This window comes from Streptomyces sp. NPDC004065, assembly GCF_044903565.1.
Lineage (GTDB): Bacteria > Actinomycetota > Actinomycetes > Streptomycetales > Streptomycetaceae > Streptomyces.
The window spans coordinates 115217-168379 of sequence record NZ_JBJDQT010000017.1 but is presented as its reverse complement, the minus strand read 5'-3'; the positions used below and the strand labels follow the sequence as shown (position 1 = coordinate 168379).

Genomic DNA, 53163 nt, shown 5'->3' with positions numbered 1-53163 from the left:
AGCCCCGCGTGGGGTCCGGGGCGAAGCCCCGTGGCGGCAACTCCTCTGCCCACCGAGTCGGGCGGGTCGGATGGGGCAGAGGGGGGTGCGGGGGGCGCAGCCCCCGCCCGGGGTGCAGGGGCGGAGCCCCGCGTGGGGTCCGGGGCGGAGCCCCGTGGCGGCAACTCCTCTGCCCACCGAGTCGGGCGGGTCGGATGGGGCAGAGGGGGGTGCGGGGGGCGCAGCCCCCTGCCGGGGTCTGGGGCGGAGCCCCAGGGACGGTGCCGCCTCACCCCACCGAGTCGGGCGGGCGGGTGGGCAAAGCAAACGGGGGCGCGGGGCCACACACCGGGGGTGGCCCGCCCCAGGGGCGAACCCGGATAGCGTTCACCCTCATGCGCACCCTCCTGATCACGGGCCCCGGCGGCAGCGGCCGTACCACCGTTTCCGCCGCCACCGCCCTGGCCGCCGCCCGTGCCGGCACGAACACCCTCGTCATCAGTGCCGACCCCACGGACACCCTCGGTGCGGCGCTCGGTGTGCCCACCGGCGCGAAGCCGGTGCCGGTCGAGGCGCGCCTCAGTGCCTGGCGGCCCGATGCCGCCGCCGCGTTCCGGCAGGACCTCGTCGACTTCCAGGACCGCGCCGCGAACGTCCTCGACCTGCTCGGGGCGACCCCGCTCGACGCCGAGGAGGTCACCCCGCTGCCCGGCGCCGGGGAACTGGCCCTGCTGCGGGCCCTGCGGGACGCTGCCCTGTCGGAGCGGTTCGAGCTGCTGGTCGTGGACCTGCCGCCGGCCCCCCAGGCCCTCGCCCTGCTCGCGCTCCCCGAGGAGCTGCGCCGCTACCTGCGCCGTCTCCTCCCGCCCGAGCGGCAGGCGGCCCGCGCGCTGCGCCCCGTCCTGGGCCGGCTCGCCGGCGTGCCGATGCCGGCGGAGTGGCTGTACGAGACGGCGGCCCGCTGGGACGTGGAACTGGCCGCCGTGGAGGCCGTCGTCGAGGACGCCGGCACGACCGTGCGGCTGGTCGCCGAACCGGGCCCGGCCGGCGCCGACGCCGTGCGGGCCGCCGCACTCGGCCTCGCGGTGCGCGGCCTGCCCCTCGAAGCGCTGGTCGCCAACCGGGTGCTGCCCGAGGCGCCCGCGGACTCCTGGCTGGCCGGCCCGGTCGCCCAGCAGCGCAAGGCACTGGACGAGTGGCGGGAGACGTACGCCGTGCACCCTGCCGCCCATCTGGGCCGGGACCCGCGCGGCACGGACGACCTGGCCGCCCTCGCGCCGCCCGGCGCCGGCGCGGCGCCGGAGCGGGCCGGGTGGCCGGTCGCCGACCGGCTCGCCGAGGACGGGGTGCTCGTGTGGCACATCCCGCTGCCCGGCGCCATACGGGACGAACTGGACCTCATCCGGCGCGGCGACGAACTGCTGCTCGCCGCCGGGCCGTTCCGCCGCGTCGTACCGCTGCCCTCGGCGCTGCGCCGCTGCACCGTCGACGGGGCCGCGCTGCGCGAGGGCGAGCTGCGCATCCGGTTCGTGCCCGACCCCGCGCTGTGGCCGGGCGCGTCCCGGTGATCCGCCGGGACCGGCGGGAGATGAACCGCGTACCCCCGTTCGGGTAACGTCGTAAGGACGAACCGTAGTCAGGAGTCCGTCATGAGCGAAGAGCGCCCACCGTCCGACGACGCTCGCGACGACGCCGCCCGGGAGCCGGTCGCGGACGAGGCGCCGCGGGGTACGGACGGGGACACCGCCGAGCACGGTACCGGCGGGCGGGGCACCGCCGCGGACGCCGCCGACGCCGACGCGTGGGCCACCGCCTGCGGCGAGGACCTCGAGGCGGAGAAGGCCCGGCGTCGCGCCGCGTACGGCCCGCCCCCGGGCTCGGCCGCCGAGGAGCTGCGCCGGCTCGTCGACACGGTCGCCGACAAGCTGTCCTCCCTCCGGTCGCCGCTGCTCGGCCCGGTCGCCGGACCGGCGGCCCAGCAGGTGGTCCGGCAGATGGTGCAGCAGGCCAGGGCGGCCGTGGAACCGGTCGTGGAGCGCAACCCGGACGTCTTCGACCACCTCGCCGCGGCCGGCGGGGAACTCCTCGCCGCCTACCGCTCCGCCGTGCAGGCCCAGGAGCGGCGCTGGACGTCCCGCCAGGGCGCCGCGGAGGACGACCCGAGGAAGCCCGGCAGCCACCGGGAGGGCCCGGACCGCCGGGACCGCGGTGAGGGCACCGCCGGCGGGGAACGCATCGACCTGGACTGACCGGCCGACCCGACCGGACTGACGGGCCGACCCGACCGTCCGACCGTCCGCCGCCCCGCCCGCCGGGGCCGTCCGGCGGGGCCGTCCGGCAGGGCCGTCCGGCGGGCGGACGACGCGAATCCCACCGCAGTGCCTCGGGTACGGTTGGCCGTAGCGGGGCTCGACCGAAACTGAGGGATTCATGGGACTCACCATCGGCGTCGACATCGGCGGCACGAAGATCGCGGCCGGCGTGGTCGACGAGGAAGGCAACATCCTCTCGACCTTCAAGGTGCCGACCCCCACCACGCCCGAGGCCATCGTGGACGCCATCGCCTCGGCGGTGGAGGGCGCACGCGCGGGGCACGACATCGTCGGTGTGGGCATCGGCGCCGCCGGTTACGTCAACCGGCAGCGCTCCACGGTCTACTTCGCACCCAACATCGACTGGCGCCAGGAGCCGCTGAAGCAGAAGGTCGAGGCCCGCGTGGGCCTCCCGGTCGTCGTCGAGAACGACGCCAACGCCGCGGCCTGGGGCGAGTACAAGTTCGGCGCCGGCAAGGGCCACCGCAACGTCATCTGCATCACCCTGGGCACCGGCCTCGGCGGCGGCATCATCATCGGCAACAAGCTGCGCCGCGGCCACTTCGGCGTGGCCGCCGAGTTCGGCCACATCCGCATGGTGCCGGACGGCCTGCTGTGCGGCTGCGGCTCGCAGGGCTGCTGGGAGCAGTACGCCTCGGGCCGCGCGCTCGTGCGGTACGCCAAGCAGCGCGCCAACGCCACCCCCGAGAACGCCGAGCTGCTGCTGTCCCTGGGCGACGGCACCCCGGACGGCATCGAGGGCAAGCACATCTCCATGGCCGCTCGCCAGGGCGACCCGGTGGCCGTCGACTCCTACCGCGAGCTGGCCCGCTGGGCCGGCGCGGGCCTGGCCGACCTGGCCTCCCTCTTCGACCCGTCGGCGTTCATCGTCGGCGGCGGCCTGTCCGACGAGGGCGAGCTGGTGCTGGACCCGATCCGCAAGTCGTACAAGCGGTGGCTGGTGGGCGGCAACTGGCGCCCGGTCGCCGACGTGATCGCCGCCCAGCTGGGCAACAAGGCCGGCCTGGTCGGCGCGGCGGACCTGGCCCGGGAGCCCGACCCGATCATGTGAGTGGGCCGGGGCGCGCCTTCGGGTGCGCCCCCGCGGTCTTCCCATGGCAGGACTCCGGCCGTCAACCGCCGGCCACCGGCCGCGCGCGCCCGGGCGGGCCCCGGACGTCAACCGCCGGCCACCGGCCGAGCACGGCCCGGGCGGTCCCCGGCCGTCGCGGAGGCCCGGCGGCGTATGTTGATCGTCATGCTCTTGCCCAACTCGCGTACGGAAGCCGACGGTTCCGCCGTCGTGCGCGTACTGAGCTACAACATCCGCTCGATGCGGGACGACACCGCCGCCCTCGCCCGGGTGATCGGCGCCTGCGCGCCCGACCTGGTGCTGCTCCAGGAGGCGCCGCGTTTCTTCCGCTGGCGCAAGAAACTCGCCCGGCTGGCGGCCGCCTCCGGACTGGTGATCCTCACCGGGGGCGCCACGGCCGCGGGGCCGGCCGTCCTGTGCTCGCTGCGGGCCACTGTCGAGCGGACCGAGGACGTGCTGCTCCCGCTCACCCCCGGGCGGCACCGCAGGGGCTTCGCCACGGCCGTCGTCCGGTTCGGGGGCGCCCGGGTGGGCGTGCTCAGCTGTCACCTCTCACTGGACGCCGAGGAGCGCCGGGAACAGGGCGGGATGCTCCTGGACCGGGTGGCCGGGCTGGGCGCGGAGCATGTGATCGCCGGCGGCGACCTGAACGAGCGGCCGGACGGGCCGACGTTCGGCCGGCTCGCCGCCGCGCTCCAGGACTGCTGGGCGACCGCCCCGTGGGGCGGCGAGCACACCTGGACGCCGGGCGACCCGTACCAGCGCATCGACGCGGTCTTCGCCACCCGGGGCGTCGAGGTGCTCGGCTGCGGGGTGCCGCACGGGCACCCCGGCGTCAGCGAGGCCGACCTCCGGGTGGCCACGGACCACCTGCCGGTACTGGCCGCACTGCGGATCCCGGCGGGGACATAAGGCCCGGGAGAGGGGGGCGTAACGCCAGGGGGGGAGCGGTCGTGACGCCCGGGGAGGGGCCGTAACGCGCGGGGGAGGGGGTGCCCGCCCCGAGGTCAGACCACCGCCCCCCGGCCGGGGTCGTCGTCGTCCTCGTCGCCGGGGTTCATGCGCACCACCAGCGTGGCGAAGCCGCCGAGGAAGCCGCCCACGCAGACGGTGGTGAGCCACCACGTCATCTCCCAGCCCAGCAGCACGGCCAGCAGGAGCAGGACGGGACCCCCGATCACCGCGAGCCAGGCGAACTTCGCGGTCACGTCCGCGTCCGGCAGCGGCGGCGGCTCGGGCGGTACGAAGTGGCCCTCGTCATCCGCGTAGTCGTCCCCGGACCGCTCGGGCGGCGAGTAGTCCCGGGGGCCGACGCCGGGGGCGAAGGACACCGAGCCGCCGAGGGGCCGTGCCGGGGCCGGGCGGTCACCGCCGGGCCCGGGCCGGTCCGGCCGCTCGCCGTCGTGCCGTTGGCCGTCCGGCCGCTCGCCGTCGTGCCGTTGGCCGTCGGGGCGCTCGCTGTCCGTCCGGTCCGTCCCCTGCCGCGGCTCGCCCGGCGGGTCCCCGGGCAGGTCGGTGTCCGGCAGCGGCAGGTCCCGCACGGGGCGGTACGGCCGCGCGCCCGGCGGGTCCGGGGGCTCCTCGCCGTAACCGGCGACGATGGCGGCCCAGGCCGCCTCCTCGTCGAAGGGGACCCCGGCGCCCTCGCCGGCCGGCCCGTCGCCGGCAGCGACGGCACCGGCCGGGTCCGCGCCGCCGGCCCGGTCGGCGGGCGCGCCCGCACCCGGGGGATCGGTCCGCCCCACCGCGCCGGCGGATTCCGCCTGCTCCGCCTGCTCCACCTGTTCCGCCCGCTCCACCGGCTCCACGGGTCCGACAGGCTCCGCCGGCTCGCGGCTCTCCCGGTTCTCGCGGTCGGAGTCGTGCTCAGCCACCTGCGGCCGTCCCTTCCTTGCCGACACTGGGTGCGAGCCGGCCGATGAAGGCGTGGCTCTCCTCGAAGATCCGGTCCGCGTCATGGTCCAACGTCGCCACGTGGTAGCTGTGTTCCAGCAGGACCTCGGTGACGTCCAGCGAGGAGACGCGGCCGAGGACGTGGGCCGGGTCGGCCGGGGGCACCACATGGTCCCGGGTGCTGCGCAGAAGCAGCAGCGGCTGCGTGACCTGCGGAAGCTCGCCGTCGAGCAGCCGGAAGAAGACCCTCAGCGAGTGCGCGGCGTGCAGCGGCACCCGGTCGTAGCCCAGCTCGGCGGCGCCCTCCTTGGCGATGTCGCTCGCGATGCCCCTCGTCGTGCGCACCAGGTGGCGGGCCACCGGAAGCGCGTACGCCGACAGGCCGTGCACCTTGCAGGCCGGGTTCACGACCATCACGCCGGCGACCGCGTCCCCGTGCCGGGCGGCCAGCCGCAGCGCCAGGGCGCCGCCCATGGACAGACCGCCCACGAACACCCGCGCGCACCGCTCGCGCAGCGCGCGCAGCTCCCGGTCCACCTCCGCGTACCAGTCCTGCCAGCCGGTGACCTGCAGGTCCTCCCAGCGCGTGCCGTGCCCGGGCAGCAGCGGCACGGACACGGTCAGACCGCGCCCGGCGAGGTGCTCCGCCCAGGGGCGCAGCGACTGCGGGGAGCCGGTGAAACCGTGGCAGAGGAGCACGCCGATCTCCCCGCCCTCGTGGCGGAACGGCTCGGCTCCTGGGAGGACCGGCACGTCGGTGCTCCTGTTCGTGGCAGGGGAGGCGGGCACGCCGGGCGCGGGCGCGCCGGCGATCGCGGGTACTTCACCGTACGCGACGGCACTGACACCGACCAGGGCCGTCGGCTCCTTCACGCGCGCTTGGGGTTATGGTCTGATCGGCACACACAGGAAGGCAATCGGTTGTTCTACGGCACGATGAAGGTCGCCATCGGCGGGCCGCTGCGGCTCGCCTTCCGGCCCTGGGTGGAGGGCCAGGAGAACATCCCGGCCGAGGGCCCCGCCATTCTGGCGAGCAACCACCTGTCGTTCTCCGACTCGTTCTTCCTGCCCGCGGTGCTGGACCGCAAGGTCACCTTCATCGCGAAGGCCGAGTACTTCACCACGCCCGGTGTGAAGGGGCGGCTGACCGCCGCGTTCTTCAAGGGCGTCGGCCAGCTCCCGGTGGACCGCTCCGGCGCGCGCGGCGCGGGCGAGGCGGCGGTCAGGAGCGGCATCGAGGTCCTGGAGCGGGGCGAGCTGTTCGGCATCTACCCGGAGGGCACGCGCTCGCCCGACGGGCGGCTGTACCGCGGCAAGCCCGGCGGACTGGCGCGCGTGGCGCTGGCCACCGGGGCGCCCGTCATTCCGGTCGCCATGATCGACACGGAGAAGATCCAGCCGCCCGGGAAGGTGGTGCCCAAGCTGATGCGCCCGGGCATCCGCATCGGCCGGCCGCTGGACTTCCGCCGCTACCAGGGCATGGAGCACGACCGGTTCGTGCTGCGCGCGGTGACCGACGAGGTCATGTACGAGATCATGAAGCTCTCCGGCCAGGAGTACGTCGACATCTACGCGACCGCCGCGAAGCGGCAGATCGCGGAGGCGGCCAAGGCCGAGAAGGAGGCCGAGAAGGCCGGGCGGGAGGCCGAGAAGGCGGCCCGCGCCGCGCTGGAGAAGGCCGAGAGGGAACAGGCGGAGAAGGAGAAGGACGCCCGGTAGCACGGGACGGACGGGGCGGGTCGGCGCGGCGGGAGGGCCGCGGCCGCCCGGACGACGAGGGGGGACATGCCCAGGCGCGAGCGCGTCATGAGGATGTCGGTCGAGCAGCCGCTGTGGCGCGCGCTCGCCGGCTACCGGGTGCTGACGATGTTCTACGCGGTCGGCCTGTTCGCCACCGCCTACGACCGGTTCCCGCGCCCGGGCATCGCCATCGCGTACTACTGCGTGCTGTGCGTGTGGACCCTGGCCACGCTGCCCAGGGTGGCGAGCGCCGCCCGCTGCACCAAGCCCTTCCTGGCCGCCGACCTCGCCCTGGCGCTGACCGGCATCCTGCTGACGCCCCTGGCCGACGCCCACGAGCGGATCGCGGACGGCGGCCCGACGCTGCCCTCCATCTGGACCGCCGGCTCCGTCCTCGCCTTCGCGATCCGGGGCGGCTGGCGCTGGGCCGCCCTCGCCTCCACCGCGGTCGCCGCCGCCAACCTGGTCGAGCGCGGCTCCCCGGCCCGCGACACCGTGCACAACGTCATCCTGGTCTGGGTCGCCTCCATCGCCATCGGCTACGTGGTCGAGGTCGCCCGTGCCTCCGAGCGCACCCTCGCCCGCGCCCTGGAGATCGAGGCCGCCACCCGTGAACGCGAGCGGCTGGCCCGGGACATCCACGACGGCGTGCTCCAGGTGCTCGCCATGGTGCAGCGGCGCGGCGCGGTCATCGGCGGCGAGGCGGCCGAGCTGGGCCGGCTCGCCGGTGAGCAGGAGGTGGCGCTGCGCACCCTGGTCTCCGGCGGGCTCGTCCCCGTCTCCCGGGTGTCCGAGGACGCCGCCGAGGGCGCGGTGGTCCGGCTGGTGGAGGACGAGGAGCCCGGCGACGGCGGCCCCGTCGACCTGCGGACCCTGCTCGCGCCGTACGCCGGCTCGCGGATCGCGCTGGCCGAGCCGGGCGCCCCGGTGCCCCTGCCGGCCGCGGTGGCCCGGGAGGTGGCCGCCGCCGTCGGGGCAGCGCTGGACAACGTGCGCCGGCACGCCGGTGAGCGGGCCCGGGCCTGGATCCTCGTCGAGGACGAGCCGGGGTCGGTGACCGTGACGGTGCGCGACGACGGGCCCGGCATCCCGCCGGGCCGCCTCGCCCAGGCCGAGCGGGAGGGCCGGCTCGGCGTGGCCCAGTCGATCCGGGGCCGGCTGCGCGACGTCGGCGGCACGGCCGAGCTGATCTCGGTGCCCGGCCAGGGCACGGAGGTGGAGCTGCGGGTGCCGGCGGGACGGGCCCGGGGCGGCCCGGAGGGCGCGCGGGCCGAGCGGGGCACGCGGGACGACCGCGGTGCGCGGGACGAACGGCGTTCGCGGGGCGGGCGCGGCGGGGAACGCACGGCGCCGCGCGCGCGGGACGAGCGGGACACGGTGAGCGACCGGGACACGGTCAGCGACGGCGGCACGGTGAGCGACCGGGGCACGGTGAGCGAGCAGGGCCCGGTGAGCGAGCCGGGCGTAAGGGGCGCGCGGGGCGCCGGGGACACGGACGTCGCGCGAGCCGCGCGGGACGGGAACGGCGCCGCCGGGGCGCGGGGGAGGGCACAGGGCCGATGAGCGGTGAGCAGGGTCCGATCAAGGTCATGGTGGTGGACGACCACCCGATGTGGCGCGACGCGGTCGCCCGCGACCTGGCCGAGTCCCGCTTCGAGGTGGTGGCCACCGCGGGCGACGGTGAGCAGGCGGTGCGCCGCGCCCGGGCGGCCGCGCCCGACGTGCTGGTCCTCGACCTGAACCTGCCGGCCAAGCCGGGGGTGCAGGTCTGCAAGGAACTGGTCGGCGCCGATCCGGCGCTGCGCGTGCTGGTGCTGTCCGCGAGCGGGGAGCACGCCGACGTCCTGGAGGCGGTGAAGTCGGGCGCCACCGGCTATCTGCTGAAGTCGGCCTCCACCCAGGAGCTGCTGGACGCGGTGCGGCGCACGGCCGCCGGCGACCCCGTGTTCACCCCGGGCCTGGCCGGGCTGGTCCTCGGCGAGTACCGCCGCCTGGCCGCCGAGCCCGCGCCCGCCGCGGACACCGGCGAGCCGAAGGCGCCCCGGCTCACCGACCGGGAGACCGAGGTGCTGCGCCTGGTCGCCAAGGGCCTGAGCTACAAGCAGATCGCCGAGCGGCTGGTCATCTCGCACCGCACGGTGCAGAACCACGTCCAGAACACCCTCGGCAAGCTCCAGCTGCACAACCGGGTGGAGCTGGTGCGGTACGCCATCGAGCGCGGACTCGACGGCGAGTGAACCGGCGGCCGGGACGGCCCTCACTCTTTCGAGTGGATTCGCCCGATTCAACTACCGGACATTCGGCGGTAATTGGGCTTTTCGCCCAGCCGTGAGTGGCCTCCGTCACCTTAGCGTGACCCTCACCAGGCAACCGCGGTGAGAGGACAATTCCATGCGGGTGGGAGTACTGACCGGAGGCGGCGACTGCCCCGGGCTCAACGCCGTCATCCGGGCCGTCGTCCGCAAGGGCGTGCAGGAGTACGGCTACGAGTTCGTCGGCTTCCGGGACGGCTGGCGGGGACCGCTGGAGAACGACACCGTCCGCCTCGACATCCCCGCGGTGCGCGGCATCCTGCCCCGCGGCGGGACCATCCTCGGCTCCTCCCGCACCAACCCCCTCAAGGAGCAGGACGGCATCCGGCGGATCAAGGACAACCTCGCCAAGCAGGAGATCGGCGCGCTGGTCGCGATCGGCGGCGAGGACACCCTGGGCGTGGCCGCGCGGCTCAGCGACGACTACGGCGTGCCCTGCGTGGGCGTCCCCAAGACCATCGACAACGACCTGTCGGCCACCGACTACACCTTCGGCTTCGACACCGCGGTCGGCATCGCCACCGAGGCCATCGACCGGCTGCACACCACCGCCGAGTCCCACATGCGGGTCCTGGTCTGCGAGGTGATGGGCCGGCACGCCGGCTGGATCGCCCTGCACTCCGGCCTCGCGGGCGGCGCCAATGTCATCCTCATCCCCGAGCGGCGCTTCGACCTGGACCAGGTGTGCGCCTGGATCGCCTCCCGCTTCAAGGCGTCCCACGCCCCGATCGTGGTCGTCGCCGAGGGCGCCATGCCCAAGGACGGCGACATGGTCGTCAAGGACTCCTCGCTCGACTCCTTCGGGCACGTGCGGCTGTCCGGGATCGGCGAGTGGCTGGCCAAGGAGATCGAGCGGCGCACCGGCAAGGAGGCCCGTACCACCGTCCTCGGGCACGTCCAGCGCGGCGGCACCCCGAGCGCCTTCGACCGCTGGCTCGCCACCCGCTTCGGGCTGCACGCGATCGACTGCGTCCACGACGGCGACTTCGGCCGGATGGTCGCCCTGCGCGGCACCGACATCGTCCGCGTCCCGATCGCGGAGGCCACCGCCCGGCTGAAGACGGTCGCCCCCGAGCTGTACGAGGAGGCCGGGGTCTTCTTCGGCTGACCCGCGGCCGGGCCGCCGCGGCGACCGTGATCCGGTCCCGTACGGGTATGGGCCGTATCCTCGGCCCATACCACTACCGCGGGAGTGTCGATGGAGATCCTGGCCTTCGGAGTGCAGGCCGACGAGAGGCCACTGATCGAGCACGCCTTCCGGGACCACCACGAGGTCCGCTGCCTGGACGTCCCCCTCAACGAGGACACCGCCCCGATCGCGGCCGGCTACGAGATCGTCTCCTCCAGCGTCAACGCCGACCTCGGGGCCCGCGTCCTGGAGACGCTCGCCGCCGGCGGCACCCGGATGATCGCCCAGCGCTCCACCGGCTTCAACAACATCGACCTCCAGGTCGCCGAACGGCTCGGCATGACGGTCGCCCGGGTGTCGTACTACTCCCCGTACGCCGTCGCCGAGTTCGCCTGGGCGCTGGCGCTCGCGGTCAACCGGCGCGTGGTGCGGGCCTCCGCCCGCACCCGCGACTTCGACTTCCGGCTGGACGGCCTGATGGGCCGTGACCTGCACGGCCGCACCGCCGGTGTGCTGGGCACCGGCAAGATCGGCGAGGCGTTCGCCCGGATCGCGCACGGCTTCGGCATGCGGCTGCTCGGCTGGGACGTCGCCGAGAACCCCGCCTGCATGGAACTCGGCATGAAGTACGTCTCCCGCGACCAGCTGCTCGCCGAGTCCGACCTGGTCTCCCTGCACGTCCCGCTGATGCCCGAGACGCAGAACCTGATCGACGCGGCCGCCCTGAAGGCCATGAAGGACGACGCGATCCTGGTCAACTCCAGCCGCGGCGGCCTGATCGACACCGCGGCCCTCGTCGCCGAGCTGCGCGAGGGCCGCTTCACCGGCGTCGGCCTGGACGTGTACGAGGCGGAGGCGGGCCTGTTCTTCGTCGACCGGTCCCTGGAGGCGATCGAGGACGACATCCTGGCCCGCCTGGTCACCTTCCCGAACGTGCTGGTCACCTCGCACCAGGCGTACTACACCGAGGACGCCGTCCGGCAGATCGTCGACGCCACGGTGCGCAACGTCATCGACTACAGGACGGGCCGCCGTTCGGAGAACGTGCTGGTGCCGCGCACCTGAACCACCCGCGCCACCAGCTCCCCCACGATCGCCGCGCCGTTCAGCGTCAGCACCGACTCGGGGTGGAACTGCACCCCGGCGAAGCCCGGCCCGCGCAGGGCGTGCACCTCGCCGGAGGCGCTCCGGCTCACCTCGACGCCGAGCGCGGCCAGCTCGCGGTGCGCCTCGTCGTCGCAGCGGGCCACGAAGCTGTTGTAGAAGCCGACGGTCTCCGGGCGCCCGAACAGGTCCACCGTCGTCTGCGCGCCCTGGTACGGCACCTCCTTGCGCGCGATGTCGAGGCCGAGCTCCGCCGCGATCAGCTCGTGCCCCAGGCAGACGCCGAGCACACCGTGCCGGTGACCGGCGATCACCTCGGAGGTCAGCGCCCGCAGCAGGCGCATCTTCGGGTCGGACAGGTCCGAGGGGTCCCCGGGGCCGGGCCCGAGGACGACGGGCCCCCGGTGCGCGAGCACCGCCTGCCGCAGCCCGGGCTCGTCGTAGCGGCGGACGGTGACGGCGAGCCCCGAGGAGCGCAGCACGTGCGCGAGCATCGCCGTGAAGGTGTCCTCGCCGTCCACGACTAGGGCGTGCCCGGCCACCTGTGCGGTCCGCTCGCGCATCCGCAGCCAGAACGGCGCCAGCGAGGCCCGCCGCCCGTCGAGGGCCGCCCGTACCCGCGGGTCGTCCGCCAGCCGGGGCAGCGCCCGTTCCGCCCGCGGCCGGGCGGGCCGTACGCCGAGCGCCGCCAGCACGCCCGCGGCCTTGGCGTGCGTCTCGGCGACCTCGCCCGCCGGGTCCGAGCCGCGCACCAGGGTGGCGCCGACCGGGACGCGCAGCCGCCCCGCGGCGTCGATGTCGGCGGTGCGGATCAGGATGGGCGAGTCCAGCGTCTGGGCGCCGCCGCGGTCGCGGCCCAGCAGGGCGAGGGCGCCGGCGTAGTAGCCCCGGCCCCCGGCCTCGTGCCGCTCGATGACCCGGCAGGCGTTCTGCACCGGCGACCCGGTGACGGTCGCGGCGAACATGGTCTCCCGCAGCACCTCCCGCACGTCCAGCGACGACCGGCCGCGCAGCTCGTACTCGGTGTGCGCCAGATGCGCCATCTCCCGCAGCCGCGGTCCGACGACGACTCCGCCCATGTCGCCGACCGTGCACATCATCTTGAGCTCCTCGTCGACGACCATCGACAGCTCCTCGATCTCCTTGCCGTCGGCGAGGAAGCCGAGCAGGTGCTCCGGGGTCGGCCCCCCGGCCGGGTAGCGGTACGTCCCGCTGATCGGGTTCATCACGACGGTGCCGCCCGACATCCGCACATGCACCTCGGGGCTCGCGCCGACCAGCGTGCGCCCGCCCGTCCCCGGTCCGTCCCCGGTGTGCACGACGAACGTCCAGTACGCGCCCCGCTCGCCCTCCAGCAGCCGCCGGAACAGCGCGAGGGCGTCGGCCCGCCCGAACCCCGGGATCCGGCCCTGGTAGGTCCGGCGGATCACGAAGTTCGCGCCCGCGCCCGCGCCGATCTCCTCCTCGAGCACACGCCCGACGATCCGCGCGTACTCCTCGTCGTCGACGTCGAAGCCGCCGTCCTCCACCCGGACCTCGTGGCCGGGCAGCTGCGCCAGCGCGTCGGCCAGCGGGAGGGTGTACGTCTCCTCGGGGCTGAGCACCAGCAGCGGCGTGCCGTCGTCGCGGACGTCGAACCCGCGCTCGCGGATCTGGCGGAACGGGACCAGCGCCAGCCCCTCGTCCGGCAGGTCGGCCAGGCGGTCATGGGCGCGGACCGGGCCGAGGAACACCTCGACCACGTCCTGGTCGTGCCCCGGGGTGCGGCGGCGGAGCAGCGCGAAGGGCCGGGGGTCGTGCGTCAGCCGTGCCAGGTCCATGGATCCTGTCCCTCTTCCGTCGGTGCGTCGATGTCGTGGTGTCGTCGTCGATGCCGGTGAGGAACGGCCGCCCGGGCGCCCGAAACGCCGAAGGCCGCCCCTCGGGCGGCCTTCGCGAAGTGTGGATACGCGCAGTCAGCGGGCCGCCGGAGAAGCGGTCCACCACCAGTTCTTCTGGCAGGTCTGGGCGGAAAGCGCGAACATGCCCCGCACCCTACCCCATCCCCGGCGGGCGCCGGGGCCGCGGGTACGCGCCGGGGAACCCCCCCGGGCGCGGGGAAGCACAGCCCGGCATGCGGCGAGAAGCAGCCCCGGCACGCGCCGGGCAAGCATCCTCGGCCTGCGGCGAGAAGCAGCCCCGGCACGCCGGGCAAGCACCCCCGGCGCGGGAGGGCAAGCACCCCCGGCGCGGGAGGGGAAGCATCCCCGGCTTGCGGCGAGAAGCAGCCCCGGCACGGGAGGGGATGCAGCCCCGCTGCGAGACGGAAGTACCCCCGCCGCGAGACGGAAGCACCCCCGGTGCGCCGGTCCCGGCCCGGGTCCGTGCCTTGTGGCGGTCCGCCGGGCGGGGGAGCCGCCGGGGCCGCTCCCGCACCAGTGGGGCGGTGGTCCGGGACGTCCGGGGGTGCAGGTGAGGCGGCCGGGCACGGCCGCCGCCCGGCCGCTGCGGCGCCCCCGCGCGGTCGCCCGGACGCACCACAGCGCGGTTTCCCGCGGGCGGGCGCGGTGGAAGAGGGCGTCCGTCGCGCCGGAGCAGATTGTCGTACCGGCGCGTCCGCGGTCCTCGCCCCACGGCACCGCCTGCCCCGACCGAGGAGGTCAGTCATGTCCGCACCACGATTGCCAGGGCCGGCCGGAAGAGCGGCGCGGGCCCTGGCCGCCGCGGCCGCGCTCGCCGCCTGCGCGGCCCTCGGCGCCGGCGCGCCGGCCGCCGCCCGCACGCCGGCCCCGGACGACGGCACCAAGACCGTCACCTACCTGGGCCGCACGTTCACCGTGCCCGCCGGCTGGCCGGTCCACGACCTCGCCCGGGAGCCGGCCACCTGCGTCCGCTTCGACCGGCACGCCGTCTACCTCGGCGCGCCCGGCGACCACCAGGACTGCCCGGCCCACGCCGTCGGACGCACCGAGTCGCTCTGGGTCCAGCCCTCCGCCACCCCCGCCAAGAGCGCCGTGACCGAGAACCGCACGGACCGGATGTACCGCGCGACCGCCGACGGCATCGCGGTGACCGCCGCGTACGGCGGCGACCGCGAGGGCATCCGCCGGGTCCTGGACAGCGCCGGCTTCCCGGTCGGCGCGGCCCGCACCGACAAGCCCGCCAAGGTGCCCGCCGCGCTCACCGTGCCCGCCCTGGCCACCACGCACCAGGGCAGGGGCTTCGACGCCTGCACGGCCCCGGCCCAGTCGTCCATGAACACCTGGAAGAGCGCCTCGCCCTACGCCGCCATCGGCGTCTACATCGGCGGCGTCAACCGCGCGTGCGCCCAGGCCAGGCTGAACGCCCAGTGGGTGCAGGCCCAGTACGCCAACGGCTGGCGCTTCTTCCCGCTCTACGTCGGCCCGCAGTCCAGGACCAGCAGCTGCGGCAGCGCCTGCGCCCCCATCACCGACCCGGCGCCCCAGGGCAGACAGGCCGCCGAGGACGCGGTCGCGCAGGCCGGCGCGCTCGGCATGGACAAGGGCACCGTGATCTACAACGACCTGGAGGCCTACAGCCGCGGCGGCAGCTCCACCACCGAGGTGCTCGGCTATCTGGAGGCGTGGACCAAGCGGCTGCACGAGCTCGGCTACCGCTCCGGCGCCTACGGCAGCGTCTCCTCCCTGGTCGCCGACCTGGTGGCGAACGCCCGGACGACCACCCTGCCGGACGTGATCCACTTCGCCCGCTGGAACGACCAGGCGACCACCGCCGACCCCGCGCTCCCGGCCACCCTGTGGGCGAACCACGCCCGCGTCCACCAGTACGCGGGCAACAAGAAGGAGACGTACGGTGGAGTGACGATCAACATCGACCGCAACCAGCTGGACGTGGGCGCCGCCACTCCGTGACGGTCGGATCTGTCTCAATTGATGAGCAGATGAATGGACCTCCTGGGCGACCCCGTAAGGTTTGGGAGGTGACCGTGAACGCTAAGACCAGCGCGAGCGCTGGCAACACCTGGCGAAACCTGCCCGCGGCGCAGCAGCCCGATTACCCCGACGTCGAGGCTCTGCGCGCAGTGATCGCGGACCTCGAGTCGTATCCGCCGCTCGTCTTCGCGGGCGAGTGCGACCAGCTGCGCGCCCGGATGGCGGCCGTCGCCAGGGGAGAGGCGTTCCTCCTCCAGGGCGGCGACTGCGCCGAGGCGTTCGACGCGGTGTCCGCGGACCAGATCCGCAACAAGCTCAAGACCCTGCTCCAGATGGGCGCCGTGCTGACGTACGCCGCCTCGGTGCCGGTGGTGAAGGTCGGCCGGATCGCCGGCCAGTACTCCAAGCCGCGCTCCAAGCCGACCGAGACCCGCGACGGGGTGACGCTGCCGACCTACCGGGGCGACTCCGTCAACGGGTTCGACTTCACCGAGGCCGCGCGCGTGCCGGACCCGGAGCGGCTCAAGCGCATGTACCACGCCTCGGCCTCCACGCTGAACCTGGTGCGCGCCTTCACCACCGGCGGCTACGCCGACCTGCGCCAGGTGCACGCCTGGAACCAGGACTTCGTGAAGTCCTCCCCCTCCGGGCAGCGCTACGAGCAGCTCGCCCGCGAGATCGACAACGCGCTGAACTTCATGCGGGCCTGCGGCACCGACCCGGAGGAGTTCAAGACCGTCGAGTTCTACTCCTCGCACGAGGCGCTGCTGCTCGACTACGAGTCGGCCCTCACCCGGGTCGACTCGCGCACCGGCCGGCTGTACGACGTCTCGGCGCACATGGTGTGGATCGGCGAGCGCACCCGGCAGCTGGACCACGCGCACATCGAGTTCGCCTCGAAGATCCGCAACCCGATCGGCATCAAGCTCGGCCCGTCCACGACGGCCGAGGAGGCGCTGCAGTACATCGACCGCCTCGACCCGGAGCGCGAGCCCGGCCGGCTGACGTTCATCGTCCGCATGGGCGCCGACAAGATCCGCGACAAGCTCCCCGAGCTGGTGGAGAAGGTCACGGCGTCCGGGGCGACGGTGGCGTGGGTGACCGACCCGATGCACGGCAACACCTTCGAGGCCGCCTCCGGCCACAAGACCCGCCGCTTCGACGACGTGCTCGACGAGGTCAAGGGCTTCTTCGAGGTGCACAAGGGCCTCGGCACCCACCCGGGCGGCATCCACGTCGAGCTCACCGGCGACGACGTCACCGAGTGCGTGGGCGGCGGCGACGAGATCTTCGTCGACGACCTGCACCAGCGCTACGAGACGGCGTGCGACCCGCGGCTGAACCGCAGCCAGTCCCTGGACCTGGCGTTCCTCGTCGCGGAGATGTACCGGGACCAGTGACCGGCCGCCGGTGACCGGGCCGCCGGCCGCCGGCGCGAGGCCCGTGGGGCGCGGATCACATGCGGTCCGCGCCCCCTCCTCTTCTTCCTCCACCGCACGCCGGGTAAGGTTAGGTTTGCCTCACCGAGAATTCGGGGCGGCATCACGGAACCGAACCCGGCGGGAGGTGGACCGCGTGTACGTGTGCAGTTGCTTCGGCATCACCGAGCAGCAGGTCGAGCAGCACGCGGCGAACGGCGCCTGTACCCCCCGCCAGATCGCCTCGGCCTGCAAGGCCGGCACCGACTGCGGCTCCTGCGTCCGCCGTATCCAGGCCCTGCTGGGCCGGGGTGCGTGCCCGCGCCGCGAGCTCGCCGACCAGGGCCGGCCCGTCCTCACCGCCCTCGACCCGGCCACGGGCCTGCCCCCGGCTCCCGGATCCGGCGCCGAGGCCGCCTAGCTCCGCCCGGCCCGGCTCCGCCTCGCCGGGCCCCGCCTCGCCCGGTTCCCGCCTCAGCTCTCCGGCTGCTCGATCACCTGCGCCAGGTACAGCGCCTCCCCGAGCTTGTCCAGCAGCTCCAGCTGGGTGTCCAGGTAGTCGATGTGGTGCTCCTCGTCCGCGAGGATGTCCTCGAAGATGTTCGCCGAGGTGATGTCGCCCTTGCCGCGCATCAGGTCGATCCCGCGCCGCAGCCGGTCGATGGCCTCCACCTCGATCTGCCGGTCCGCCTCGAACATCTCCTTGACGGTCTGCCCCACGCGCACATGGAAGAGCCGCTGGTAGTTGGGCAGGCCCTCGAGGAACAGGATCCGGTCCGTGAGCACCTCGGCGTGCTTCATCTCGTCGAACGACTCGCGCCGGGTGTACTTCGCGAGCTTGTACCAGCCGTTGTTCTCCTGCATCTTCGCGTGCAGGAAGTACTGGTTGATCGCGGTCAGCTCGGCGGTGAGCTGCTCGTTGAGGAACTCGATGACCTCGGGGTCGCCCTGCATCGCTAAGGGCTCCTTCCGCGCGGGAGAACTGGCAGGCTGCGCCGCATGATTTCACCGGGGTACGGCCCCGTCCAGTAAGTGCACGCTTAGTAGGGTTTGTCCTGAATCGGCCCGGGGCTGGTCATGTGCACCCCGTCCGGTCTGTCAGGATGGAGGCATGGGTCAGCCGGTGGAGCGCGCGTCCGGGGAGGCGTCGGAGGCAGTGTCGGGGGGAGCGGCACGGCCTCAGCTGCCGCCGGGGCAGCGGCTGCAGCGCGGCTGGCCGGTCACCCACTACGGGCCGGTGCCGAAGTTCCGGCCCGAACGCTGGGAGTTCCGGGTCTTCGGCGCCACCGCCGACGGCGAGAAGCACTGCTGGACGCACGAGGAGCTCACGGCCCTGCCGTACACCACCGTGGTGGCCGATCTGCACTGCGTCACCAAGTTCAGCATGGTCGGCGCCGAGTGGGGCGGCATCCCCGCCCGCACCGTCCTGGACCTCGCGCCGCCCGCGCCGGACGTCACCCATGTGATGGTCTGGGCGGAGTACGGCTTCAGCTCCAACCTGCGGCTGGCGGACTTCGCCGGGGAGCGCACCCTGTTCGCCACCCACAAGGACGGCGAGCTGCTCACCGCCGAGCACGGCTTCCCGCTGCGCCTGATCGTCCCCCACCTGTACGCCTGGAAGGGGCCCAAGTGGGTGCGCGGCGTGGAGTACATGACCGCCGACCGCCGCGGCTTCTGGGAGGAGCGCGGCTACCACAACATCGGCGACCCCTGGAAGGAGCAGCGCTACTCCTACCAGGAGGAGCCCGGGGACGGCCCCGAACTGTGAAGGGGGACGGCCCCGAACCGTGAAGGGGACGGCCCCGAACCGTGAAGGGGACGGCCCCGCCCTGTGAGACCGGGAGCGCCCGGCCGTGAGACCGGGAGTACCCGGGCCGTGAGGCCGGGAGCGGCCCCGCCCGCTCAGCCGTCCCGGAGCTTCTTCAGCCGCTCCACGTCGGCCGCGTGCCCCTCCTTGCCGCCGGGGGTCTCGATGATCAGCGGCACGCCCTCGGTGGCCGGGTGGGTCATCAGGGCGCGGAACGGGTCCTCGCCGATGTGGCCGGCGCCGATGTTCGCGTGCCGGTCCTTGTGGGCGCCGGCCACGTCCTTGGAGTCGTTGGCGTGGATCAGCTTCAGCCGGCCCGCGCCGACCGTCTCCACCAGCAGGTCCAGCGTCCGGTGCATGCCGTGGGGGCCGGTCAGGTCGTGTCCGGCGGCGAAGACATGGCAGGTGTCCAGACACACGCCGAGCTTCGGATGGGCGTCCAGGGCCTCGAAGTACGGCCCGAAGTCCCAGGTGCGCGAGCACAGCGAGGAGCCCTGTCCGGCGGTCGACTCCAGCAGCAGGAAGGGGTCGTCGTCGTGGGTGAGCTCGTCGAGCAGCGGCAGCAGGCGCTCCCGCACCTGGGCCAGCGCCACCGCGCGCTCCCGGCCGCCGGTCGCGCTCCCGGTGTGCACCACCACCCCCAGCGCGCCGATCTCCCGGCCGCGCCGCAGCGAGTGCCGCAGCGACTCCACGGAGCGTTCCACGGTCGCCTCGGTGTGCGAGCCGAAGTTGATCAGGTACGGCGCGTGGACGTACGCCGGGATCGACCGCTCCGCGCAGGCCGCGCGGAACGCCTCGTCCTGCCGCGGATCGCCGGCCGGGGTGGCCCAGCCGCGCGGGTTGGCGACGAAGACCTGCACGGTCTCGGCGCCCAGCTCACGGGCGTAGGACAGCCCCACCGAGTGCAGCCCTCCGGCGACGGGGATGTGCCCGCCGACGGGGTTGCGCAGGGGGCCGGGGAAGGGCGAGGGCGTGCGGGACGGCTGGCTGCTCACCCGTTCAGGGTGTCATGCCCGCGGCCGTCCCCGGTCACCGGATCCCCTGCGGTCACCCGACGGTGACCGGAACCCTCCACGTCACCTGATGGTGATCGTTATGGTCGAGCCCTTCGGGGCCTTCTCCCCGCCCTTCACCGACTGCTTCTTGACCTTGTCGCCGAAGAGGCCGAGCAGCCCGCGGTCCTCGTCGACCTTGAAGCCGGCGCCCTCCAGGGCCCTCTTCGCGTCGTCGACGCTGTCGCCGGTCACGTCCGGGACCTCGACCATCTCCGGGCCCTTGGACACGGTCAGCGTGACCGTGTCGCCCTCGGCGGCCTGCGCGTCGCCGGCCGGACTCTGCCGGGCCACCCGGCCCTGGTCGAACTCGGAGTTCACCTGCTCGGGGGCGACCGTCACCTTCAGCCCCAGGTCCTCCAGGTCGGACTTCGCCCGGTCCAGGTCCTCGCCCGTGACGTCGGGCACGTCCACCGGGCTGCCCTTGCTGACCGTGAGCGCGATCGCGGAACCGGCGTGCCGCCGGGTGCCCGCCCCGGGGTTCGTGCCGATCACGGAGTCCTTGGCGACCTCCTCGCTGAACTCCCGGTTCACCATGCCCGGCTCCAGGCCGCTCTTCTTCAGCTCCTTCCGGGCCTCGCCCAGCGGGCGGCCCGCCAGGTCGGGCACCTTCACGGTCTCCGGGCCGTCGGAGATGGTCAGCGTCACGCCGTCGTTGCCGCGGATCCGGGCGCCCGCCTCGGGGTCGGTGCCGATGACCGTGCCCCGCTCGACCGTGTCGCTGTACTCGTGCCTGACCCGCTCGACCTCCAGGCCGGCCGCCGCGAGCCGGTCCCGGGCCTGCGCCTCGGTCTTCGCCAGCAGCGGCGGCACCTTGGTGAACTGGCCGGAGTTGATGTACCAGACACCCCCGCCGAGCCCCAGCACGAGCAGCACCGCCGCCACGATCGTCAGCACGGCGCGCCGCGGCCGGCCCGGGCGCCGCGGTCCGCTCACCGGGGGAGCCTCCAGGCGGCTGGTGCGGTGCAGCGCGGCCTCGTCCCCGGCCGGCGGCTGCCCGGGCTCGCCGACCGGCAGCGGGCGCGGCACGGTCAGCGCGCGCGGGATGACGCTCGTGCGGTCCTCGGCGTTGTCGTGCTGCCCGGCCACCGCGTGCGGCGGCACGGCGTCCAGCTGGTCCTCGGTCAGCGCCGCGCGGGCCGTGCGGGCCGACGCCAGCAGCGCGACCGCGTCCTGCGGGCGGACGTCCGCGACGCGCGCGGTGGCCGCCGCGACCAGCGCGTCCAGCTCGGCGGGCAGCCCCGGCACGACGGCCGACGGCGCGGGCACGTCCTCGTTGAGGTGCTGGTAGAGCACCTGGGCGGGGGTCTCGCCCTGGTGCGGCTTGCCGCCGGTGAGCATCTCGTAGAGGACGACGCCGCACGCGTACACGTCGACCCGCGGATCGGCGGTGCCGTGCTCGATCTGCTCCGGCGCGAGGTAGGAGACGGTGCCGAGCACCGCCCCGGTGGTGCTGGTCACCGTGTCCACGGCCCGGACCAGCCCGAAGTCGGCGACCTTGACCCGGCCGTCGTCCCCTATCAGGACGTTCTCCGGCTTCATGTCGCGGTGCACGAACCCGGCGCGGTGCGCGGCGCCGAGCGCGGCGAGCACCGGCTCCAGGATGTCCAGCGCGGCGCGCGGCTGCAGCGCCCCGCGCTCGCGCAGCACGTCGCGCAGCGTGCAGCCGGCGACGTACTCCATGGCCAGGTAGACGTACGACCCGTCGGCGCCCTGGTCGAAGACCTGCACCACGTTCGGGTGGTCCAGGCGGGCCACCGACTTGGCCTCCCGGATGAACCGGTCGACGAAGGAGCCGTCGGCCGCCAGCGTCGGGTGCATCACCTTGAGCGCGAGGACCCGGTCGAGGCGGGTGTCCAGGGCCCGGTAGACCGTGGCCATCCCGCCGACCGCGATCCGCGCGTCGACGCGGTAGCGGCCGTCGAGCACCTGCCCGACAAGAGGGTCCTGAAGGGTCGTATCCACGCAGGTGAGTGTACGAGCCGTCACCGACACGCACGGCTTTCGGCCGGGATCGCGGCGGGACTGCAGCCGACCTGTGACGGTTACCGGGCCCCGGGCGCCGCCCGGGCCGCCCGGGCCGCGGCGGCTCCGGTGGCCCGGCTGGCTCCGGTGGCCCGGGCGGCCCCGGCTGGCCCGGGTGGCTCGGGCGGTCCGGGTGGCCCCGGCGGCTAGAATGCCGGCCGCTCCGGATCCAGCCGGGCCAGGCCCTCGGCCGGGGAGGAGGCCTCGGCGAAGTGCCGCCGGGGGATCCGCCCGGCCCGGTGGGCCAGCCGTCCCGCCTCCACCGCGTGCCGCATCGCGTCCGCCATCAGCACCGGCTCCTGCGCGCGGGTCACCGCGGAGGCGAGCATCACGCCCGCGCACCCCAGCTCCATCGCCAGCGCCACGTCCGAGGCGGTGCCCGCCCCCGCGTCCAGGATCACCGGCACCCGCGCGTGCTCGACGATCAGCCGGAAGTTGTGCGGGTTGCGGATGCCGAGCCCGGAGCCGATGGGCGACCCCAGCGGCATCACCGCGGCGCACCCCACATCCTCCAGCCTGCGGGCGAGCACCGGGTCGTCGTTGGTGTACGGCAGCACCGTGAAGCCGTCGTCGACCAGGGTCTCGGCCGCGTCCAGCAGCTCGACCGGGTCCGGCAGCAGCGTGCGCTCGTCGGCGACGACCTCCAGCTTGACCAGGTCGGTGCCCAGCGCCTCGCGCGCCAGCCGCGCGGTCAGCACCGCCTCGCCGGCGGTGAAGCAGCCGGCCGTGTTGGGCAGCACCCGGATCCCGAGCCGGTCCAGCACCGACAGCACCGAGCCCCGCACCGTGGGGTCCACCCGCCGCATCGCCACCGTGGTCAGCTCGGTGCCCGAGGCCACCAGCGCGCGCTCCAGCACGTCCAGGCTGGGCGCCCCGCCGGTCCCCATGATCAGCCGGGACGTCAGGGACATGCCCCCGAGAACGAAGGGATCGTCGGCCATCGGTCAGCCTCCTTGGACGGCGGTGAGCACTTCGACGCGGTCGCCCTCGGCCAGCGCCGTGGACGGCCACTGCGCGCGCGGGACGACGGTCTCGTTGAGGGCGGCGGCCACCCCGGAGGGCGCGGTGGTCAGGGTGCGCACCACGGCGTCGAGAGCCGTGCCCGGCCCGACGCTCAGCGGCCGGCCGTTGACGGAGACGGTGATCCGGCCGCTCATGCGGGCTGCTCCGTGAGCGCGGCGGCGGAGAACCGCCGCGGGCTGAACGGGCGTGCCACTTCGGGCAGTTCGCCGGTGGCCAGGACGTGCGCCAGGGCGTCGCCGGTGACCGGCACGAGCAGGACGCCGTTGCGGTGGTGCCCGGTGGCCGTCAGCAGCCCGTCCAGCTCGGTGGGGCCCAGCAGCGGCGCGTTGTCGGGCGAGGTCGGGCGCAGCCCCGCGCGGGTCTCGGTCAGCGGCAGCTCGGTGATCCCCGGGACCAGTTCGTGCGCGTCCCGCAGCAGCTGGTACACCCCGCCCGCCGTCACCGTGGTGTCCCAGCCCAGCTCCTCGCTGGTGGCCCCGACGACCAGCTCGCCGCTGAGCCGCGGCACCAGGTAGACGTGGCTGCCGCGGACCACGGCCCGCACGGTGCGGCTCAGGAACGGGGCGTGGCGCCGGGGCACGGTCAGCCGCACCACCTGCCCCTTCACCGGCCGCACCGGCGGCAGCACGTCGTCGGGCACGCCCGCGAGCCGCCCGCTGCGGCTGCCCGCCGCGAGCACCACCTGCCCGGCCCGCAGCGCGGTGCCGTCGCCCAGTACGCAGCCCGTGGCCCGGTCGCCGTCCACGGTGAGGCGCTCGGCCCAGGCGCGGTGCAGGACCACCCCGGTCCGCTCGCACGCGGCCACGAGCGCGGACGCCAGCCGCCGCGGGTCGATCTGGTGGTCGCCGTCCACCCGCAGCCCCCCGCGCACGCCCGGCGCGAGCATCGGCTCCAGGCGCCGGCACTCCCGTCCGGACAGCCACTGCGAGTCCAGGCCGGAACGGCTCTGCAGCGCGTGCAGCTCCCGCAGATGGGCCCGGTCGTCGGCGTCCAGCGCCACCGCGAGCGTGCCGCACCGGCGGTAGCCGAGGTCCTGGCCGGTCAGCTCGGTCAGCTCGGCCGCGAAGTCCGGGTAGCGGCGGGCCGAGGCCAGATTGAGCCCGAGCAGCGTCTGCTCGCCGTAGTGCAGTTCGGTGACGGCGGCGAGCATCCCGGCCGCCACCTGCGCGGCCCCGCCGCCCGGTTCGGGGTCCACCACGGCCGCGGACAGCCCGCGCTGCGCCGCGCGCCAGGCCGTCACCAGCCCGATGATCCCGCCCCCGATGACGAGGACGTCCGACGTACGTGAAGACGGCATGGGCGTCCAGCCCCTCCCTTCGCCGGCATGACCCGGATCAGGTTCGTACGGTCGGAGGCCGCCAGCCTCCCTCTCAGCCCGGTGCGTCCGGGCTCCCGCGAGTGCTTGTACGGTGGCCACCCTAGCCCGCGCGATGCCGAACCCGTAAGGGAGCCTTCCCGTCATGCCCGCCTCACTGGACGGTCTCGTCCTGGCCCCCGTCGCCGACCAGTCCCCGGGCCAGGTCGGCACCCGGACCCGCTTCACCTACCACGAGCGGGACGGGCAGATCTGGGCCGAGTACGCGGGCGGTGACGTCGTACGCGGCCGTCTGCTGGGTACCCGGGAGGGTGACCGGCTGGACTTCCGGTACGTCCAGCTCGGCCGCGACGGCACGACCGCGAGCGGGCACTGCGTGTCCACGGTGGTCGAACTGCCCGACGGCAGGGTGCGGTTGGAGGAGACCTGGCGGTGGGAGTCCCGCCCCGGCAGCGGAACGAGCGTGGTGGAGCAGGTGACCGAGGCCGTGGAGCAGGTGACCGAGGCCGTGGAGCAGGTGACCGAGGCCGTGGAGCAGGTCACCGAGCACGCCCCATGACTGACGGGCCGTCAGTTGACTATGGTGATCAGGTGAGCGACCAGACGCAGGAACAGGGCACGTCACAGCCGCGGCGCGTGGTCGTCGCGGGCGCGGGCATGGCCGGCGTGCAGACCGCGGTAGCCCTGCGCGAGCAGGGCTTCACCGGCACCGTGACACTGATCGGCGCCGAACCCCACCAGCCCTACGACCGGCCCCCGCTGTCCAAGGCGATCCTGCTCGGCAAGGCCGAGGACTCCGCCTTCGACGTCGACTTCGAGGCCCTCGGGCTGGAACTGCGGCTCGGCTGCGAGGCGCTGGCCGTCCGCCCGGACACCCATGTGCTCGACACCTCCGACGGGCCGGTGCCCTACGACGTCCTCGTCCTGGCCACCGGCGCCGAACCGGTCCGGCTGCCGGGCACCGAGGGCGTCCCCGGCGTGCACCTGCTGCGCACCCTCGACGACGCCGGACGCCTGCGGCCGGTGCTCGCCGAGCAGCACGACATCGTGGTCGTCGGAGCCGGCTGGATCGGCGCCGAGTTCGCCACCGCCGCGCGCGAGGCGGGCTGCGCGGTGACCGTCGTGGAGGCGGCCGACCGGCCGCTGGCCGGGGCGCTGCCCGCCGAGGTCGCCGCGCCGATGGCCGCCTGGTACGCCGAGAGCGGCGCCGAGCTGCGCACGCGCACGCGCGTGGAGCGCGTCGAGCCCGGCGCCGTGGTGCTCGACGACGGCTCGCGGCTGCCCGCGGGCGCCGTCGTCGTCGGCATCGGCGCCCGCCCGGCCACGGCCTGGCTCGCGGGCTCCGGCGTCGAGCTGGGCGAGCACGGCGAGGTCCTGGCCGACGACCACCTGCGCACCTCGGCGCCCGACGTGTACGCGGTCGGCGACTGCGCCTCCTTCCCCTCGGGGAGGTACGGCGAACGGCTGATGGTGCACCACTGGGACAACGCCCTCCAGGGCCCGCGCACGGTCGCGGCCAACGTCCTCGGCCTCACTCCGGCGGTGTACGACCCGGTGCCGTACTTCTGGTCCGAGCAGTTCGGCCGCTTCGTGCAGTACGCCGGCCACCACCCGGCCGCCGACACCACCGTCTGGCGCGGCGACCCCGCCGGGCCGGCGTGGACGGTGTGCTGGCTGCGCGAGGGCCGCCTGGCCGCCCTGCTGGCGGTCGGCCGGCCGCGGGACCTCGCCCAGGGCAGACGGCTGATCGAGTCCGGCGCGCCGATGGACGCCGCGCTGCTCGAGGACCCGGCCAGACCGCTGAAGGCGGCCGTCGCCTAGCTGTGCACCTGGCCGCCGGCCCGGGTGCGTACGTGTGCCTGGTGTGCCCCGCATGGACCCGGGTGGACGGGTCCGGCTTCCGACTGTCAGTGGCAGATGGCAGGCTTGACGCCGTGACCGAGATTGACGCAAAGATCGATGCTCTCGTCCCCGCCTGGCTCACCCTCCCCGACATCGCCGAACGGCTCGGCGTCGAGGTGACGCGTGTGCGGCAGCTGGTCAAGGAGGGCCAGCTCATCGCCGTACGCCGTGGCGAGAACCGGGCGCTGCACGTCCCCGCCGCCTTCATCGACGGGGACAAGGTCGTCAAGGGCCTGTCCGGGACCCTGACGCTCCTCCGGGACGACGGCTTCACGGTCGAAGAGATGATCGAGTGGCTCTTCACGCCCGACCCGAGCCTGCCGGGCACCCCCGCGCAGGCCCTGAGCGAGAATCGCGGCACGGAGGTGAAGCGCCGCGCCCAGGCGCTCGCCGTCTGACCGTCCGACCGTGCGGCCGCCCGGCCGCAGGAGAGCGGAAGCCCGGAAGACCGGACAACCGGAACAGCCGTCCGAACAGGCCCCTCGGCCGTGACCCTCGTGGGTCCGGCCGGGGGCCGGCCACGGCCGTGACCGCCAGGGGGGGCGTGCGTCACCGCCGTGCCCGATACACCGACGAAGACCCGGGGGGACCCACGCATGTCCGACACCGCCGCAGCCACCGTCCGCGACCGACTGGCCGATGCGCGGCTGTACCTGTGCACGGACGCCCGCAGACGCCAGGGCGACCTGCCCGAGTTCCTGGACGCGGTGCTGGCCGCCGGAGTCGACGTCGTGCAGTTGCGCGACAAGGGCATGGAGGCGGGCGAGGAACTGGCGCACCTGGAGGTGTTCGCCGACGCCTGCGCCCGGCACGGCAGGCTGCTCGCGGTCAACGACCGCGCGGACGTCGCCCACGCCGCCCGCGCCGACGTGCTGCACCTCGGCCAGGGCGACCTGCCCGTGCCCGCCGCCCGCGCCCTCCTCGGCGACGACGTGCTGATCGGCCGGTCCACCCACACCGAGTCCGAGGCCGCGGCGGCGGCCGTGCAGGAGGGCGTGGACTACTTCTGCACCGGACCGTGCTGGCCCACCCCCACCAAGCCCGGCCGCCCGGCCCCCGGTCTCGGCCTGGTCCGGTACGCCGCCTCGCTCGGCACCGGCCGCCCCTGGTTCGCCATCGGCGGCATCGACCTCACCAACCTGGACGAGGTCCTGCAGGCCGGCGCCCGCCGGGTCGTCGTGGTCCGGGCGATCACCGAGGCCGACGACCCCGGCGCGGCGGCGGCCCGGTTCGCCGAGCGGCTGCGGCGGACTGCCTGAGCCGGACGGCCCGGCGGCCTGAGTGCGGCCTGAGTGCGGCCCGGGACGGACGGCCTCGGACGGACAGCCTCCGGCGGGCGGCCTCGGACGGACGACGGGGACGGCCTGCGAGGACGGAAGCCGCCCGGCCGGGGCCGCCCGACGGGGCCGCGCGGCCGTCTCGGATGGCGGACGCCGGAGGCCTCCGGAACGCCTCGAAGGCGCTCCGATGTCCAAGGGGTGGACACACTGCCGACAATTCGGGCAAATGCGCGGCTCTCGGTTGGGGGACCGCCGTGCCCTGGTTAACCTGCGAGTATGGCCCTCGGAACCGCATCCACCCGGACTGATCGCGCACGGACCGTGCGCGAGATCCTCGCCGCCGGCAGGACGACCTACTCGTTCGAGTTCGCGGCGCCGAAGACGCCCAAGGGTGAGCGGAACCTGTGGGGCGCGCTGCGCCGGGTCGAGGCGGTGGCGCCGGACTTCGTCTCCGTGACGTACGGCGCGGGCGGCTCCACGCGCGCCGGCACGGTGCGCGAGACCGAGCAGATCGTCGCCGACACCACGCTCACCCCGGTCGCGCACCTCACCGCGGTGAACCACTCCGTCGCCGAGCTGCGCAACATCATCGGCCAGTACGCCGACGCCGGCATCCGCAACATGCTCGCCGTGCGCGGCGACCCGCCCGGCGACCCGATGGGCGAGTGGGTCCCGCACCCGCGCGGACTGACCTACGCGGCCGAACTCGTCCGGCTCATCAAGGAGTCGGGTGACTTCTGTGTCGGTGTCGCGGCCTTCCCGGAGATGCACCCCCGCTCCCGCGACTGGGACACCGACGTGGCACACTTCGTCGACAAGTGCCGCGCCGGCGCCGACTACGCGATCACGCAGATGTTCTTCCAGCCGGAGTCGTACCTGCGGCTGCGCGACCGGGTCGTCGCGGCCGGCTGCGACACCCCGGTGATCCCCGAGGTCATGCCGGTCACCAGCGTCCGGCTGCTGGAGCGGCTGCCCCAGCTCAGCAACGCCGCCATTCCCGAGGTCCTGAAAGAGCGCATCCTCACAGCGAAGAACGATCCGGCGGCTGTACGCTCGATCGGAATCGAGTTCGCCACGGAGTTCTGCGCACGGCTGCTGGCCGAGGGAGTGCCCGGACTGCACTTCATCACGCTCAACAACTCCACGGCGGCACTGGAAATCTACGAGAACCTGGGCCTGCACCACCGCCCGCGGGCCTAGACCGGTCGCACCCGCGTACGACACACTGCGTAGCGGCCACTGGGAGAGGGGCGTACATGGGCTGGACGGTCCTCTACATCGCATTCGGTATCGTCGCGCTGTGGTTGCTCGGCGAGGTGCTGCTGCAGTACAAGGCACGCCTGCGCTGGCGGCTGCTCGCCTTCGTCGGGTTCCTCGGCGTGGTGCTCGGCGTGCTCATCCCGTCCGTCGTCGTCATCGGACTGGGCGCCGCCGCGTTCGCGGTCGGCCAGACCTACGTCACGCTGTCCTTCCGCCGCGGCTTCGCGGCGGGCTGGGCGGTCCGCCACCCGGCCCCGGCCGAGGAGGGCGCCAAGCGGCGCCGCGGCAGGGGCGAACGCCACGAACCGGCCCTGGAGGTCTCCGGCCTCGAGGCGCACGACGACCCGGGCGCCCCGGCGGGCCAGGACTCCCCGCGCGGCCGGGACGGCCTGACGTCCTACGGACTCGACGACGACTACGACCGTGACGACGTCTTCGCCCCCTCCGCCTCCGCCACCCAGGGACGGGGCGCGGGCACGCCCATGACCGGGACCACCGCCGTCTACGAGCCGCAGCCCCTGCCCGACGACACCGGCTCCTACGGCGTCTACGGCGCCATCGCCGAGCAGTCCGGCACCCAGTCCTCCTACGCGGGCGCGGCCCAGCCCCAGGACCAGTACGCCACCGCCGCCCAGGGCGCCGACCAGTCGTACGGCTACGACTACTCCGCCTACGGGCAGCAGAGTTACGGCTACGACGCCACCGGCCAGCAGCAGTACGCCGGCTACACCGACCCCTACGCCGGCACCCAGACGTACACGGGCACCCAGACCTACGGCGACGGCTCCTACGACGGCTCCTACGGCGGCCAGCAGGACTACCCGCAGCAGGGCTACGCCCAGGACCCGTACGCCACCGGCGGATACGGCGGCCAGACCCCGGCCGGCGGGGTGTGGGTGCCGCAGCAGCGCAGCGACGACACCTACGGCGGCGAACTCCCGCCGGAGCAGCAGTCCTACCCGTACCAGGGCGGGCAGCAGGCGCAGCAGGGCACGGGCTTCGACGAGCAGTACCGTTTCTGACGAGCAGTACCGTTTCCGGAGCCGGAGCCGGAGCCGGAGCCGTGACCGGGGCCGGTGCGCCCGGCGGCCCGGCTCACCGCGAACCGCGGAACTCCGGCCCCTCCACGACGAGTCCGGCCACCAGCGCGCCCGACATGCCCGCGTGCGGCAGTCCGCCCCCCGGATGCGACCAGCCGCCGACGGTGAACAGCCCGCCGACAGCGGTGGAGTTCGCCGGGTGCAGCAGCCGCCCGCCCGCCGCGGCCAGCGCCGGCGCGGGAACGGCGCCGCCCTCCGCGCCCGTGGCCCGCGCGATGTCCGCCGGGGTGCGGACCTCGTGCCACAGCAGACGCTCGCGCAGCCCCGGCACGGCACGCCCGGCGGCGTCGATCATCCGCTCGGCCTGCCGGCCGAACTCCTCCGGGCCGGCGCCCGCCCCGTGACCCGCCGGCCCGTCCGCCCGCGCCGGGACCGTCGCCGTGAGCGTGACGGCCTCGTGCTCCGGGTCCGGGACCAGCGCCGGATCGTCCGGGCGCAGCACCGTGACCGTGGGCCGTGCGGGCATCCGCGGGGACGGGCCGAAGAGGGCGTCCAGCTCGGCCCGGCGGTCCTCGGTGTGCACGACCGTGCGGTGCGCCGTGCCCCCGGGCCGTCCGCCGCGCAGCGCCAGCAGCACCACCAGCCGGCTGGTGGACTCCGGCTGCGGCGGCACCCCGTCCGCGCCCCTCGGCGCCGTACGCCCGGACGTCAGGCGGGCCAGCGCGCCGGGCGCCACACCGGCGACCACGAAGTCCGCCTCGGCCACCTCGCCACCGGCCAGTTCGACACCGGCCGCCCGGCCGTCCTTCTCCACGATCCGCGCGACCTCGGTGCCGAACACGAAGGACACCTTGCGGGCCACGCACCGCTCGTGCACCGCGCGCGCCAGCTCGCGCAGGCCGCCGCGGACGTACCAGGTGCCGAAGGCGTGCTCCATGTACGGCAGCACGGCCGCGCTCGCCGGAGCGGTGCGCGGATCGAGGCCGTACGCGAGCGCGTGGCTCTCCAGCAGGGCGGCCAGGCGCGGATCGCGCAGCTCCCAGGCGCCGGTCTCGGCGAGGGTGCCGGCGCGGCGGGTGCGCAGCAGACGCCGGTGCGGCACCGCCGGATAGGGCTCACGCTCGGCCAGCACCTGCCAGTTGGGCCACAGCGGCTCCTCCAGCAGCGGTCTGCGGGTGCGGTCCCACGCCTCGCGCGCCCGCACCAGGAAGTCGCCCCAGCGCTGTCCGGCGCCGGCGCCGAGCGCCTCGTCCAGGGCGGAGACTACGCCCGCCCGGGAGGCGTTCGGCAGGGACACCGCGGTGCCGTCCGCGAAGACGTGCCGCGCCGACGGGTCGACCTGGACCAGCTCGACCTCCTCCTCCAGCGGGGTGCGGCCGGTCTTGACGAACAGGTCGCGGTAGACCGCGGGCAGCGGCAGCAGCCCGGGGCCGGTGTCGAAGGCGAAGCCGTCCCGCTCGAAGCGGCGCACCGCCCCGCCGTACGTCTCGTCCCGCTCGTACACCGTCACCCGGTGGCCCGCGACGGCGAGCCGGGCGGCGGCCGCCATCGCGCCCAGTCCGGCGCCGATCACCGCAATCCGTGCCATGCCCGCGACTTTAGCGACCACCGCCGACAAGCCCGGCCGCGACCCCGTGACCAGTGGTGTTCCGTCCGCCACGGGGGCGCACCGGGGATGAGCACGCAGAGCTGAGTATCCGTACCTAGCCGACGAGATGAGTACGCGCGCGGATGGGGGCGGCCCCGCGCGGACGGGACAGTGGTGACACGGAAAGGGGCACGGCGCCGGCACCGCCGACACGGGGCGGCGGAACGGCGCGGCCCCGGACCGCTCCTTCCGCCGGCCCAGGTCGGCGGGAGCGAGACACGGGGGAACCCGGGAACGACCGACGGGGGCCCGACAGGGGGAAACGGGAAACGGGGGACACGGGAAACGGGGGAAACGGGGGATCGGGGGAGCACGAGGAGGCGCCGGTGTGCGGTGGCCCGCGGGGGACGCGGCCACGGCGCACCGGCGCCTCCTCGTGCGCGTGATGGGGGCGGACCGGGGGCCCCTTCCGCGCGTTACGGAGAGTGGGGCGGCGGTCCTCAGCGGACGCCGCTCACCCGCCCCTGCAGCAGCCTCGACAGCGCGGCGTGCACGTCGTCCAGGGAGCGCTCGGGCTGGAAGGACTTCCAGTCCAGCGCGGCCACCAGCACCATCCCGACCAGCGCCGCCGCGGTCAGCGGGACGTCGATCTCCTCGCTGAACTCGCCGCTCGCCACGCCCTCGCGCAGCACGCCCTCCACGACCGCGACCGCCTCCTGGCGCACCACCATGAGCGTGGACTGCCAGGCGCGGTTGGTGCGCCACAGCTCGGCCACGTACAGCTGGGTGAAGGCCGGATAGCGGTCGATGAACACCAGACCGGCCCGGATCATCGCGTCCAGGGCGTCGACCCGGCCGCCGCCCTCGCGTGCCGTCCGCTCGGCCGCCTCCTTCAGGGAGGCGGTGAGCAGGCCCACGCCGTGCCGCAGCAGTTCCTCGAAGAGGACCGACTTGCTCGCGAAGTTGTAGTAGACCGTGCCCTTGGCGACCCCGGCACGCTCGGCGATCTCGTCCACCGTGGTGGCCGAGAAGCCCTGCTCGGCGATGAGCGTGACGGCGGCCTCGTAGAGCTTCTGCCGGGTGGCCTCGCGGCGGGGCCGGCCGGCCGGCGCGGCGCTGGTGCTTTCCATGGCCCCGATTGTCACAGCAACCGCCTCCGGGCACGTACGCAAGGGGAGGTCACCGACGGCGTCACAGGCTCAGCTCCGGGTGCAGCCGGTCCAGCGTCCACACCTGCCGGCGCCGCGCCGCCAGCGCGGTCAGCGCCAGCGAGGCCGCGGTGAAGCCCGCCAGCACCGCGCAGGCCAGCCACACCGGGCCCAGGCCGCCGCCCGTGATCAGCCTCCTGAGGGCGCCGACGATGTAGCTCATCGGCAGCAGGGGGTGAAGGGCGCTGAAGAAGCCCGGACTGGTCTGCACGGGATACGTACCGCCCGCGGAGGTCAGCTGGAGCATCAGCAGGGCCAGCACGAGGATCCGGCCCGCCGGGCCGAAACGGGCGTTCAGCCACTGCACGATCGCGCCGAAGCACGCCGCCACCAGGAACAGGAAGGCGACCGTCCCGCCCGCGCGGGCCATCTCCAGGCCGATCGCCCAGTGCAGCACCGCCATCAGCGCCGCGGTCTGCAGCACCCCGACGACCACCACCGGCAGCCAGCCCGCGAGCGCGATCCGCCAGGAGGAGGCGCCCGCCGCCAGCGCGCGCCGGTTCATCGGCGCGATCAGCATGTACGCCACCATGGCGCCCACCCACAGCGACAGCGGGATGAAGTACGGGGCGAATCCGGTGCCGTAGTTCGGCGCGTGGTGCAGGTCGCGGGAGGCCAGCTGCACCGGGTCGGCCATGACGCCGGTGCGCCGGTCGCGGTCCTCCTTGCCGTAGTCCGGGATCTGCCGGGCGCCGTGGTGCAGCCCGCCGGCGAGCCGGTTGGAGCCGTCGGCCAGCTTGTACATGCCGCCGTTCAGCGTCTCGGCCCCGGTCTTGAGCCGGCCGACGCCCTCGTCGAGGTCCGCCGCGCCGTCCTTGGCCGTACCGAGCCCGGCGTGCAGCCTCTTCGCACCCGCGGCGACCTGGCCGGCGCCCTTGTTCAGCTTGTTGATCCTCTTGACGGCGTCGTCCAGGTCCTCGGACAGGTGCGGCGCGTGGTCCGCCAGCGCCTGGGCCTGCTTCTGCAGGGTGGCCAGGTGCCCGTCGAGCTTCTTCAGGTCGCCGTCGTTGTCCGCGATCAGCGTGTTGACGTCGTCGGCGATCGTCGCGACGTCCGCGGCGGCCTGCTTGGCCTTCTTCAGGTCCGCGCAGGCGGCGTCCGGCAGCACGGGCTGCTCGCAGCGCCGCGCGTAGACGTCGTCGAGCAGGGCGGAGGCGGTGTGGGCGCCCTTGGCGGCGGCCGGTGCCCTTTCCACCAGCGTGTCCAGGTTGTGGCGGATCGCCTTGGCGGAGTCGGCCACCAGCCGGGCGGTGTCGCCGATGGTCCGCTCGTTGTCCTTCAGGAAGGGGCCGGCCTTGGCGTCGATCGCGTTGACCTTGTCGGCGAGCGCCTGCGTGCCGTCGGCGACCTGCCGGGAGCCGTCCTCCAGCGAGCCGGCCCCCGTCCTGAGCTTCGTCAGGCCCTTGCTGAGCTTGCCGGAGCCCTTCTCGGCCTCGGCCAGCCCGTCGGCGAGGTCCTTGGAGCCCTTCTCGGCCTTGCCGATGCCGCCGGTGAGCTTGTCGGCGCCGTTGGCCGCCTTGACCGTCTGGCCGTGGATGTCGGAGAACGAGATGAAGATCCGGTCCAGGAAGGACCGGGACGCCTTGGTGGAAGCGGCGGTCCGCACCTCGTTGAACACCGTCTTGGAGATCTGCCCGACGATGTAGTTGTTGGCGTCGTTGGTGCGGACCTGCAGGGCGCCGGTCTCGGGGGAGTCGCCCGCACTGGAGGCGATACGGCTGCTGAAGTCGGCGGGCATGGTCAGCGACAGGTAGTAGGTGCCGTCCTCGACGCCCCGGCGGGCCTCGTCGGCGCCGACCCGGTGCCAGTCGAAGACCTCGCTCTTGAGCAACCCCTCGGTGAGGTCGTCCCCGGCCGTGATCCTCCTGCCGCCGGCCGTGGCGCCCTTGTCGTCGTTGACGAGCGCCACCGGGATGCGGTCCAGCCGCCCGTACGGGTCCCAGAAGGACCACAGGTACAGGGCTCCGTACAGCAGCGGCAGCACCAGCAGCGCCACCAGGGCGGCGCGCGGCAGCCGCCCCCGCCCGAAGCGCCTCAGCTCAAGAGCGGCCAGTTTCGGCGAGCGCATCGGCCGCCCCCTTCTCCTCGTCCTTGCCGCGAGCCGCGTCCTCCGGCGCGCCGGTGCGGTCCCCCGCTTCGCCGGTGCGGTCTCCCGCTTCGCCGGTGCTGTTCTCCGCCCCGGCGGTGCGGCTCTCGGCCTTCCCGGCAGGGTTCTCCGCCCCGGCGGTGGGGCGTTGGGTCCGGCCGGTGCCGCCTTCCGCCCCGCCGGGGCGGGTCGCTTCCTCGCCGGCCGTGGTCTCCGCCTCGCCGGTGCGGGTCGCTTCCTCGCCGGCCGTGGTCTGCACCCCGCCGGGGCGGGTCGCTTCCTCGCCGACCGCGTTCCCCGCCCCGCCGGTACGGCTCCTGGCCTTCCGGGCGCGGCCCTTCGATCCATCCGCGCGGTCGCCGTTCGCCCGGCCGGCGCGGCCCTTCGCCCCGTCGGCGCGGTCGCCGTTCGCCGGGTCGGAGGCCCTGTCCGCGCAGTCGCGGGTGGAGACCACCACCGCGTCCCGCGGGGCCTCGCTGCAGGCCGCGAGCACCGTCGTCCCCGACTCGGCGATGGACCGCAACAGAGCCCAGACCTCGGCGCGTTCGGCGTCCGACAGCTTGAAGTCGGCGTCGTCGACGGCGAGCAGCCGGGGCCGCGCCATGAGCGCCAGGGCGATGGAGAGCCGCAGCTCCTCCAGCCGCTCCAGGTCCCGTACTGCGGTGCGCGCGCCCTTCGGCAGCGAGGCGGTGTCCAGCCCCGCGGCGGCCAGCGCGGCGTCGATCAGCAGCTTGCCCTCGGCCCGCTGCTCGGCCCGGGGCCGCAGCAGCCACCGCAGCGAGGCCCCGAACCTGCGCTGCAGCAGGGCCCGTTCGCGCAAGTGCTCGCCGACGGTCAGGGCCGGTTCGAGGTCGGTGACCCCGGTGACGTTGGCGAGCTGGCTCGCCCGGCGCAGGGCGGACATGTGCCGGGGCGGTGTGAAGCCGCCCACGGTGGCCACTCCTTCCGTGGGCCTCATCCGCCCGGTGAGCGCGAGCAGCAGGCACGTCCGGCCGGAACCGGACGGGCCCTCCACCGCGATCAGCGACCCGGGCTCCGCGTCGATGCCGATGCCGCGGAAGGCCCAGCCGCGGGGCCCTCGCAGTCCGAAGTCGTGGGCCACGACGCCGAGACCGTCCACGGCTCCCCCCTCTGGAAATTTTGAACTGACTGGTCAGTGCAAAAACTACCCCGAACTTGCGAGCGAGGCAAAACCCCAGGTCAGAACGGATTGTCAGTGCCATACCCCACGATGAGGACATACGGCACCTGTGCCGTGACACAGACGACAGGAGGTTCGTCATGGCCCACTCGTCCGCAGCCGCCGCCCGCCGGCGCCGCGCCACCGGCCCTGCCCCCTCACTGACCGGCCCGGCGAGCGACGTGCACCCCGTCCTGCGCCGCACCACGGCCCCGCCCGCCGCCCTCGACCTCCTCGCCCAGGCCCGCGCCGGCCTCGACGAGGCCACCGTCCTCGAGACGCCCAACGAGCGGTACGCCACCGCCCACCTCGCCGCCCTGCGCACCGCCGCGGCCGTACTCGCCGCCCGCGGCCGGCCGGAGCCCACATCCCGGCGCCGCGCCAGGATCCGGAGCGCCTGGGAAGTGCTCCCCGAGATCGCGCCCGAACTCACCGAGTGGAGCGCGCTGTTCGCCTCCGGAGCCCGCCGCCGCGCCCTGGCCGAGGCGGGGATCCAGGGCGCCGCCGGCCGCCGAGACGCCGACGACCTGATACGGGACGTGGCGATGTTCATCCGCCTCGTCGAGCGCATGCTCGTCCTCCAGCCCGTGCTGCCGCAGCCCCGCCAGGACACGGACGGCACGGACCCCTCCCCCCGCGCGCCCCGCGCCCCGCGCGGCATGCCGGACGCGGGCTGACCGGCCCGCCGTACGGCTCCGGGGCGCCCCGCCGCCAGGGCGGGGGCACGCCCGGTCCCGGGCACGGCCGGGCGGCGCACAGCGGGAGGAAGGCAATAGGGTGGAAGGCGCCTGAAGCCCTCCCTTTCCTCCCGGGAACGGGAAGGCAGCCCGATCGCCCCGCCGTGCACAGACGCGGTGCCGCCTCGAGGAGTCAACTGCCGTGTCGGACCCGATGCGCCCGCCCGTCTCGCACCACCGGCCGACGCCGCCGCGCTCCGAGCCCTCCCGGCCCCGCGCCTCCCTCCGTACGGCCGTGGTCTGGGAGGTGCTGCAGGACGCCCTGGACCGCCGGGTCAAGGCCACGGGCCGCGAGTCGCTGGACGTCCTCGACACCGGCGGCGGCAGTGGCAACTTCGCCGTGCCGCTCGCCCGCCTCGGCCACCGGGTCACCGTGGTCGACCCCAGCCCCAACGCCCTGTTCGCCCTGGAGCGCCGCGCCGCCGAGGCCGGCGTCGCCGACCGGGTGCGCGGTGTGCAGGGCGACGCCCACGGCCTGTTCGACGTGGTCGAGCGCGGCGGCCAGGACGTGGTGCTCTGCCACGGCGTCCTGGAGTACGTCGACGACCCCGCCGAGGGCGTGCGCAACGCGGTGGCCGCCCTGCGCCCCGAGGGCGTCCTCAGCCTGCTCGCCGCCGGTCTGGGCGGCGCCGTGCTGGCCCGCGCCCTGGCCGGCCACTTCAAGGAGGCCCGCCATGCCCTGGCCGACCCCGACGGGCGCTGGGGCGAGGGCGACCCGGTGCCGCGCCGCTTCACCGCCGAGCAGCTCACCGCCCTGGTCGAGGGCGCCGGTCTGCGGATCGGTGCGGTGCACGGCGTACGGGTCTTCGCCGACCTGGTGCCCGGCGTCCTGGTCGACACCGAGCCCGGCGCCCTGGACGCCCTGCTGAAGCTGGAGGCCGCGGCGGCCGAACTGCCGGCCTTCCACTCGGTGGCCACCCAGCTCCACGTCCTGGGCGAGCTCCCGCCGGCCGCCTCCGCCTGACGGCCGCGCGGCACCGCCGCCGGCCCGGGCGTGAGGCGGACCCCGCGGACCCTTCCGCGGCGCTGAGCACGGCCGGGGCCGGCACCCGTGCGAGGGGGGTCCCGCAGGCCACCGGGCCGGGGGATGGGGAGTACGCCACAGCCCGCCCGATCTCCGCTTCCGGGCCGTATGATCGGGGGTGACCGTCCGGCATGACGGGTCGGCCGCCGGGGAAAGGAAGCCTCAGTGAGCCGGGTCGTGCATGGCGGATTCCGGTTGGCCAATTGGCGCAGAGGGGCGGGTTTCACGGGGGCGATTCCCTGCCTATCCTGAAGGGACCCCCCCGGTCGCCCCGGCGACTGCACGATGAGGAGGACTCCGTGCCGCTCTCGGAGCACGAGCAGCGCATGCTCGAGCAGATGGAGCGAGCGCTGTACGCCGAAGATCCCAAGTTCGCGTCGGCGCTCGAGGGAAGCGGGCTGCGTACGTACACCCGGCGGCGGGTCTACCAGGCGGCTGCGGGCTTCCTCGTGGGTATCGCGCTCCTCATGGCAGGTGTGATCGTCCAGCAGATCTGGGTGAGCGTGGTGGGCTTCCTCGCCATGCTGGGCTGCGCCGTGCTGGCCGTGACGGGCTGGCGCAAGGCACCCAAGCCGGGCGAGCAGGCCGTGGGCGGTCCGCACGCCCGCCGGCAGGCCCGGCCCAAGCGCTCGATGATGGACCGCATCGAGCAGCGCTGGCAGCGCCGCCGCGACGAACAGGGCGGCCGCTAGCCGGGCTCGCTCCAGCACCTCTGGTTTCGCGGAGGGGGTGACCACCGACGGTGGTCACCCCCTCCCGCATGTCCGCGACCCGCCCGCCCGGCCGACCGGGCACCATGAGGTCGACCAGAACCCGGGAAGCCGGTGGGCTGGAGGAGGTCCGGCGGGAGGGGAAGCCGGCCGGTGGAGCGGAAGGCCGCCCGGGGCGCGGGGCGAACCCCGGGCGGCCGGTGCGGGGGCGTGGTCCCCGCCGGGGCGCAGGGGGGCGCAGCCCCCCGCCTGGGGTGCAGGGGCGAAGCCCCGCCGGGGTGCAGGCGGCGTGGCTCCCGCCTGGGGTGCGGGGGGCGCGGCCCCCGCCGGGGTGCAGGGGTGGAGCCCCGCATGGGGTCCGGGGCGCAGCCCCGTGACGGCAACTCCTCGCCCCAGCGAGTCGGGCGGGCCGGATGGGGCAAAGGGGGGGTGCGGGGGGCGCGGCCCCCGCCGGGGTGCAGGGGTGGAGCCCTGCATGGGGTTTGGGGTGCAGCCCCGTGACGGCAACCTCTTTCCCCACCGAGTCGGGCGGGCCGGATGGGGCAAAGGGGGGGTGCGGGGGGCGCGGCCCCCGCCGGGGTGCAGGGGCGGAGCCCTGCATGGGGTCCGGGGCGCAGCCCCGTGACGGCAACCTCTTTCCCCACCGAGTCGGGCGGGCCGGATGGGGCAAAGGGGGGTGCGGGGGGCGCAGCCCCCTGCCGGGGTCCCGGGGCGGAGCCCCGGGGACGGTGCCCCTCATCCCACCGAGTCGGGCGGGCGGGTGGGCAAAGCGAACGGGGGCGCGGGGGGCACAGCCCCCCGCCGGGGTCCCGGGGCGGAGCCCCGGGGACGGTGCCCCTCATCCCACCGAGTCGGGCGGGCGGGTGGGCAAAGCGAACGGGGGCGCGGGGGGCCCAGCCCCCCCCCGGGGCCCCCGGGGCAGAGCCCCGGGGACGGACCCCTCACCCCACCGAGTCGCGCGGCCGGCTGGGCAGAGGCAGGCGCACCGCCACCCGGCCCCGCACCGCCGCCCACCACGCGGAAACCCCCCAGACCACCCGTGCCGTGGACCGCGGCGCCAGCGCCGCCCGCAGCCGGGCCCCGCGGGACACCGCACCCCGCAGGCCCTCGGTCACGCGGCGGACGTCGTCGGCGAGCCCCGCCACCGGACGCGGCCGCGGCGCGTAGAGGACCTGCTCGACGGCGTCGGCCAGCCGGTGCGCCGAGGCGGCGGCCGCCGGGTCGAGGCGCCCGAGCCGGACGATCCGGCCGGCGGCCCCGCGCGGCGTCTGCGACTCGTCCGGCGGGATACCGAAGTCCCAGGCGGTGTCGGTCAGTTCGAGCCAGACGGCCAGGGTGTGCGACACCACGTCCGCCTCGCCGCGCCCGTGCGCGCCCAGCCGGACCGAGCGCGTGCGCCGGCGCCACAGCAGGGGCGACAGGGGCAGGACCAGGACGGCCAGGCCGCCCAGCGCCCAGCCCGCGGCCGTGTACCACGGGGGGCCGCCGTCGCCGCGGGGCAGCGCGGCCTGCGCGGACGGGACGCCGCACTCCTGAAGCCGCCGGAGGTCCGGCGAACAGCTCTGGCTCGCCGACGGCGCCGTGGAGGGCGCCGTGCTCGCCTGCTGGGACGGCACGGCCGGGTCGGGCAGGGCGGTGCCCGGGGTCTCGGACCGGGTGTAGGAGGGCGTCGTACCGCGGGTCGGGGTCGGCTCGAAGCGGGTCCAGCCGATGCCCTCGAAGTACAGCTCGGGCCAGGCGTGGGCGTCCTTCAGCCCCACCGTGACGGTGCCGTCGGCCTGCGGGGAGCCGGGCGCGAAGCCCACCGCGACCCGGGCGGGTATGCCGAGGGTGCGGGCCATCGCCGCCATGGCGAAGGAGTAGTGCACGCAGAATCCGCGCTTGTCCTTCAGGAACCTGGCGATCGCCTGGGAACCGCTGCCGACCTCGACCTGGGTGTCGTACTGGAAGCCCCCGTCGACCGTGAACCAGTCCTGGAGCTTGACCGCCTGCTCGTAGTGGTTGGCCGCCCCCGCGGTGACCGAGCGCGCGGTGGCCGCGACGACTCCCGGCAGCGCCTTGGGCACGTGGGTGTACTCGCGCCTCAGGGCCGGCGGGGGAGCCGCGGCCGTGGCGAGCTGCTGCGCGGTCGGCTGCACATGCAGGCTCCTGACCTGGTACGTCAGCCCGCGCGTGTTCTGCCCGTGGTCGCCGACGAGGGTCATGCCCACGGGTTCGTAGCGCCAGCTGCCCTCGATCCGCACACCGCTCGGCGGATAGGGCATCGGCAGCCAGTCCTGGGCGTACCAGTCGGCCGCCGAGACCGTGGTGGTGACCTCGGTGCGCGCGATCTCGCCGCTCAGGCCGGCCGGGGTGGGGAACGGGTCGGGCACGCCGACGATGTGCCGCTGGGACGGCTTCCAGGTGGTGCCGTCGAAGTCGTCCAGGGACACGATCCGCAGATACAGGTCCGAGGTGTCGGCGGAGTCGGTGCGCAGGGTCATGACCGTGCGGTCCTGGTCCACGTTCAGGCTGTCGCGCAGCGACACCAGCGGGTTCACCGCGGAGATGGTGCCGCCGCCCCCGGCGCCCGTACCGGCGCCCGGCCCGGCGGAGTCGAGCAGGCCGCCCCGCAGGGAGGGCAGGGCCAGCGGCACGACGAGGGCGACCCCCAGCGCGAAGGCGCCGATGCGGCGCCCGGTGCGCACCGGCGCCACCGCGCCGCCGGGCTCGCCGCCCGGAGCGCGTGCCGCGCCGCCGAAGACCCGGCCCCACTGCGAGAGCCGGTCGCGTCCCTCGGCCAGCAGCAGCATCAGATAGCCGGCCGACGCCACCAGGAACCACAGCCAGCCGGTGCCGCCGTCGGACAGGCCCGCGGCGACCGAGTACAGGGCGAGCAGCGGCAGGCCGGCGGGGGCCGCGCTGCGGAAGGTCACCGCCAGGGTGTCCACGATCAGGCCGATCAGCAGCACCCCGCCGACGAGCATCAGCCGGATGCCGTCGGTGAGCGGGGCGGGTATCGCGTACCGGCCGACGTCCTCGCCGCCCTGCCGCAGCAGCTCGGCCAGGTGCCGGACGGCGTCCGGGCCGGGCACCAGCCCCAGCAGGGCCTGCCGCCGGGCGAACACCAGGGTCAGCAGCACCAAGGTGACCAGGGCCTGCGCCCCCACGGTCAGCGGCCGCGCCAGCGGCACCCGGCGGGCCGCCGCACCGACCCCCGACTGCACCGTCAGCATCAGCGTGACCTGCACGATCCAGGTGGCGGACGAGACCAGGGGCAGCAGCGCGCACGCCGCCATCAGCGTGGCCGCCGCCGCACACAACGCCAGCCGGCTCCGCCCGCTCATCCGGCCCCCTCCGAAGTCGTCGCACCCTTGCCGCCCGCACCCGCCGGGCCACCGTCCCGGCCGCCCGTCCCCGGGCCGATCAGCGCACTCATCCCCGGACCTCCCCGGCCCCCTCCGTGCGCCCGCCGCTGCCCGTGCCCACGGCCGTGCGTTCGTGGTCCGCCCGGCGCCAGACCTCGTCCAGCGAGGCGCCCCGGGGGACGCGCACGGTGGTCCAGCCGGCCTCGCGCAGCAGGCGCAGCCGCTCCTCGCCGCCGTCGGCGGGTCCGGCCACGTCACCCGGTTCCCGCGTCCACTGCCTGCTGTCCAGCACGAACGCGACCGCGCCGCCGCTCCGCTGGCGCATCTTCGCGACGACCTGGGCCTGCTGCTCGTCCAGGTCGCCGAGGAAGGCCACCAGCAGCCCCTCGTTGCCGCCGCGCAGCACGTCGTACGCGCGGGACAGGCCCGCCCCGTCGGAGTGGTCGATCACCGCGAGGGTGTCCATCATCAGCCCGGCCGCGTCCGCCGACTCCTGGGTGGCGCCCGCGAACCCGTCGCCGCCCTCCCCGGGCACCGAGCTGCCGGTGTCCGTCAGCAGCCGTACCGAGAAGCCCCGCTCCAGCATGTGCACCAGCACGGAGGCGGCGCCCGACACCGCCCACTCGAAGGCCGAGTCGGGACCCGCGCCCCGGAAGGCGACGGCCCGGGTGTCCAGCAGCACCGTGCAGCGGGCGCGCTGCGGCTGCTCCTCCCGGCGCACCATCAGCTCGCCGTAGCGCGCGGTGGAACGCCAGTGCACGCGCCGCAGGTCGTCGCCGTAGCGGTAGCCGCGCGGGATGACGTCGTCCTCGCCGGCCAGCGCCAGCGAACGCTGCCGTCCGTCGCCGTACCCCTTGGCCTCGCCGCCCAGCCGCACCGGCGCCAGCGGCTCCACGCGCGGTACGACGGTGAGGGTGTCGTACGTCGAGAAGGAGCGGGTCAGCTCGCACATCCCGAACGGGTCGGTCAGCCGCAGCTGCAGCGGCCCGAGCGGATAGCGGCCCCGCAGGTCGGAGCGGACCCGGTAGGACACCTCGCGCCGGCCGCCGGGCTCGACCCGGTCCAGCACGAAGCGGGGGCGCGGACCGAGCACGTACGGCACCCGGTCCTGGAGCATCAGCAGTCCCGTGGGCAGCCGGGAGACGTTGTCCATCCGCAGGTGCACCCGGGCCTCGCTGCCCGCGGGCACGCGCGCGGGGGACAGACGGCGGCTGCCGGCGACCCGGTAGCGGGTGCGGTACAGCACGGTCGCGCAGGCCAGCGGCAGCACGGCCAGCAGCAGCCCGACCCGCAGCAGCTCGCCCTGCCCGAGCACGTAGGCGCAGACGGCCGCCGCGACCCCGGCGGCCAGGAAGGAGCGCCCGCGGGTGGTCAGACCGGCCAGCGCGGTGCGGACGCCGCCCCCGCCGTCCCGGTCGTCCCGCACCCGTGCCGCGGCGGCGTCCGCCATCACAGCCTCCGCGGCTGCGGCCGCCCGAACTCCGGCGTGCCGCGGCCGAGGCCGAAGCCGCCGTGCTGGGCGGGCGTCGCGGGCACCGGGGTGTGCTGCAGGATCTCCTGGACCACCTGCTCGGCCGTACGGCGGTTGAGCTGGGCCTGGGCGGTGGGCAGCAGACGGTGGGCGAGGACGGCGCCGGCCAGGGCCTGCACGTCGTCCGGCAGCGCGTACTCCCGGCCGCTGAGCGCGGCGGACGCCTTCGCCGCGCGCAGCAGGTGCAGCGTCGCGCGCGGCGAGGCGCCGAGTCTGAGGTCGGGGTGGGCGCGGGTGGCGGCGACCAGGTCCACCGCGTACCGCCGCACCGACTCGGCGACGTGCACGCCGCGCACCGCCTCGATCAGCTTGACGATGTCGTGCGCGTGCGCCACCGGCTGGAGGTCGTCCAGGGGGGAGGCGCCGCCGTGCACGTCCAGCATCTGCAGTTCCGCCTCGACGCTCGGGTAGCCCACCGAGACCCGGGCCATGAAGCGGTCGCGCTGGGCCTCGGGCAGCGGGTAGGTGCCCTCCATCTCGACCGGGTTCTGCGTGGCCACCACCATGAAGGGGCTGGGCAGTTCGTAGGTCTGCCCGTCGATGGTGACCTGACGCTCCTCCATGGACTCCAGCAGCGCGGACTGGGTCTTGGGCGAGGCCCGGTTGATCTCGTCGCCGATCACGATCTGCGCGAAGACGGCGCCGGGCTTGAACTCGAAGTCACGCCGCTGCTGGTCCCAGATGGACACCCCGGTGATGTCCGAGGGCAGCAGGTCGGGCGTGAACTGGATGCGCCGCACCGAACAGTCGATGGACCGCGCCAGCGCCTTGGCCAGCATCGTCTTGCCCACCCCGGGAACGTCCTCGATCAGGAGATGTCCCTCGGCGAGCAGCACGGTCAGCGAAAGCCGTACGACCTCGGGCTTGCCCTCGATCACTCCTTCCACCGAACTGCGGACCCGCTCCGCGGTGGCGGTCAGATCAGTGAGGCTCGCTCGATCGTCATAGGTCGTCACCCGGCCCTCCTCGGCCTCTTTCCGGGCCGACGCTCTGCTGTGCGGACCGGCCCACCCCGAAACACGGACACCCCGCGGAAAGGGTCCCGCGTGACGCCACACCCCGCATTCTTGCCGCCGTTACCGATTCGTGTCACTCGCCTGTGGACAACTGGCCTCGATATGTCGGGTCTTACGGCCTTTTGCAGGTGGCGGCGGCGTGCCGGACGCGGAAATCCCCGGGGCGGACGGGACGGTCAGGCCGGGTCGATCTCGCGCAGCCGGCCGGTCCTGACGTCGAAGACGAAGCCGCGCACGTCGTCGGTGTGCTGCAGGAACGGCGACGTGCGCACCCGCTGCATCGACTGCCGCACGTCCTGGTCGACGTCCCGGAAGGCCTCCACCGCCCAGGCGGGCCGCTGTCCGACCTCCATCTCCAGTTCGTGCCGGAACTCCTCGGTGAGGGACTCCATGCCGCAGTTGGTGTGGTGGATCAGCACCACGCTGCGGGTGCCCAGGGCGCGCTGGCTGATGGTCAGGGAGCGGATCACGTCGTCCGTGACCACCCCGCCGGCGTTGCGGATGGTGTGGCAGTCGCCCAGCTCCAGGCCGAGCGCGGCGTGCAGGTCGAGACGGGCGTCCATACAGGCCACCACGGCGACGCGCAGGACGGGGCGGGCGTCCATCCCGGGGTCGGTGAAGGCGTCCGCGTAGCGCTGGTTGGCGTCGACCAGCCGGTCGGTCACGGTGCCGTCGGTTATGGGGCCGCCGGTCCCGGCGGGGGGAACCGATGCGGAACCGGACCCGGCGGGAACCGATGCAGAAGTCGTCATACTCATGACGTTACTGGCCGTGCGCGCGGCGGTCCTGTCGTGAGACGGGACAAAGAGCCCCCCAGTGGCGTGGTGTGAGCGACTCCACACGGAGGGCGAACACGGGGCCGTCCGGGTGAATCCCGGCCCTTTCCGCGCGGCCGCCACTCCGCCGGGCGACGCGCAGGCCGGTTGATTGACCGCGCGACAGGGTGGACTAAAGTGACGCGAAGCGGGAGGCGCGGCTCTCCCTGCTGACCTGCATTCCCCGGAGACCCCCGGCCGGCCCGGACGGTCTCCCCGCGTGCGCGGCGCGTACGTACGGCCCGGCCTTCTCCCGCTCCCGGCCGGCTGACGCTTCCGGCGCCGGCAGGCCCACCGCCGACGAGCGGTCGGGGACCGGGCGGTGCGTGCGGTCGCGCCGGATCTGAGAGGGCCCCTTGAGCGACAGCCGACACGTTCCCGTGATGCTCCGGCGGTGCCTGGACCTCCTGGCGCCCGCCCTGGAGCGGCCCGGAGCGGTGGTGGTCGACTGCACCCTCGGCCTCGGCGGCCACAGCGAGGCGCTGCTCACCCGCTTCCCCGAGGTCCGCCTGGTGGCCCTGGACCGGGACAAGGAGGCGCTGCGCCTGTCCGGCCAGCGGCTGGCCCCCTTCGGCGAGCGGGCCACCCTGGTGCACGCCGTCTACGACGAGCTGCCCGCCGTGCTGGACCGGCTCGGCCTCCCGCGCGTGTCGGGCGTGCTGTTCGACCTCGGCGTCTCCTCCATGCAACTGGACGAGGCGGACCGCGGCTTCGCCTACGCCCAGGACGCGCCGCTGGACATGCGCATGGACCAGAGCACCGGCATCAGCGCCGCCGAGGTCCTCAACACCTACCCGCCCGGCGAACTCGTCCGCATCCTGCGCGCCTACGGCGAGGAGAAGCAGGCCAAGCGGATCGTGGCCGCCGTCGTGCGCGAGCGCGCCAAGGAGCCCTTCTCCACCAGCGCCCGGCTGGTGGAGCTGATCCGCGACGCGCTGCCGCAGGCCGCCAAGCGCACCGGCGGCAACCCGGCCAAGCGCACCTTCCAGGCGCTGCGCATCGAGGTCAACGGCGAACTCGCCGTGCTGGAACGGGCCGTCCCGGCCGCGGTGAAGGCCCTGGAGGTCGGCGGGCGGATCGCGGTGCTGTCGTACCACTCGCTGGAGGACCGTCTGGTCAAGCAGGTGTTCGCGGCCGGCGCCGCCTCGAGCGCGCCCCCCGGGCTCCCGGTCGTCCCCGAGCGCTACCAGCCCCGGCTCAAGCTGCTCACGCGCGGTGCCGAACTTCCCACCGAGGAGGAGATCGCCGAGAACCGGCGCGCGGCACCGGCCCGGCTGCGCGGGGCCGAGCGCATCAGGGAGGACGTCGAGTGAGGCAGGGGGACAGGTGAGCGCGAAACCCGAACTGCGGGGCAGGGCCGCCCGGCTCGCCCGGCTCATCCCGGCCGGCCGCCGGCAGGCCGCCCGTACGCCCTTCGTGCTCCTGGTCGTGCTGCTGCTCGGCGGCGGCCTCATCGGGCTGCTGGTGCTGAACTCCGCGCTCAGCGAAGGCGCCTTCCAACTCGACGACCTGCGCAAGGACACCAAGAACCTCACCGACGAGGAACAGGCGCTGCAACGGGACATCGACTCCTACTCCGCCCCCGACGCCCTGCAGCGCCGCGCCCGCGAGCTCGGCATGGTCCCCGGCGGCGACCCCGCGTTCCTCGGCCCCGACGGCACCGTCAAGGGTGTCCCCTCCCCGGCCGCCGCGCCGTCCCCGGCGTCCGCCCCGCCGGCCGCGTCCGCCCCGGCGGGCCCGGCGGACGGCCCGCTGTCCCCGGCGGACGGCCCGCCGGCCGCGACCGGCGGCCCGCTGTCCCCGGCCGGTCCCGCGGCCGGTCCCGCGGCCGGTCCCGCGGACGGCGCCGCTCCTGCCGGTCCGCCCGGAACCCCCCTGGTGACCGCCACGGCACCGCCGGGCGCACCGCCCGCGGGCTCCGCCGGCCCCGCGGCCCCGGCGGCCGCGTTCACCCCCCAGCCCGCCACGACCCCGACAACCGGCAGGTGACGGAAGTGTCCGACAGGGAACCGCCGCGCCGCCGCGTGCCCGGACCCGCCAGGCCCGCCCGCCCCGGCACCCGGCAGCGTCCCGGCGCCGGCACCCGCCCCGCCCGCCGCCCGAGCCGCCCCTGGCAGCCCCCGCCCACCCGCGTGCTCCGGCTCGGCAGCCCCCGCCCCCGGCTGCGCATGGTCGCCCTCGCCCTGACGCTGGTGCTGCTGGTCTTCGTCGTACGGCTGCTGCAGGTGCAGGCCGTCGACGCGAGCGCCTACGCCGCCAGGGCCGACCAGAACCGCTACGTCGTCCACACGATCGCCGCCACGCGCGGCGGCATCACCGACCGCAACGGCGTCGCCCTCGCCACCAGCGTCGACGCCGACGACATCACGGCCGACCCGACGATGTTCACCCGCGACGAGCTGAAGGTCGGCGACGGGCCCGAGCAGGCCGCCGCGCTGCTCGCGCCGATCCTCGGCCAGGACCAGTCCGAGATCGCCCGGAAACTCAGGACGCCCAACACCCGTTACGTCCTGCTCGCCCGCCGCCAGGCCCCGCAGGTCTGGAAGCAGATCAAGGACCTGAAGACCGCGCTCGCCAAGAAGTCGCAGACCGACAGGTCCACGGTCAACGTCCTGGCCGGCGTCTTCTCCGACCCCAGCAGCAAGCGGGTCTACCCCAACGGCGACCTGGCCGCCGGGATACTGGGCTGGGTCAACGCCGAGGGCAAGGGCGGCGGCGGCATCGAGCGGCTGCTCGACAACGAGCTGTCCGGCAGGCCCGGGCAGGTCCGCTACGCCCAGTCCGGCGGGCGCGAGGTGCCCACCGCCGGGTCCACCGAGACGCCGGCGGTGCCCGGCTCCGACGTGGAGCTCACCATCGACCGCGACATCCAGTGGGCCGCCCAGAACGCCATCACCGAGCAGGTCAGGAAGTCCGGCGCGGACCGCGGCTACGTCGTCGTCCAGGACACCCGCACCGGCGAGATCCTCGCCATGGCGAACTCGCCCGGCTTCAACCCCAACGACCTCACCCACGCCGATCCGGCCGCGCTCGGCAACGCGGCCGTCCAGGACGCCTACGAGCCGGGGTCCACGGCCAAGGTGATGTCCATGGCCGCCGTCCTGCAGGAGGGCGCCGCGACCCCGCTCACCCACGTCGTGGTGCCCAACCGGCTGCACCGCGGCGACCGGCTCTTCCAGGACGACGTCGACCACGACACCTGGTACCTCACGCTCAACGGCGTCCTCGCCAAGTCGAGCAACATCGGCACCATCCTGGCCACCGGGCAGCTCGGCAAGAGCCAGCCGGAGGCCAACAAGGTCCTCCACTCCTATCTGCGCAAGTTCGGCATCGGCGAGCCCACCGGGCTCGGCTTCCCCGGCGAGACCCGGGGCATCCTGGCGCCGCCCGGGAAGTGGTCCACTTCGCAGCAGTACACGATCCCCTTCGGCCAGGGCTTCTCCATCAACGCCCTGCAGGCCGCCTCCGTCTACTCGACGATCGCCAACGGCGGGGTCCGGATCCAGCCGACCCTGGTCCGCGGCGCCAAGGGCCCCGACGGCCGCTTCACGGCCGCCGACGAGCCCGCGAAGACCCGTGTGGTGAGCGCGCGGACGGCGCGGGAACTCGCCCGGATGCTGGAGTCCGTGGTGGACGACGAGCAGGGCACGGGTGTCAAGGCGCGCATCCCCGGCTACCGCGTCGCGGGCAAGACGGGTACGGCCAACCGCGTGGATCCGGCCACCGGCAGATACCGCGGCTACACCTCCTCCTTCGCCGGGTTCGCGCCCGCCGACAAGCCCCGCGTGACCGTCTACTGCGCGATCCAGAACGCCACGAAGGGCAGCTACTTCGGCGGCCAGATCTGCGGCCCGATCTACAAGCAGGTCATGGAGTTCGCGCTGAAGACGCTCCAGGTGCCGCCGACCGGCGCCAGGCCCGCGAACCTGCCGGTCGACTTCAAGCCCTGACCGGCGGCCCGCCCCTCACCCTCTCGAACCGACCGCGCCGCCCCCGAACCGCCCCCCCGCCTCCCGCGGGCCTCCGGCCCGACCGCCCCCACCCCACCGCAGCCGACCCGCACCCCGCACCCCGCCCGCCCGCAGCCGACCCGCAACCCCGCACCCCGCCCGCCCCGTCCCGCACCCCGTACCACCGGACGACACCCACCAGGAACAGCCCGTGACAACGATCACTCCCGGCCCCGGCAAACCCGGCGGCCCCGGTCCCTCACTTCGCTCGCAGGCGGGTACGCCCGGTACGCTCACGGCCGTGCCACACGCTGATCAGTCCCCAACCAGCCAGAAGGGCCCGGGTGCGACCCAGCCGGGTCCGCCGCGACCGGCCCGGGTCACCGCGACACCCCTCGCGGAGCTCGCCGGCCTGCTGGGTGCCGAGCGGCCGGACGGCGCGGCCGAGGTCACGGGCATCACCCATGACTCGCGTGCCGTGCGCCCCGGCGACCTGTACGCCGCCCTGCCCGGCGCCCGGACCCACGGCGCCGACTTCGTCACGCAGGCGGCGAGCCTCGGCGCGGTCGCCGTGCTCACCGACCCCTCGGGCGCCGGGCGCGCCGCCGCGACCGGCCTGCCGGTCCTGGTGGCCGACGACCCGCGCGGGCGGATGGGCGAGCTCGCGGCCGCCGTCTACGGCCACCCGGGCCGCGACCTGCTCCAGATCGGCATCACCGGCACCTCCGGCAAGACCACCACGGCCTACCTCGTCGAGGGCGGTCTGAAGACGGCCAGGTCCACCGGGCTGATCGGCACGGTGGAGATGCGCATCGGCGAGGAGCGCATCAAGTCCGAGCGCACCACGCCCGAAGCCACCGACCTGCAGGCCCTGTTCGCGGTCATGCGCGAGCGCGGGGTGGAGGCGGTGGCCATGGAGGTCTCCAGCCACGCCCTGGTGCTGGGCCGCGTCGACGGCTGCGTCTTCGACATCGCCGTCTTCACCAACCTCAGCCCGGAGCACATGGAGTTCCACTCCGGCATGGAGGACTACTTCCAGGCCAAGGCGCAGCTGTTCACGCCGCGGCGCAGCAGGCTGGGCGTGGTCAACCACGACGACGAGTACGGCCGCAGGCTCGCCGCCGAGGCCACCGTCCCCGTGGTCACCTTCTCGGCCGAGGGCCACCCCGACGCCGACTGGCGTGCCGTGGACGTCCACGTCGGCCCGATGGACTCCACGTTCACCGTGGTCGGCCCCGAGGGGCAGCGGATCGCCGCCAGGTCGCCGCTGCCGGGCCCGTTCAACGTGGCCAACACCCTCGCCGCCGTCGTCGCGCTGGCCGCGGCCGGCCTCGATCCGCAGGCCGCCGCCGACGGTGTCGCGGCCGTACCGGGCGTGCCGGGCCGTCTGGAGCGCGTGGACGCCGGGCAGCCGTACCTCGCGGTGGTCGACTACGCGCACAAGACGGACGCCGTGGAGTCGGTGCTCCGGGCGCTGCGCAAGGTCACCAAGGGCCGGGTGCACGTGGTGCTCGGCTGCGGCGGCGACCGCGACCGGACCAAGCGCGCGCCGATGGGCGCCGCCGCCGCCCGGCTCGCCGACACCGCCGTGCTGACCTCCGACAACCCCCGCTCCGAGGACCCGCTGGCGATCCTCGCCACCATGCTCGAGGGCGCGGCCTCCGTGCCGGCGCACGAGCGCGGCGAGGTGCTGCTGTTCGAGGACCGGGCCGCCGCGATCGCCGCCGCCGTCGGCCGCGCACGGCCCGGGGACACGGTGCTGGTCGCGGGCAAGGGGCACGAGCAGGGCCAGGACATCGCCGGAGTGGTCCGCCCCTTCGACGACCGCCAGGTGCTCCGCGAAGCCATCCAGAACGCCCAGGGATGAAAATCCTCACGACCCAGGGGATGAACTTGTGATCGCCCTCTCCCTCGCCGAGATCGCAGAAGTCGTCGGCGGGCAGACGCACGACATACCGGATCCGTCCGTCCAGGTCACCGGACCCGTCGTCCGGGACTCCCGGGAGGCGGTGCCCGGCAGCCTCTTCGTCGCCTTCGCCGGCGAGCGCGTGGACGGCCACGACTTCGCGCGGGACGTCGTCGGGGCCGGCGCCGTCGCCGTGCTGGCGTCCCGGCCCGTCGGCGTGCCCGCGATCGTCGTCGAGGACGTCCAGGCCGCCCTCGGCGCCCTCGCCCGCCACGTCGTCACCCGGCTCGGCGCGACCCTCGTCGCCCTGACCGGCTCGGCCGGCAAGACCAGTACCAAGGACCTGATCGCCCAGGTGCTGCGGCGCAAGGCGCCGACCGTGTTCACACCCGGCTCCCTCAACAACGAGATCGGGCTGCCGCTGACCGCGCTGAGCGCCACCGAGGACACCAGGTTCCTCGTCCTGGAGATGGGCGCCCGCGGCATCGGCCACATCCGCTACCTCACCGGGCTGACCCCGCCGCGGATCGGCCTGGTGCTCAACGTCGGCTCCGCCCACATCGGCGAGTTCGGCGGCCGCGAGCAGATCGCCCGGGCCAAGGGCGAACTCGTGGAGGCGCTGCCCGAGGACGGCGCGGCGATCCTCAACGCCGACGACCCGCTGGTGAAAGCCATGGCCTCCCGAACGAAGGCGAAGGTGGTCCTTTTCGGAGAGTCCGGCGAAGCGGACGTACGCGCCGAGAACGTGAGACTCACGGACAGCGGACAGCCCGCCTTCAAGCTCCACACACCCTCCGGTGCAGCCGATGTGACCATGCGCCTGTACGGTGAGCACCACGTGTCGAACGCGCTCGCCGCGGCCGCCGTCGCCCATGAGCTGGGCATGTCCGCAACGGAGATCGCCACCGCGCTCTCCGGGGCGGACTCCCTGTCCCGCTGGCGGATGGAGGTCACCGAGCGCCCGGACGGCGTGACCGTCGTCAACGACGCCTACAACGCCAACCCGGAGTCCATGCGGGCCGCGCTGCGCGCGCTCGCGGCGATGGGCAAGGGGCGGCGGACCTGGGCGGTGCTCGGCAAGATGGCCGAGCTCGGGGACGAGGCGCTCGCCGAGCACGACGCGGTCGGGCGGCTCGCCGTCCGGCTCAACGTCAGCAAGCTCGTCGCGGTCGGGGGCAGGGAAGCGTCCTGGCTGCAACTGGGCGCATATAACGAGGGTTCGTGGGGTGAGGAGTCGGTGCACGTGTCCGACGCACAGGCGGCGGTCGACCTGTTGCGCAGCGAGTTGCGCCCGGGGGACGTCGTGCTCGTGAAGGCGTCCCGTTCGGTCGGTCTGGAGAGCGTTGCCCAGGCGCTGCTGCAGACCGGTGCCGAGGGTGAGGTCGCCGCCCGATGATGAAGCAGATCCTGTTCGCGGGAGTCATTGGCCTCTTCCTGACGCTGGTCGGCACCCCGCTGCTGATCAAGCTGCTGGCCCGCAAGGGCTACGGCCAGTACATCCGCGACGACGGCCCGCGCGAGCACGCCAGCAAGCGCGGTACGCCGACCATGGGCGGCATCGCCTTCATCCTGGCGACGGTCGCCGCCTACTTCCTGTCCAAGGTCATCACCGGCTACCCCCCGACCTACTCGGGTCTGCTGGTGCTCGGCCTGATGGTGGGCATGGGCCTGGTCGGCTTCCTCGACGACTACATCAAGATCGTCAAGCGCCGTTCGCTGGGTCTGCGCGCCAAGGCGAAGATGGCCGGCCAGCTGATCGTCGGCATCGCCTTCGCGGTGCTCGCGCTGCAGTTCTCCGACAACCGCGGCAACACCCCCGCCTCCACGAAGCTGTCGTTCATCACCGACTTCGGCTGGACGATCGGCCCGGTGCTGTTCGTGGTCTGGGCGCTGTTCATGATCCTCGCGATGTCGAACGGCGTGAACCTCACCGACGGTCTGGACGGCCTGGCCACCGGCGCCTCCGTCCTCGTCTTCGGCGCCTACACCTTCATCGGCGTCTGGCAGTTCCAGGAGTCCTGCGCCAACGCCATGACCCTGACCAACCCGGGCGCCTGCTACGAGGTGCGCGACCCGCTGGACCTCGCGGTCGTGGCGTCCGCGCTGATGGGCGCCTGCCTGGGCTTCCTGTGGTGGAACACCTCACCGGCCAAGATCTTCATGGGCGACACCGGCTCCCTCGCGCTCGGCGGCGTGCTCGCGGGCCTGGCGATCTGCTCCCGCACCGAGCTGCTGCTCGCCCTCCTGGGCGGCCTGTTCGTGCTCATCACCATGTCGGTGGTCATCCAGGTCGGCTCCTTCCGGCTCACCGGCCGCCGCGTCTTCCGGATGGCCCCGCTCCAGCACCACTTCGAACTCAAGGGCTGGTCCGAGGTGCTCGTCGTGGTCCGTTTCTGGATCATCCAGGGCATCTGCGTCATCGTCGGGCTCGGCCTCTTCTACGCGGGATGGGCAGCGGACAAGTGACCGACTGGCAGGGGAAGAACGT

At 74.5% G+C, this 53163-nt stretch carries 45 protein-coding genes, 1 pseudogene and 1 riboswitch (1 of these 47 running past the window's edge); of the genes and pseudogenes, 29 read left to right on the top strand and 17 right to left on the bottom strand.

Going from position 1 to position 53163, the window contains the following annotated elements; genetic code table 11:
• The first annotated feature begins 374 nt into the window (after nt 1-374).
• The 4 genes from ACI2LW_RS19585 (at nt 375) to ACI2LW_RS19570 (ending at nt 4296) form a co-directional block, all read left to right on the top strand.
• Nucleotides 375-1547, top strand: coding sequence for an ArsA family ATPase (locus tag ACI2LW_RS19585; protein WP_404732459.1), 1173 nt, complete (start codon nt 375-377; stop codon nt 1545-1547).
• Nucleotides 1548-1628: 81 nt separating this feature from the next.
• Entirely contained in the window at nt 1629-2228 is a 600-nt protein-coding gene (locus tag ACI2LW_RS19580; protein WP_404732458.1) for a DUF5304 domain-containing protein, read from the top strand.
• Nucleotides 2229-2409: 181 nt separating this feature from the next.
• Complete coding sequence (locus ACI2LW_RS19575; RefSeq protein WP_404732457.1) at nt 2410-3363, top strand: ROK family glucokinase; 954 nt, start codon at nt 2410-2412, stop codon at nt 3361-3363.
• 174 nt (nt 3364-3537) lie between these two features.
• Entirely contained in the window at nt 3538-4296 is a 759-nt protein-coding gene (locus ACI2LW_RS19570; RefSeq protein WP_404732456.1) for an endonuclease/exonuclease/phosphatase family protein, read from the top strand.
• Between the two features lie 95 nt (nt 4297-4391).
• Here the strand turns inward: ACI2LW_RS19570 and ACI2LW_RS19565 are convergent, their stop codons facing one another.
• The gene (locus ACI2LW_RS19565; protein ID WP_404732465.1) at nt 4392-4985 is read right to left on the bottom strand and encodes a hypothetical protein; all 594 of its coding nucleotides are present in this window, start codon (nt 4983-4985) and stop codon (nt 4392-4394) included.
• 265 nt (nt 4986-5250) lie between these two features.
• On the bottom strand, nt 5251-6030 hold the full coding sequence (locus ACI2LW_RS19560) for an alpha/beta hydrolase (protein ID WP_404732455.1): 780 nt from the start codon (nt 6028-6030) through the stop codon (nt 5251-5253).
• A 183-nt stretch (nt 6031-6213) separates the two neighbouring features.
• On the opposite strand from ACI2LW_RS19560, the gene ACI2LW_RS19555 reads away from it, so the two are divergent.
• The 5 genes and pseudogenes from ACI2LW_RS19555 (at nt 6214) to ACI2LW_RS19535 (ending at nt 11523) form a co-directional block, all read left to right on the top strand.
• Nucleotides 6214-6996, top strand: a complete 783-nt coding sequence (locus ACI2LW_RS19555; protein ID WP_404732464.1) for a lysophospholipid acyltransferase family protein — start codon at nt 6214-6216, stop codon at nt 6994-6996.
• 66 nt (nt 6997-7062) lie between these two features.
• Nucleotides 7063-8292: pseudogene (macS, locus tag ACI2LW_RS19550) on the top strand (MacS family sensor histidine kinase); the annotation flags it as partial.
• A gap of 284 nt (nt 8293-8576) precedes the next feature.
• On the top strand, nt 8577-9254 hold the full coding sequence (locus ACI2LW_RS19545; RefSeq protein WP_404732454.1) for a response regulator: 678 nt from the start codon (nt 8577-8579) through the stop codon (nt 9252-9254).
• Between the two features lie 154 nt (nt 9255-9408).
• Entirely contained in the window at nt 9409-10437 is a 1029-nt protein-coding gene (locus tag ACI2LW_RS19540; RefSeq protein ID WP_404732453.1) for a 6-phosphofructokinase, read from the top strand.
• Nucleotides 10438-10527: 90 nt separating this feature from the next.
• Complete coding sequence (locus tag ACI2LW_RS19535) at nt 10528-11523, top strand: 2-hydroxyacid dehydrogenase (protein ID WP_404732452.1); 996 nt, start codon at nt 10528-10530, stop codon at nt 11521-11523.
• Here ACI2LW_RS19535 and ACI2LW_RS19530 read toward each other — a convergent pair.
• Nucleotides 11475-13382: an anthranilate synthase family protein gene (locus ACI2LW_RS19530; protein WP_404732451.1), complete on the bottom strand. Its 1908-nt coding sequence runs from the start codon at nt 13380-13382 to the stop codon at nt 11475-11477. The two genes, ACI2LW_RS19535 and ACI2LW_RS19530, sit on opposite strands and share 49 nt — an antisense overlap.
• Nucleotides 13383-14207: 825 nt before the next feature.
• On the opposite strand from ACI2LW_RS19530, the gene ACI2LW_RS19525 reads away from it, so the two are divergent.
• From ACI2LW_RS19525 to ACI2LW_RS19515, 3 genes are all read left to right on the top strand, one after another.
• Nucleotides 14208-15434: a glycoside hydrolase domain-containing protein gene (locus tag ACI2LW_RS19525; protein WP_404732450.1), complete on the top strand. Its 1227-nt coding sequence runs from the start codon at nt 14208-14210 to the stop codon at nt 15432-15434.
• Nucleotides 15435-15502: 68 nt separating this feature from the next.
• Nucleotides 15503-16855 carry a class II 3-deoxy-7-phosphoheptulonate synthase gene (locus ACI2LW_RS19520; RefSeq protein ID WP_404732449.1) on the top strand — a complete coding sequence of 451 codons (1353 nt, stop codon included), beginning with the start codon at nt 15503-15505 and terminating at the stop codon, nt 16853-16855.
• A 166-nt stretch (nt 16856-17021) separates the two neighbouring features.
• A complete protein-coding gene (locus ACI2LW_RS19515) occupies nt 17022-17294 on the top strand; it encodes a bacterioferritin-associated ferredoxin (RefSeq protein ID WP_404732448.1) in 273 nt (90 codons plus the stop codon).
• Nucleotides 17295-17347: 53 nt separating this feature from the next.
• Here the strand turns inward: ACI2LW_RS19515 and bfr are convergent, their stop codons facing one another.
• Nucleotides 17348-17827 carry a bacterioferritin gene (gene bfr, locus ACI2LW_RS19510; protein WP_404732447.1) on the bottom strand — a complete coding sequence of 160 codons (480 nt, stop codon included), beginning with the start codon at nt 17825-17827 and terminating at the stop codon, nt 17348-17350.
• Between the two features lie 157 nt (nt 17828-17984).
• On the opposite strand from bfr, the gene ACI2LW_RS19505 reads away from it, so the two are divergent.
• Nucleotides 17985-18641, top strand: coding sequence for a sulfite oxidase-like oxidoreductase (locus ACI2LW_RS19505; RefSeq protein WP_404732446.1), 657 nt, complete (start codon nt 17985-17987; stop codon nt 18639-18641).
• 134 nt (nt 18642-18775) lie between these two features.
• On the opposite strand, the gene ACI2LW_RS19500 is transcribed toward ACI2LW_RS19505, so the two are convergent.
• From ACI2LW_RS19500 to thiO, 5 genes are all read right to left on the bottom strand, one after another.
• Nucleotides 18776-19675: a deoxyribonuclease IV gene (locus ACI2LW_RS19500; protein WP_404732445.1), complete on the bottom strand. Its 900-nt coding sequence runs from the start codon at nt 19673-19675 to the stop codon at nt 18776-18778.
• An 81-nt stretch (nt 19676-19756) separates the two neighbouring features.
• Nucleotides 19757-21697 (bottom strand): Stk1 family PASTA domain-containing Ser/Thr kinase, encoded by a 1941-nt coding sequence (gene pknB / locus ACI2LW_RS19495; RefSeq protein WP_404732444.1) that lies wholly within the window; start codon nt 21695-21697, stop codon nt 19757-19759.
• 206 nt (nt 21698-21903) lie between these two features.
• Nucleotides 21904-22698, bottom strand: a complete 795-nt coding sequence (locus ACI2LW_RS19490; protein ID WP_404732443.1) for a thiazole synthase — start codon at nt 22696-22698, stop codon at nt 21904-21906.
• Nucleotides 22699-22701: 3 nt separating this feature from the next.
• Nucleotides 22702-22902 (bottom strand): sulfur carrier protein ThiS, encoded by a 201-nt coding sequence (thiS, locus tag ACI2LW_RS19485; protein WP_404732463.1) that lies wholly within the window; start codon nt 22900-22902, stop codon nt 22702-22704.
• 8 nt (nt 22903-22910) lie between these two features.
• Nucleotides 22911-24077, bottom strand: a complete 1167-nt coding sequence (gene thiO / locus ACI2LW_RS19480; protein WP_404732442.1) for a glycine oxidase ThiO — start codon at nt 24075-24077, stop codon at nt 22911-22913.
• Nucleotides 24075-24186: riboswitch (TPP riboswitch) on the bottom strand. Its footprint overlaps the gene before it by 3 nt.
• Before the next feature lie 54 nt (nt 24187-24240).
• Here thiO and ACI2LW_RS19475 point away from each other — a divergent pair.
• The 6 genes from ACI2LW_RS19475 to ACI2LW_RS19450 all read left to right on the top strand — a co-directional run bounded on the left by ACI2LW_RS19475 (nt 24241) and on the right by ACI2LW_RS19450 (nt 29559).
• Entirely contained in the window at nt 24241-24654 is a 414-nt protein-coding gene (locus tag ACI2LW_RS19475; protein WP_404732441.1) for a hypothetical protein, read from the top strand.
• Between the two features lie 32 nt (nt 24655-24686).
• On the top strand, nt 24687-25916 hold the full coding sequence (locus tag ACI2LW_RS19470; RefSeq protein ID WP_404732440.1) for an NAD(P)/FAD-dependent oxidoreductase: 1230 nt from the start codon (nt 24687-24689) through the stop codon (nt 25914-25916).
• 113 nt (nt 25917-26029) lie between these two features.
• Nucleotides 26030-26395 (top strand): Rv2175c family DNA-binding protein, encoded by a 366-nt coding sequence (locus ACI2LW_RS19465; protein WP_404732439.1) that lies wholly within the window; start codon nt 26030-26032, stop codon nt 26393-26395.
• Between the two features lie 198 nt (nt 26396-26593).
• Nucleotides 26594-27256, top strand: coding sequence for a thiamine phosphate synthase (thiE, locus tag ACI2LW_RS19460; protein ID WP_404732438.1), 663 nt, complete (start codon nt 26594-26596; stop codon nt 27254-27256).
• A gap of 297 nt (nt 27257-27553) precedes the next feature.
• Nucleotides 27554-28477 (top strand): methylenetetrahydrofolate reductase [NAD(P)H], encoded by a 924-nt coding sequence (metF, locus tag ACI2LW_RS19455; protein WP_404732437.1) that lies wholly within the window; start codon nt 27554-27556, stop codon nt 28475-28477.
• 56 nt (nt 28478-28533) lie between these two features.
• Nucleotides 28534-29559 (top strand): hypothetical protein, encoded by a 1026-nt coding sequence (locus ACI2LW_RS19450; RefSeq protein WP_404732436.1) that lies wholly within the window; start codon nt 28534-28536, stop codon nt 29557-29559.
• Nucleotides 29560-29632: 73 nt separating this feature from the next.
• Here ACI2LW_RS19450 and ACI2LW_RS19445 read toward each other — a convergent pair whose 3' ends face one another.
• From ACI2LW_RS19445 to ACI2LW_RS19430, 4 genes are all read right to left on the bottom strand, one after another.
• On the bottom strand, nt 29633-31165 hold the full coding sequence (locus tag ACI2LW_RS19445) for a phytoene desaturase family protein (protein WP_404732435.1): 1533 nt from the start codon (nt 31163-31165) through the stop codon (nt 29633-29635).
• Between the two features lie 500 nt (nt 31166-31665).
• A complete protein-coding gene (locus ACI2LW_RS19440) occupies nt 31666-32295 on the bottom strand; it encodes a TetR/AcrR family transcriptional regulator (protein WP_404732434.1) in 630 nt (209 codons plus the stop codon).
• A gap of 61 nt (nt 32296-32356) precedes the next feature.
• On the bottom strand, nt 32357-34441 hold the full coding sequence (locus ACI2LW_RS19435) for a YhgE/Pip family protein (RefSeq protein ID WP_404732433.1): 2085 nt from the start codon (nt 34439-34441) through the stop codon (nt 32357-32359).
• Nucleotides 34413-35579, bottom strand: coding sequence for an ATP-binding cassette domain-containing protein (locus tag ACI2LW_RS19430; RefSeq protein ID WP_404732432.1), 1167 nt, complete (start codon nt 35577-35579; stop codon nt 34413-34415). Before ACI2LW_RS19430 ends, ACI2LW_RS19435 begins: the two co-directional genes overlap by 29 nt.
• Before the next feature lie 161 nt (nt 35580-35740).
• Here ACI2LW_RS19430 and ACI2LW_RS19425 point away from each other — a divergent pair, with 161 nt between their 5' ends.
• The 3 genes from ACI2LW_RS19425 (at nt 35741) to ACI2LW_RS19415 (ending at nt 38092) form a co-directional block, all read left to right on the top strand.
• Entirely contained in the window at nt 35741-36316 is a 576-nt protein-coding gene (locus ACI2LW_RS19425; protein WP_404732431.1) for an SAV_6107 family HEPN domain-containing protein, read from the top strand.
• Between the two features lie 202 nt (nt 36317-36518).
• On the top strand, nt 36519-37340 hold the full coding sequence (locus ACI2LW_RS19420; RefSeq protein WP_404732430.1) for a methyltransferase: 822 nt from the start codon (nt 36519-36521) through the stop codon (nt 37338-37340).
• 359 nt (nt 37341-37699) lie between these two features.
• A complete protein-coding gene (locus tag ACI2LW_RS19415; RefSeq protein ID WP_404732429.1) occupies nt 37700-38092 on the top strand; it encodes a DUF3040 domain-containing protein in 393 nt (130 codons plus the stop codon).
• Between the two features lie 959 nt (nt 38093-39051).
• Here ACI2LW_RS19415 and ACI2LW_RS19410 read toward each other — a convergent pair.
• From ACI2LW_RS19410 to ACI2LW_RS19395, 4 genes are all read right to left on the bottom strand, one after another.
• Nucleotides 39052-41436 carry a DUF3488 and DUF4129 domain-containing transglutaminase family protein gene (locus tag ACI2LW_RS19410; RefSeq protein ID WP_404732428.1) on the bottom strand — a complete coding sequence of 795 codons (2385 nt, stop codon included), beginning with the start codon at nt 41434-41436 and terminating at the stop codon, nt 39052-39054.
• Nucleotides 41437-41524: 88 nt separating this feature from the next.
• Entirely contained in the window at nt 41525-42907 is a 1383-nt protein-coding gene (locus ACI2LW_RS19405) for a DUF58 domain-containing protein (protein WP_404732427.1), read from the bottom strand.
• Nucleotides 42907-43944: an AAA family ATPase gene (locus tag ACI2LW_RS19400; RefSeq protein WP_404732426.1), complete on the bottom strand. Its 1038-nt coding sequence runs from the start codon at nt 43942-43944 to the stop codon at nt 42907-42909. The genes ACI2LW_RS19405 and ACI2LW_RS19400 overlap by 1 nt, the downstream gene beginning before the upstream one ends.
• A gap of 236 nt (nt 43945-44180) precedes the next feature.
• The gene (locus ACI2LW_RS19395; RefSeq protein ID WP_404732425.1) at nt 44181-44756 is read right to left on the bottom strand and encodes a beta-class carbonic anhydrase; all 576 of its coding nucleotides are present in this window, start codon (nt 44754-44756) and stop codon (nt 44181-44183) included.
• Between the two features lie 419 nt (nt 44757-45175).
• Between ACI2LW_RS19395 and rsmH the strand changes: the two genes are divergently transcribed.
• The 7 genes from rsmH to murD all read left to right on the top strand — a co-directional run.
• Nucleotides 45176-46132, top strand: a complete 957-nt coding sequence (rsmH, locus tag ACI2LW_RS19390) for a 16S rRNA (cytosine(1402)-N(4))-methyltransferase RsmH (protein ID WP_404732424.1) — start codon at nt 45176-45178, stop codon at nt 46130-46132.
• A gap of 13 nt (nt 46133-46145) precedes the next feature.
• Nucleotides 46146-46808, top strand: coding sequence for a septum formation initiator family protein (locus tag ACI2LW_RS19385; RefSeq protein WP_404732423.1), 663 nt, complete (start codon nt 46146-46148; stop codon nt 46806-46808).
• Nucleotides 46809-46813: 5 nt separating this feature from the next.
• Nucleotides 46814-48769: a peptidoglycan D,D-transpeptidase FtsI family protein gene (locus ACI2LW_RS19380; RefSeq protein ID WP_404732422.1), complete on the top strand. Its 1956-nt coding sequence runs from the start codon at nt 46814-46816 to the stop codon at nt 48767-48769.
• 211 nt (nt 48770-48980) lie between these two features.
• Nucleotides 48981-50636 (top strand): UDP-N-acetylmuramoyl-L-alanyl-D-glutamate--2,6-diaminopimelate ligase, encoded by a 1656-nt coding sequence (locus tag ACI2LW_RS19375; protein ID WP_404732421.1) that lies wholly within the window; start codon nt 48981-48983, stop codon nt 50634-50636.
• A gap of 28 nt (nt 50637-50664) precedes the next feature.
• Entirely contained in the window at nt 50665-52071 is a 1407-nt protein-coding gene (murF, locus tag ACI2LW_RS19370) for a UDP-N-acetylmuramoyl-tripeptide--D-alanyl-D-alanine ligase (RefSeq protein WP_404732420.1), read from the top strand.
• Complete coding sequence (gene mraY / locus ACI2LW_RS19365; protein WP_404732462.1) at nt 52071-53141, top strand: phospho-N-acetylmuramoyl-pentapeptide-transferase; 1071 nt, start codon at nt 52071-52073, stop codon at nt 53139-53141. The genes murF and mraY overlap by 1 nt, the downstream gene beginning before the upstream one ends.
• A protein-coding gene (gene murD / locus ACI2LW_RS19360) for a UDP-N-acetylmuramoyl-L-alanine--D-glutamate ligase (protein ID WP_404732419.1) crosses the window boundary here: on the top strand, nt 53123-53163 show its start. 1378 nt of this gene lie beyond the right edge of the window; 41 of the gene's 1419 nt are visible here — the first part of the coding sequence; the start codon lies at nt 53123-53125; its stop codon lies off the right edge, out of view. The genes mraY and murD overlap by 19 nt, the downstream gene beginning before the upstream one ends.

Excerpts from the sequence above, each read along its gene's own strand:
- ACI2LW_RS19585 (WP_404732459.1), top strand. The coding sequence starts at position 375 with ATGCGCACCCTCCTGATCACGGGCCCCGGCGGCAGCGGCCGTACCACC.
- ACI2LW_RS19580 (WP_404732458.1), top strand. The coding sequence starts at position 1,629 with ATGAGCGAAGAGCGCCCACCGTCCGACGACGCTCGCGACGACGCCGCC.
- ACI2LW_RS19575 (WP_404732457.1), top strand. The coding sequence starts at position 2,410 with ATGGGACTCACCATCGGCGTCGACATCGGCGGCACGAAGATCGCGGCC.
- ACI2LW_RS19570 (WP_404732456.1), top strand. The coding sequence starts at position 3,538 with ATGTTGATCGTCATGCTCTTGCCCAACTCGCGTACGGAAGCCGACGGT.
- ACI2LW_RS19555 (WP_404732464.1), top strand. The coding sequence starts at position 6,214 with ATGAAGGTCGCCATCGGCGGGCCGCTGCGGCTCGCCTTCCGGCCCTGG.
- ACI2LW_RS19545 (WP_404732454.1), top strand. The coding sequence starts at position 8,577 with ATGAGCGGTGAGCAGGGTCCGATCAAGGTCATGGTGGTGGACGACCAC.
- ACI2LW_RS19540 (WP_404732453.1), top strand. The coding sequence starts at position 9,409 with ATGCGGGTGGGAGTACTGACCGGAGGCGGCGACTGCCCCGGGCTCAAC.
- ACI2LW_RS19535 (WP_404732452.1), top strand. The coding sequence starts at position 10,528 with ATGGAGATCCTGGCCTTCGGAGTGCAGGCCGACGAGAGGCCACTGATC.
- ACI2LW_RS19530 (WP_404732451.1), bottom strand. The coding sequence starts at position 13,382 with ATGGACCTGGCACGGCTGACGCACGACCCCCGGCCCTTCGCGCTGCTC.
- ACI2LW_RS19525 (WP_404732450.1), top strand. The coding sequence starts at position 14,208 with ATGTCCGCACCACGATTGCCAGGGCCGGCCGGAAGAGCGGCGCGGGCC.
- bfr (WP_404732447.1), bottom strand. The coding sequence starts at position 17,827 with ATGCAGGGCGACCCCGAGGTCATCGAGTTCCTCAACGAGCAGCTCACC.
- ACI2LW_RS19505 (WP_404732446.1), top strand. The coding sequence starts at position 17,985 with ATGGGTCAGCCGGTGGAGCGCGCGTCCGGGGAGGCGTCGGAGGCAGTG.
- ACI2LW_RS19490 (WP_404732443.1), bottom strand. The coding sequence starts at position 22,698 with ATGGCCGACGATCCCTTCGTTCTCGGGGGCATGTCCCTGACGTCCCGG.
- thiO (WP_404732442.1), bottom strand. The coding sequence starts at position 24,077 with ATGCCGTCTTCACGTACGTCGGACGTCCTCGTCATCGGGGGCGGGATC.
- ACI2LW_RS19475 (WP_404732441.1), top strand. The coding sequence starts at position 24,241 with ATGCCCGCCTCACTGGACGGTCTCGTCCTGGCCCCCGTCGCCGACCAG.
- thiE (WP_404732438.1), top strand. The coding sequence starts at position 26,594 with ATGTCCGACACCGCCGCAGCCACCGTCCGCGACCGACTGGCCGATGCG.
- metF (WP_404732437.1), top strand. The coding sequence starts at position 27,554 with ATGGCCCTCGGAACCGCATCCACCCGGACTGATCGCGCACGGACCGTG.
- ACI2LW_RS19450 (WP_404732436.1), top strand. The coding sequence starts at position 28,534 with ATGGGCTGGACGGTCCTCTACATCGCATTCGGTATCGTCGCGCTGTGG.
- ACI2LW_RS19445 (WP_404732435.1), bottom strand. The coding sequence starts at position 31,165 with ATGGCACGGATTGCGGTGATCGGCGCCGGACTGGGCGCGATGGCGGCC.
- ACI2LW_RS19440 (WP_404732434.1), bottom strand. The coding sequence starts at position 32,295 with ATGGAAAGCACCAGCGCCGCGCCGGCCGGCCGGCCCCGCCGCGAGGCC.
- ACI2LW_RS19435 (WP_404732433.1), bottom strand. The coding sequence starts at position 34,441 with ATGCGCTCGCCGAAACTGGCCGCTCTTGAGCTGAGGCGCTTCGGGCGG.
- ACI2LW_RS19425 (WP_404732431.1), top strand. The coding sequence starts at position 35,741 with ATGGCCCACTCGTCCGCAGCCGCCGCCCGCCGGCGCCGCGCCACCGGC.
- ACI2LW_RS19410 (WP_404732428.1), bottom strand. The coding sequence starts at position 41,436 with ATGAGCGGGCGGAGCCGGCTGGCGTTGTGTGCGGCGGCGGCCACGCTG.
- ACI2LW_RS19405 (WP_404732427.1), bottom strand. The coding sequence starts at position 42,907 with ATGGCGGACGCCGCCGCGGCACGGGTGCGGGACGACCGGGACGGCGGG.
- ACI2LW_RS19395 (WP_404732425.1), bottom strand. The coding sequence starts at position 44,756 with ATGACGACTTCTGCATCGGTTCCCGCCGGGTCCGGTTCCGCATCGGTT.
- mraY (WP_404732462.1), top strand. The coding sequence starts at position 52,071 with ATGAAGCAGATCCTGTTCGCGGGAGTCATTGGCCTCTTCCTGACGCTG.